This window comes from uncultured Microbacterium sp. (assembly GCF_963524805.1).
Classification (GTDB): domain Bacteria; phylum Actinomycetota; class Actinomycetes; order Actinomycetales; family Microbacteriaceae; genus Microbacterium.
Genome location: NZ_CAURGG010000004.1, coordinates 115,344 through 171,349, shown reverse-complemented (window position 1 = coordinate 171,349; position 56,006 = coordinate 115,344). Strand labels below are relative to the sequence as shown.

Annotated in this window: 56 protein-coding genes (2 of these 56 cut by a window edge); 4 read left to right on the top strand and 52 right to left on the bottom strand. The window is 69.0% G+C overall.

All coding sequences use genetic code 11. The features are described 5' to 3' along the window. Positions 1–1,020: the 5' portion of a mechanosensitive ion channel domain-containing protein gene (locus RWQ91_RS10610; protein ID WP_314505788.1), read on the bottom strand. The gene continues 411 nt to the left of window position 1, outside the view; the window shows 1,020 of its 1,431 coding nt (coding positions 1–1,020); it begins with the start codon at positions 1,018–1,020; its stop codon lies beyond the left edge, outside the window. 2 nt (positions 1,021–1,022) lie between these two features. Next, positions 1,023–3,212, bottom strand: a complete 2,190-nt coding sequence (locus RWQ91_RS10605) for an adenylate/guanylate cyclase domain-containing protein (protein WP_314505786.1) — start codon at positions 3,210–3,212, stop codon at positions 1,023–1,025. 163 nt (positions 3,213–3,375) lie between these two features. Between RWQ91_RS10605 and RWQ91_RS10600 the strand changes: the two genes are divergently transcribed. Next, positions 3,376–5,409 carry an acyltransferase family protein gene (locus RWQ91_RS10600; protein WP_314505784.1) on the top strand — a complete coding sequence of 678 codons (2,034 nt, stop codon included), beginning with the start codon at positions 3,376–3,378 and terminating at the stop codon, positions 5,407–5,409. A gap of 13 nt (positions 5,410–5,422) precedes the next feature. Here RWQ91_RS10600 and RWQ91_RS10595 read toward each other — a convergent pair whose 3' ends face one another. The 32 genes from RWQ91_RS10595 to RWQ91_RS10440 all read right to left on the bottom strand — a co-directional run bounded on the left by RWQ91_RS10595 (position 5,423) and on the right by RWQ91_RS10440 (position 23,970). Further along, positions 5,423–6,394 carry a GNAT family N-acetyltransferase gene (locus RWQ91_RS10595; protein ID WP_314505782.1) on the bottom strand — a complete coding sequence of 324 codons (972 nt, stop codon included), beginning with the start codon at positions 6,392–6,394 and terminating at the stop codon, positions 5,423–5,425. A gap of 199 nt (positions 6,395–6,593) precedes the next feature. Continuing rightward, entirely contained in the window at positions 6,594–7,160 is a 567-nt protein-coding gene (gene rplQ, locus RWQ91_RS10590; protein ID WP_314505780.1) for a 50S ribosomal protein L17, read from the bottom strand. A gap of 37 nt (positions 7,161–7,197) precedes the next feature. Beyond that, positions 7,198–8,187, bottom strand: coding sequence for a DNA-directed RNA polymerase subunit alpha (locus RWQ91_RS10585; RefSeq protein WP_091703730.1), 990 nt, complete (start codon positions 8,185–8,187; stop codon positions 7,198–7,200). A gap of 199 nt (positions 8,188–8,386) precedes the next feature. Then, a complete protein-coding gene (rpsK, locus tag RWQ91_RS10580; protein ID WP_091484780.1) occupies positions 8,387–8,785 on the bottom strand; it encodes a 30S ribosomal protein S11 in 399 nt (132 codons plus the stop codon). Positions 8,786–8,808: 23 nt separating this feature from the next. Next, positions 8,809–9,183 (bottom strand): 30S ribosomal protein S13, encoded by a 375-nt coding sequence (rpsM, locus tag RWQ91_RS10575; RefSeq protein ID WP_091703727.1) that lies wholly within the window; start codon positions 9,181–9,183, stop codon positions 8,809–8,811. Between the two features lie 176 nt (positions 9,184–9,359). Next, positions 9,360–9,476 carry a 50S ribosomal protein L36 gene (gene rpmJ / locus RWQ91_RS10570; protein WP_056224002.1) on the bottom strand — a complete coding sequence of 39 codons (117 nt, stop codon included), beginning with the start codon at positions 9,474–9,476 and terminating at the stop codon, positions 9,360–9,362. Positions 9,477–9,562: 86 nt separating this feature from the next. After that, a complete protein-coding gene (infA, locus tag RWQ91_RS10565) occupies positions 9,563–9,784 on the bottom strand; it encodes a translation initiation factor IF-1 (RefSeq protein ID WP_017201569.1) in 222 nt (73 codons plus the stop codon). A gap of 151 nt (positions 9,785–9,935) precedes the next feature. Next, positions 9,936–10,625, bottom strand: a complete 690-nt coding sequence (locus tag RWQ91_RS10560) for a thioredoxin domain-containing protein (protein WP_314505772.1) — start codon at positions 10,623–10,625, stop codon at positions 9,936–9,938. Between the two features lie 11 nt (positions 10,626–10,636). After that, entirely contained in the window at positions 10,637–11,467 is an 831-nt protein-coding gene (gene map, locus RWQ91_RS10555) for a type I methionyl aminopeptidase (protein WP_314505893.1), read from the bottom strand. 16 nt (positions 11,468–11,483) lie between these two features. Beyond that, on the bottom strand, positions 11,484–12,092 hold the full coding sequence (locus RWQ91_RS10550) for an adenylate kinase (RefSeq protein ID WP_314505770.1): 609 nt from the start codon (positions 12,090–12,092) through the stop codon (positions 11,484–11,486). Continuing rightward, positions 12,089–13,411, bottom strand: a complete 1,323-nt coding sequence (gene secY, locus RWQ91_RS10545; protein WP_314505891.1) for a preprotein translocase subunit SecY — start codon at positions 13,409–13,411, stop codon at positions 12,089–12,091. The genes RWQ91_RS10550 and secY overlap by 4 nt, the downstream gene beginning before the upstream one ends. 101 nt (positions 13,412–13,512) lie before the next feature. Beyond that, complete coding sequence (rplO, locus tag RWQ91_RS10540) at positions 13,513–14,175, bottom strand: 50S ribosomal protein L15 (protein WP_314505768.1); 663 nt, start codon at positions 14,173–14,175, stop codon at positions 13,513–13,515. Further along, entirely contained in the window at positions 14,175–14,360 is a 186-nt protein-coding gene (rpmD, locus tag RWQ91_RS10535) for a 50S ribosomal protein L30 (protein ID WP_039402995.1), read from the bottom strand. Before rpmD ends, rplO begins: the two co-directional genes overlap by 1 nt. Continuing rightward, complete coding sequence (gene rpsE, locus RWQ91_RS10530; RefSeq protein ID WP_314505765.1) at positions 14,360–15,067, bottom strand: 30S ribosomal protein S5; 708 nt, start codon at positions 15,065–15,067, stop codon at positions 14,360–14,362. Before rpsE ends, rpmD begins: the two co-directional genes overlap by 1 nt. Next, a complete protein-coding gene (gene rplR / locus RWQ91_RS10525) occupies positions 15,064–15,423 on the bottom strand; it encodes a 50S ribosomal protein L18 (RefSeq protein WP_314505764.1) in 360 nt (119 codons plus the stop codon). The genes rpsE and rplR overlap by 4 nt, the downstream gene beginning before the upstream one ends. Before the next feature lie 2 nt (positions 15,424–15,425). Further along, entirely contained in the window at positions 15,426–15,962 is a 537-nt protein-coding gene (rplF, locus tag RWQ91_RS10520; protein WP_314505762.1) for a 50S ribosomal protein L6, read from the bottom strand. 6 nt (positions 15,963–15,968) lie between these two features. Beyond that, a complete protein-coding gene (rpsH, locus tag RWQ91_RS10515; RefSeq protein WP_314505760.1) occupies positions 15,969–16,367 on the bottom strand; it encodes a 30S ribosomal protein S8 in 399 nt (132 codons plus the stop codon). 101 nt (positions 16,368–16,468) lie between these two features. Beyond that, positions 16,469–17,056, bottom strand: coding sequence for a 50S ribosomal protein L5 (gene rplE / locus RWQ91_RS10510; RefSeq protein WP_314505758.1), 588 nt, complete (start codon positions 17,054–17,056; stop codon positions 16,469–16,471). 2 nt (positions 17,057–17,058) lie between these two features. Next, positions 17,059–17,418 (bottom strand): 50S ribosomal protein L24, encoded by a 360-nt coding sequence (gene rplX, locus RWQ91_RS10505; protein ID WP_314505756.1) that lies wholly within the window; start codon positions 17,416–17,418, stop codon positions 17,059–17,061. A 3-nt stretch (positions 17,419–17,421) separates the two neighbouring features. Beyond that, complete coding sequence (gene rplN / locus RWQ91_RS10500; RefSeq protein WP_091703678.1) at positions 17,422–17,790, bottom strand: 50S ribosomal protein L14; 369 nt, start codon at positions 17,788–17,790, stop codon at positions 17,422–17,424. 35 nt (positions 17,791–17,825) lie between these two features. Next, positions 17,826–18,092: a 30S ribosomal protein S17 gene (rpsQ, locus tag RWQ91_RS17190; protein ID WP_399546299.1), complete on the bottom strand. Its 267-nt coding sequence runs from the start codon at positions 18,090–18,092 to the stop codon at positions 17,826–17,828. 149 nt (positions 18,093–18,241) lie between these two features. Continuing rightward, positions 18,242–18,556, bottom strand: a complete 315-nt coding sequence (gene rpmC, locus RWQ91_RS10490; protein WP_314505751.1) for a 50S ribosomal protein L29 — start codon at positions 18,554–18,556, stop codon at positions 18,242–18,244. Beyond that, positions 18,556–18,975, bottom strand: a complete 420-nt coding sequence (gene rplP, locus RWQ91_RS10485; RefSeq protein WP_314505749.1) for a 50S ribosomal protein L16 — start codon at positions 18,973–18,975, stop codon at positions 18,556–18,558. Before rplP ends, rpmC begins: the two co-directional genes overlap by 1 nt. Continuing rightward, positions 18,975–19,736 carry a 30S ribosomal protein S3 gene (gene rpsC, locus RWQ91_RS10480; protein WP_314505748.1) on the bottom strand — a complete coding sequence of 254 codons (762 nt, stop codon included), beginning with the start codon at positions 19,734–19,736 and terminating at the stop codon, positions 18,975–18,977. The genes rplP and rpsC overlap by 1 nt, the downstream gene beginning before the upstream one ends. Next, complete coding sequence (gene rplV, locus RWQ91_RS10475) at positions 19,736–20,137, bottom strand: 50S ribosomal protein L22 (RefSeq protein ID WP_314505747.1); 402 nt, start codon at positions 20,135–20,137, stop codon at positions 19,736–19,738. The genes rpsC and rplV overlap by 1 nt, the downstream gene beginning before the upstream one ends. A gap of 22 nt (positions 20,138–20,159) precedes the next feature. Next, on the bottom strand, positions 20,160–20,441 hold the full coding sequence (rpsS, locus tag RWQ91_RS10470; protein WP_257501491.1) for a 30S ribosomal protein S19: 282 nt from the start codon (positions 20,439–20,441) through the stop codon (positions 20,160–20,162). 12 nt (positions 20,442–20,453) lie between these two features. Beyond that, positions 20,454–21,293 (bottom strand): 50S ribosomal protein L2, encoded by an 840-nt coding sequence (gene rplB, locus RWQ91_RS10465; RefSeq protein ID WP_314505745.1) that lies wholly within the window; start codon positions 21,291–21,293, stop codon positions 20,454–20,456. Between the two features lie 25 nt (positions 21,294–21,318). Beyond that, on the bottom strand, positions 21,319–21,630 hold the full coding sequence (rplW, locus tag RWQ91_RS10460) for a 50S ribosomal protein L23 (RefSeq protein WP_314505744.1): 312 nt from the start codon (positions 21,628–21,630) through the stop codon (positions 21,319–21,321). Continuing rightward, positions 21,627–22,289: a 50S ribosomal protein L4 gene (gene rplD / locus RWQ91_RS10455; protein ID WP_314505742.1), complete on the bottom strand. Its 663-nt coding sequence runs from the start codon at positions 22,287–22,289 to the stop codon at positions 21,627–21,629. The genes rplW and rplD overlap by 4 nt, the downstream gene beginning before the upstream one ends. A gap of 4 nt (positions 22,290–22,293) precedes the next feature. Continuing rightward, positions 22,294–22,953, bottom strand: a complete 660-nt coding sequence (gene rplC / locus RWQ91_RS10450; protein WP_314505741.1) for a 50S ribosomal protein L3 — start codon at positions 22,951–22,953, stop codon at positions 22,294–22,296. Positions 22,954–22,961: 8 nt separating this feature from the next. Further along, positions 22,962–23,270, bottom strand: a complete 309-nt coding sequence (rpsJ, locus tag RWQ91_RS10445; RefSeq protein WP_091703640.1) for a 30S ribosomal protein S10 — start codon at positions 23,268–23,270, stop codon at positions 22,962–22,964. A 484-nt stretch (positions 23,271–23,754) separates the two neighbouring features. Next, a complete protein-coding gene (locus RWQ91_RS10440) occupies positions 23,755–23,970 on the bottom strand; it encodes a hypothetical protein (RefSeq protein ID WP_314505736.1) in 216 nt (71 codons plus the stop codon). A gap of 238 nt (positions 23,971–24,208) precedes the next feature. Between RWQ91_RS10440 and RWQ91_RS10435 the strand changes: the two genes are divergently transcribed. After that, the gene (locus RWQ91_RS10435; protein ID WP_314505734.1) at positions 24,209–25,774 is read left to right on the top strand and encodes a sugar transferase; all 1,566 of its coding nucleotides are present in this window, start codon (positions 24,209–24,211) and stop codon (positions 25,772–25,774) included. A 49-nt stretch (positions 25,775–25,823) separates the two neighbouring features. Next, positions 25,824–26,951 carry a glycosyltransferase gene (locus RWQ91_RS10430; protein ID WP_314505732.1) on the top strand — a complete coding sequence of 376 codons (1,128 nt, stop codon included), beginning with the start codon at positions 25,824–25,826 and terminating at the stop codon, positions 26,949–26,951. 22 nt (positions 26,952–26,973) lie between these two features. Here RWQ91_RS10430 and RWQ91_RS10425 read toward each other — a convergent pair whose 3' ends face one another. From RWQ91_RS10425 to RWQ91_RS10350, 16 genes are all read right to left on the bottom strand, one after another. Beyond that, a complete protein-coding gene (locus RWQ91_RS10425) occupies positions 26,974–28,815 on the bottom strand; it encodes a DUF4012 domain-containing protein (RefSeq protein ID WP_314505729.1) in 1,842 nt (613 codons plus the stop codon). 61 nt (positions 28,816–28,876) lie between these two features. Continuing rightward, positions 28,877–29,911, bottom strand: coding sequence for an acyltransferase (locus tag RWQ91_RS10420; RefSeq protein ID WP_314505727.1), 1,035 nt, complete (start codon positions 29,909–29,911; stop codon positions 28,877–28,879). Between the two features lie 116 nt (positions 29,912–30,027). Continuing rightward, positions 30,028–31,221 carry an elongation factor Tu gene (gene tuf / locus RWQ91_RS10415; RefSeq protein WP_179430922.1) on the bottom strand — a complete coding sequence of 398 codons (1,194 nt, stop codon included), beginning with the start codon at positions 31,219–31,221 and terminating at the stop codon, positions 30,028–30,030. A gap of 185 nt (positions 31,222–31,406) precedes the next feature. Next, on the bottom strand, positions 31,407–33,521 hold the full coding sequence (gene fusA, locus RWQ91_RS10410) for an elongation factor G (RefSeq protein ID WP_314505722.1): 2,115 nt from the start codon (positions 33,519–33,521) through the stop codon (positions 31,407–31,409). Positions 33,522–33,621: 100 nt separating this feature from the next. Further along, the gene (rpsG, locus tag RWQ91_RS10405; RefSeq protein WP_314505719.1) at positions 33,622–34,092 is read right to left on the bottom strand and encodes a 30S ribosomal protein S7; all 471 of its coding nucleotides are present in this window, start codon (positions 34,090–34,092) and stop codon (positions 33,622–33,624) included. A 5-nt stretch (positions 34,093–34,097) separates the two neighbouring features. Next, positions 34,098–34,466 (bottom strand): 30S ribosomal protein S12, encoded by a 369-nt coding sequence (gene rpsL, locus RWQ91_RS10400; protein ID WP_257501467.1) that lies wholly within the window; start codon positions 34,464–34,466, stop codon positions 34,098–34,100. Positions 34,467–34,711: 245 nt separating this feature from the next. Beyond that, positions 34,712–35,185, bottom strand: a complete 474-nt coding sequence (locus RWQ91_RS10395; protein WP_314505717.1) for a hypothetical protein — start codon at positions 35,183–35,185, stop codon at positions 34,712–34,714. Then, positions 35,182–36,582, bottom strand: coding sequence for a DUF5684 domain-containing protein (locus tag RWQ91_RS10390; RefSeq protein WP_314505716.1), 1,401 nt, complete (start codon positions 36,580–36,582; stop codon positions 35,182–35,184). The genes RWQ91_RS10395 and RWQ91_RS10390 overlap by 4 nt, the downstream gene beginning before the upstream one ends. After that, the gene (locus tag RWQ91_RS10385; RefSeq protein ID WP_314505715.1) at positions 36,579–39,128 is read right to left on the bottom strand and encodes a transglutaminaseTgpA domain-containing protein; all 2,550 of its coding nucleotides are present in this window, start codon (positions 39,126–39,128) and stop codon (positions 36,579–36,581) included. Before RWQ91_RS10385 ends, RWQ91_RS10390 begins: the two co-directional genes overlap by 4 nt. Beyond that, a complete protein-coding gene (locus tag RWQ91_RS10380; protein WP_314505714.1) occupies positions 39,125–40,522 on the bottom strand; it encodes a DUF58 domain-containing protein in 1,398 nt (465 codons plus the stop codon). Before RWQ91_RS10380 ends, RWQ91_RS10385 begins: the two co-directional genes overlap by 4 nt. After that, positions 40,519–41,484, bottom strand: a complete 966-nt coding sequence (locus tag RWQ91_RS10375) for a MoxR family ATPase (protein WP_314505713.1) — start codon at positions 41,482–41,484, stop codon at positions 40,519–40,521. Before RWQ91_RS10375 ends, RWQ91_RS10380 begins: the two co-directional genes overlap by 4 nt. A gap of 31 nt (positions 41,485–41,515) precedes the next feature. Beyond that, positions 41,516–47,461: an Ig-like domain-containing protein gene (locus RWQ91_RS10370; protein WP_314505712.1), complete on the bottom strand. Its 5,946-nt coding sequence runs from the start codon at positions 47,459–47,461 to the stop codon at positions 41,516–41,518. After that, the gene (locus tag RWQ91_RS10365) at positions 47,461–48,594 is read right to left on the bottom strand and encodes a serine/threonine-protein kinase (protein ID WP_314505711.1); all 1,134 of its coding nucleotides are present in this window, start codon (positions 48,592–48,594) and stop codon (positions 47,461–47,463) included. The genes RWQ91_RS10370 and RWQ91_RS10365 overlap by 1 nt, the downstream gene beginning before the upstream one ends. Positions 48,595–48,741: 147 nt before the next feature. After that, on the bottom strand, positions 48,742–49,398 hold the full coding sequence (locus RWQ91_RS10360) for a spermidine/putrescine ABC transporter substrate-binding protein (RefSeq protein ID WP_314505710.1): 657 nt from the start codon (positions 49,396–49,398) through the stop codon (positions 48,742–48,744). Between the two features lie 159 nt (positions 49,399–49,557). Continuing rightward, a complete protein-coding gene (locus tag RWQ91_RS10355) occupies positions 49,558–50,043 on the bottom strand; it encodes a hypothetical protein (protein ID WP_314505709.1) in 486 nt (161 codons plus the stop codon). 2 nt (positions 50,044–50,045) lie between these two features. Then, on the bottom strand, positions 50,046–51,017 hold the full coding sequence (locus RWQ91_RS10350; RefSeq protein ID WP_314505708.1) for an ABC transporter: 972 nt from the start codon (positions 51,015–51,017) through the stop codon (positions 50,046–50,048). A gap of 136 nt (positions 51,018–51,153) precedes the next feature. Between RWQ91_RS10350 and RWQ91_RS10345 the strand changes: the two genes are divergently transcribed. Beyond that, positions 51,154–51,735 (top strand): hypothetical protein, encoded by a 582-nt coding sequence (locus RWQ91_RS10345; RefSeq protein ID WP_314505707.1) that lies wholly within the window; start codon positions 51,154–51,156, stop codon positions 51,733–51,735. Here RWQ91_RS10345 and RWQ91_RS10340 read toward each other — a convergent pair. Then, positions 51,729–52,349, bottom strand: a complete 621-nt coding sequence (locus RWQ91_RS10340; RefSeq protein ID WP_314505706.1) for a hypothetical protein — start codon at positions 52,347–52,349, stop codon at positions 51,729–51,731. The two genes, RWQ91_RS10345 and RWQ91_RS10340, sit on opposite strands and share 7 nt — an antisense overlap. A gap of 77 nt (positions 52,350–52,426) precedes the next feature. Beyond that, on the bottom strand, positions 52,427–56,006 hold the 3' portion of the coding sequence (locus RWQ91_RS10335) for a DNA-directed RNA polymerase subunit beta' (RefSeq protein WP_314505705.1). Its footprint extends 311 nt past the window's final position; 3,580 of the gene's 3,891 nt are visible here — the last part of the coding sequence; the start codon falls outside the window, past its right edge; the stop codon is at positions 52,427–52,429.

Genomic DNA, 56,006 nt, shown 5'->3' with positions numbered 1-56,006 from the left:
GTGCAGACTCAGGATCGGCGCGATCTGGTGCAGTGCGTCCTGCAGTCGGCTCGCGGTGTTCCAGTCGTCGGTGAGGTCGCCGTCCAGGTGCAGGTCGACCCGGCGGGCGGCGTACCAGAGCCGCGTGGCGAAGGCGTCGAGCACGGCGGCGGCATCGCCCGGCGACTGCAGCGGGATGGAGATCCCGTAGGTCGCGCCGTCCATGGTGGTCGCGGTCGCATCGCGGTCGGGTGAGACGAGCGGGATGTCGCGGGCCACGTCGACCAGCAGCGCGCGCACGCGGGCCGGCGGGTCGTCGGTCGCGAAGGTGAACTCCCCCTGCGCCGCATGCGGCTCGGGTGTGCGCGACAGGTTCGTGAACGAGCCCTCGGCCAGTTCGGCGGTCGGCATGACGAGGATGCCGTTGCCGGTGTCCAGGTGCACCGCACGCCAGTTGACCTCGACGATCTGGCCGCGGGCCGATCCGGTGTCGAGCCAGTCGCCGATCTGGAACGGCGCCTCGAAGATGAGGAACAGGCCCGACACGATCGATCCGACCGCGTTCTGCAGCGCGAGCCCCACGATGATCGACGTGATGCCCAGGGCCGCGAAGACACCGGCGACATCGGCATCCCACACCCACCAGAACAGCAGGGCGATGCCGACGACGATGAACACGAACCGGATCAGGTCGCTGAAGATCGAGGGGAACCTGTCCCGCCACGAGCCCTTCTCGCCGCGGTGGAAGACGAGGTGGTTGATCGCGTTGATCGTCACGACGATCACGAGCAGCCCGAAGATCGTCCAGATGACCTTGGGCCACGTGCCCTCGCCCTCCCACGCGCCGGGCTGGCTGAGCAGCACGAGCACGCCGGCGACCGGCACGAGGTAGTTGCGCACCATCAGCACGATCGGTGCCGCCCGGCTGCCGCGGCGCGCCATCGCGTTGTGCATCTCGGTCAGCCCGATCAGCACGAGCGGCAGCCCAACCGAGACGATCACGGCCGGCCAGAACCACGGCTGGGAGACGATGTCGGCCATGCTCAGCTGACCTCAGGGACCGATACAGCCGTCTCGATCCGCCAGACCCGCTGCGTGCCGCTCTGGGTCGAAACGTCACCGGCGGGGGAGATCGAGACGGTGTCGGGGATGCGGTCCGCCACGCGCTGCGTGATGTAGATGCCCGGCTCGTCGGAATCGCCCTGCACGCGGAACGCCAGGTTCACGGCATCCCCCCACATGTCGTAGACGATCCGCGCGCGGCCGATGAGCCCGCTCGTGACCTGACCCGAATCCAGCCCGGCCCGCAAGTCGAGCTTCACGCCCTGCTGGGCGGAGTAGCGCTCGAGGATCGTGTCGAGCTCGATCGCGAACTCCACCGCCCGGCGGGCGTTGTCCACGCGCGGGGTGCCCAGTCCGCAGCTGGCGAGGTAGCTCTGCCGCGTAGTGCGGACGCGCTCGACGCCGAACCGCTCGGCGGCCTCGTCGAACGTGCGGATGAGGTCGTTGAGCTTCGCGACCGCCTCTTCGGAGGTCATCGACAGCGCCATCTCCTCGAAGCCGACGATGTCGGCGAAGATCACCGTGACGTCCTCGTTCTCCTGCGTGATCGCCTCGTCGCCGTGCTTGTAGCGGTCGGCCATGCCCTCGGGCATGAACGAGAGGATGAGCCGCTCGTTGGTCTTCTCCTGCTCCTCGATCAGGGTGGATTTCACCTGGAGGCTGCGACTCATGTCGTTGAAGGCGATCGCGACATCGGCCAGTTCGTCGGAGGATCCGGCATCCACCTGCACCCCCTCCTCGCCGGCGGCGATGCGGCGCGCGGCGTTCTTCAGGCGCCGCAGCGGCCGGACGAACACCTGCGCGAGCACGAGCGAGAGCAGGCACACGAAGATGATCATCGCGGCCGTGGACAGGATCAGGTTGCGGGTGAAGTCCTCGACCGGCACGAGCGCCTCGGCGGAGGCCTCCTGCGCGACGATGACCCAGTTCAGCCCGCCGACGTTCAGCGGGGCGAACGCGGTGAGGCTGTCGCGGCCGAGGTAGCTGCGCTCGAGCATCGTGCCGCTGTCGCCCGCGAGGGCGGAGGTCACCGCCGCGCCGCTCACGACCTGCTGCAGCAGCGTGTTGCCGTTCTGCACGCTGAGATCGGCGGCGTTCGGCGACAGTCCGGCCGAGACCGCGGCCTGCGCATAGCCGTCCGGGTCGTCGACGAGCTGGCGCGAGATCGAGCGCATATAGCCGTCGCGGCCGACGAGGTAGGTCTCCCCCGTCGTGCCGAGCCCGTTGATCTGCCATTCGCGGTCGGCGGTCATGACCTCGTTGATGCGGTCGATCGGCAGCTCGATCGCAAGCGCCCCGACGACGTCGCCGTCCACCGCGATCGGCGTGACCGCCCATCCGGCGGGGTTGCCCAGGCTCGGGCTGTACGCGGCGAAGTCGGCGAGCACCACCTCGCCCAGGATGTTGCGGCTCATCGACTCGCGGTACGCCTCGGCCAGATTCGAGAGCCGGTATGGTCCGTCGATCAGGTTCGTGCCGAGGTCGACGCCCTTGAACGCGCTGTAGACGACATCGCCGTCGGTGTCGATCAGCAGCACGTCTTCGAAGTCCTGCAGCTGCGTCATCGCGCGGAAGTAGTCGTGGTACTTGGCATGCGCCGCCGACCACGCGCTGCCGTCGCCCGCGTCGTCGGAGAGGATCGCCTCCTCCCACGAGTCATAGGGGATCACGTACTCGGCCTGCAGGTACCTGGCGGCGGCGCCCTTGGGCGCGAAGGTCGCGCCCTCGACGTCCTCACCCGTCGCCGCGGACAGATCGGCCGCGAAGGTGTCGCGATAGTAGGCGGCGAGCGCAGCCGATTGCGCGGCATCCAACGGCTGCTGGTCGAGCTCGTCGAACCCTTCCGTGAAGGCGACGGCGGCCTGCTTGCTCGTCTCGTTCATCGCGCCCAGGCGCACGGCGTTCTCGATCGTCGTGAACAGCTGCGTCACCTCCCGCGCCCGGTTCTCGCGGATCTCGACGAGCTTCTCGTACGCGATCGAACGCAGCGCCTCGGTGCCGTTGAGGTAGCCGATGATGCCGACGACGATGCTCGACAGGACGCTGACCGACAGCAGCATGATGAGCAGGATGCTGTAGATCGACAGGCCCGCCCGGCGGCGGACGCGAGGCGTGCCGACCCATTCCGGGGGCGCGCCGGATGCCGCGACCGGCGTGTCGGCACCTGCCATGTGCGCTCCTCGATGCGGCGAGACATCCCCCAACAGAACCTCGGCTCCTGCGGGGTGCCAAGGGTGGCCCAAGACTAGCGCCGCCCGTTCTCGAAGGGATAGAGCGGCGAACCGGTCGTTCTGATACCGATGCTTAGACTGGACGCTGCCTTTCATGGATGTGATGACCGTCGAACCCCCCGCCAAGACCCCGGCCCGCTATGCGGGTCTGGACGGCATGCGCGCGATCGCGGTCGCGCTCGTCGTGATCTACCACCTGTTCCCCGGCTCCGCCGTGCAGGGCGGCTTCATCGGCGTGGACGTCTTCTTCGTCATCAGCGGGTTCCTGATCACGACCCTGCTGCTGCGCGAGACCGCCACGACCGGACGCATCGCCCTCGGCGCCTTCTGGCAGCGGCGCGCGCGCCGGCTGCTGCCCGCCCTTGCCGCCGTCGTCACGGTGTGCGCCACCGCCGCGTGGTTCGTGGGCGGTGACGTGCTCGTGCGGCTCGGCGAGCAGGTGCTGGGTGCGGCGACCTTCAGCTACAACTGGATCTCGATCGCCGGCGGCGGCGGGTACTTCTCGGCGGCGACACCCGAGCTGTTCCGCAACTTCTGGTCGCTCGCGGTGGAGGAGCAGTTCTACGTCGTGTGGCCGCTGCTGCTGCCGCTGTTCCTGCTGCTCCCCCGCGCGTGGGGCCGGGCGGCCGCGACGCTGGCTCTGGCGCTGGCTTCCGCGGCCTGGATGGGAGCGCTCGTGTCCGCCGGCGGCGATGTGACCTGCGCGTATTTCGGTACTGACACCCACGCCTTCGGCATCCTGCTCGGCATCGCGCTGGCGTTCGTGCTCGAGTCGGTGCTGGGTCGGGCGGCGGTGCCGTCGCGGCGGGTGAGCCTGCTGACGGTTTCGGTCGGCGCGGCCGCACTGACAGGCCTGGCGCTGCTCGCGCTCGTGCCGCCGAGTGCGACCCTGGTCACCTTTCCGGGAGCGGTGCTCGCGGCGAGCGTGTGCAGTGCCGCCGCGATCGTGGCGGGCGTCTGGCCCGGCTCGGCCTTCGGTCCGGCGCTGGACGCGGCGCCGCTGCGCTGGGTCGGCGATCGCTCGTACGGCATCTACCTCTGGCACTGGCCTCTGCTCGTGCTGCTGGCGGCCGGCATTGCAGGCACGGGGCCGGATGCCGGCGTGCCGGTTCCCGTGGGCGCGCTGGCGCTCGTGCTCACGCTCGTGGCGGCGGAGCTGTCGTATCGGCTCCTGGAGACGCCGGTGCGCCGATACGGCTTCCGCGGGTCGGCGGTCCGGGTCGGCCGGCGCCTCGCCGGCTCGCCCGCCGTGCGGGTGCGGGCGCTGACCGCCGTCGTGGCAACGGTGCTGCTGCTCGGCGGAACCTCCGGGGCGATCGCGGCGGCGCCGGACGTGTCGTCGGGTCAGGCCGCCGTGCTGGCGGGGATGGATGCCGTGCGCCAGGCGACGGGGGCCTCTGCCGCGTCGGGGGGTTCGTCCGCTTCGGCTGCGGCGACGCCGGAGCCCGAGCCCTCCGCGACGCCGGACGTGCCGATGCCGGCGCCGACCCCCGTCGCGGGCACCGATGTCTCGGCGATCGGAGACTCGGTCATGCTCGCCTCCGCGCCGGCGCTGCTCGAGAAGCTGCCGGGAATCCAGGTGGATGCCGAGGTGTCGCGGTCCACGCACGCCGGTCCCGGCATCCTGCAGAATCTCGCGTCGAGCGGCCAGCTGCGGCCGTACGTCGTGATCGCGCTGGGAACCAACGGAGCGCTGAGCGCCGATGCGATGGAGCAGATGGCGCAGATCGCCGGGCCGGACCGCAGCCTGGTGCTCGTGGATGCGTTCGCGCCGCGCGACTGGATTCCCGGAGTCAACGCCGACCTCGCGGCCTTCGCGGACGCGCACCCCGGCGTCGTTGTCGCGCACTGGTCGGATGCGATCGCCGGACACATCGACCTCCTGGCGGGCGACCAGATCCACCCGGGCGCGGCGGCGGCCGCATCTACGCGGACGTGGTCGCCGCCGGTGTCGCCGCCGCCGAGCGGGAGCGCGCGTACGCGCAGTACGACCGGGAGCTGCGCGCCTTCCGGCGCCTGCACCACTCCGAGCTGCGGGTCGCCGAGTAGCCGCCCGGATCAGCGCGAGATCACCCCGTGTTCGCCAGATCACCCGCCGCCTGCGTGTACAGCGGGTGGACTCGCGAACAGCGGGTGATCTCGCGGCGTGATCAGAGGCGCCGCACCAGAGCCTGCTGCCGGTGCGTCGCCCGGAACCCGAGCCGCTCGTACAGGGTGTTCGCGCCGGTCTTGCTCGCGGTGTCGACGTCGAGCACGGCCTGCTCGAGTCCGGCATCCCGCGCCGCCTCGAGCGTCCGCGAGATCACGAGGGGTGCGAGCCCGCGCCCACGCTGATCGCGGACGACGCCGATGAGGTCGATGTAGGTGTTCGGAGCCCCGAGCGCCTCCCAGTCCTCCTCGTTCACGGAGGCGAGGCAGAAGGCGACGACACGGCCGTCGATCAGCGCCAGGGTCGACAGATCGGGGCGCAGGAACGGCCCGTTCACGAACTGCGCCCAGCGCTCCGGCGGAGACGGCAGGCTCCCCCAGTGGTCGCGGAACGCATCGTTGCGCGCCTCGCGCACAGCCTCCGCCCGGTCGGCGGTGTAGGGGACGACCTCGACGCCCTCGGATGCCGGCGGCCCCTGGACCGGCTGCGACAGGTCCCGCTGCATGGAGCTGAACCAGCGCTCGGTGCGCAGGCCGAGCCGTTCACCCAGGGTCGCGGCATCCGCGTTGCCCTCATCGACGTACTGGAAGATCGCCGCCTCGGCGCCTGAGCCGGTCTCGGCGATCATCTCGGTCGTGCGCTGAAACAGCCAGGCGATCAGCTCGGTGCCGATGCCCCGGCGACGCCAGTCCGGATGAACGGTGCCCTGCAGGTACGCGTGCAGCTCGGCGTCCTGGCTGGGATGCAGCATCGCCCAGCCCATAGCCACGACCGCCCCATCGGGGGCGATCGCGAGCAGGATGTCGCGGGCCGGGTCGACGTGCGAGAGCTCGAACACGTCGGCGATCTCCTCGCGCGGCGTGACCCAGGTGGGGTGATCGATCCGGTCGGCCGCGGCGACCGTCGCGTGGATCGCGTCGACGTCGGCTGCGGTCGCCGGCCGGAACGAGACCTCGGGATGCTGCGCGCTCACCTTTCCACCCTATCCAGCCGGGGTTCGCTGTTCCTGTCGCTTCCGCGAGGTCACCCGCTCCCCGCGAGATCACCCTCCGCACACTGCTGCGCGGTGTGGACTCGCGAGCAGGGGGTGATCTGGCACGCGAAGCGCAGATGCAGAAAGACCCGCGGCCCCGAAGGGCTCGCGGGTCTTTCTGAACGACAGGTGTCGCGGGTCAGGCCTGTTCGGGCTCGACGACCGCGTCCTCGGCGGCAGCCTCGGCTGCGGCGCCCTCTTCGGGCGACTCGGCACCGGCGTCGGCGGCGTCGGTGACGGGCTCATCCGAAATGGGAGCCTCCTCGACCGGCTCCTCCGAAGGAGCAGAAGCGGCCGGAGCGGCGGCGGCCGCAGCGGACTTCTTGGCGCTCTTGGGCTTCGGGTTGACCGGCTCGAGCACGAGCTCGATCCGGGCCATGGGGGCGTTGTCGCCCTTGCGGTTGCCGATCTTCGTGATGCGGGTGTAGCCGCCCTCACGCTCGGCGACCAGCGGCGCGATCTCGGTGAAGAGCTCGTGCACGACGGTCTTGTCGCCGATGACCGACAGCACGCGACGGCGTGCGTGCAGGTCGCCGCGCTTGGCGAAGGTCACCAGGCGCTCGGCGAGGGGACGAACGCGCTTGGCCTTCGTCTCGGTCGTCGTGATCGCCTTGTGGGTGAACAGGGCGGCCGCGAGGTTCGCCAGCATCAGGCGCTCGTGGGCGGGACCTCCGCCGAGGCGGGGACCCTTCGTGGGCTTAGGCATAGTCAGTTACTCCAGGATCAGAATTCGAAGAAGCGGTTCAGACGGTTTCGTCGTCGTAGCCGCCGTAGAAGTGCGCGCCGTCGAACCCGGGGACCGAGTCCTTCAGCGACAGTCCGAGCGAGATGAGCTTGTCGCGCACCTCGTCGACCGACTTCTGACCGAAGTTGCGGATGTTCATGAGCTGCGTCTCCGAGAGGGCGACGAGCTCCGACACGGTGTTGATGCCCTCGCGCTTGAGGCAGTTGTACGAGCGGACGGACAGGTCGAGGTCCTCGATCGGCATCGACAGCTCGTTGGACAGCACGGTCTCGACCGGCGCGGGGCCGATCTCGATGCCCTCGGCCTCGACGTTCAGCTCGCGGGCGAGTCCGAACAGCTCGGTGAGGGTGCGGCCGGCCGAGGCGACGGCGTCGCGCGGGGCGATGGAGTTCTTCGTCTCGACGTCCAGCACGAGCTTGTCGAAGTCGGTGCGCTCACCGGCGCGCGTGGCGTCGACGCGGTAGCTGACCTTCAGCACGGGCGAGTAGATCGAGTCGATCGGGATCTGACCCGACTCGGCGTACTCGTTGCGGTTCTGGGTCGCCGAGACGTAGCCGCGGCCACGCTCGATCGTCAGCTCGAGCTCGAACTTCGCAGTGTCGTTCAGGGTAGCGATGACCAGCTCGGGGTTGTGCACCTCGACACCGGCCGGAGCCGAGATGTCGGCGGCGGTGACCTCGCCGGCGCCCGTCTTGCGCAGGTACGCCGTGATGGGCTCATCGCGCTCGCTCGAGACGACGAGCTGCTTGATGTTCAGGATGATCTCGGTGACATCTTCCTTCACACCCGGGATGGTGCTGAACTCGTGCTGGACACCGTCCAGACGGATGCTGGTGACGGCCGCGCCGGGGATCGACGAGAGCAGGCTGCGACGCAGCGCGTTGCCGATCGTGTAACCGAAACCGGGCTCCAGGGGCTCGATGATGAAGCGGCTGCGGAACTCGCCGATCTTCTCCTCGGTCAGAGTGGGACGCTGTGCGATGAGCACTATGTGTTCCTTTCGATCACGTATCCGCTATATGACACGTGCAATGGGTGAGAGTGTTGAGTTTTTCTCGGGGATGCCGCGGGCTCGTGCCGCGGCATCCAAAGGTCGAAGCGGCCGGCGCCGTATCGAGACCCGGCCGGTGCGCGGCCTGCTCGCAGCCGAAACGGGCTCGAGCAGGCCGCAGCTCGGCCGATGTGCGTCAGACGCGGCGGCGCTTGGGCGGGCGGCAGCCGTTGTGCGCCTGGGGCGTCACATCGTTGATCGAGCCGACCTCGAGGCCGGCAGCCTGAAGCGAGCGGATCGCGGTCTCGCGGCCCGAACCCGGGCCCTTCACGAAGACGTCGACCTTCTTGACGCCGTGCTCCTGCGCCTGGCGGGCGGCCGATTCGGCAGCCATGCCTGCGGCGTACGGAGTCGACTTGCGCGAGCCCTTGAAGCCCACGCCACCCGACGAGGCCCAGCTGATGACGGCGCCGGCCGGGTCGGTGATCGAAACGATCGTGTTGTTGAACGTCGACTTGATGTGGGCCTGGCCCAGCGCGATGTTCTTCTTTTCCTTGCGACGGGGCTTCCGCGCAGCGGTCTTGGGTGCAGCCATGTTCTTGTTCTCCTAGCCGCGCCCTAGCGCGCCTTCTTCTTGCCGGCGACGGTGCGCTTGGGGCCCTTGCGGGTGCGTGCGTTGGTCTTGGTGCGCTGACCGTGCACGGGCAGGCCGCGGCGGTGGCGGATGCCCTGGTACGAGCCGATCTCGACCTTGCGGCGGATGTCGGCGGCGACCTCGCGGCGGAGGTCACCCTCCACCTTGTAGTTTCCCTCGATGTAGTCGCGCAGCTGGATCAGCTGGTCGTCACTGAGGTCCTTGACGCGGATGTCGGGGCTGATCTCGGTCGCTGCGAGGATATCCTTCGAGCGGTTCGGACCAACGCCGTAGATGTACGTGAGGGCGATCACCACGCGCTTGTCGCGCGGGATGTCAACGCCGGCAAGACGTGCCATGCGGTTCTCCTGGGAGTGTTGTGGAGGTGTGGAGCAGGACCGGTGCCCGGGCCTCCAGCCCGAGGTGTCAGCTTCGTCCGGCCGTTGAGCCTGTCGAAACGTCTGGTCCTGCCGATTGTGTGTTCATTTGTGTGGTTCCGGATGCCGGCGAACCGGCATCCGGAGGAAATCCGTGACTAGCCCTGGCGCTGCTTGTGACGCGGGTTCGACTTGCAGATGACCATGACGACGCCGTGACGGCGGATCACCTTGCAGTGATCGCAGATGGGCTTGACGCTGGGGTTGACCTTCATTTTTCTTCCTGTTCGCTGTCTTCACCGGGCAGTCCGGCCCTTCGACAGGCTCAGGGACGGGACTGGGGTGTTACTTCTCGACCGGTCTAGCGGTAGCGGTAGACGATTCGGCCGCGCGTGAGGTCGTAGGGGCTCAGCTCCACGACGACGCGGTCCTCCGGGATGATGCGGATGTAGTTCTGCCGCATCTTGCCTGAGATCGTGGCGAGGACCTTGTGTCCGTTGCTCAGCTCAACGCGGAACATCGCGTTGGGAAGCGCCTCGGAGATCACGCCTTCGATCTCGATGACACCGTCTTTCTTCGCCATACACTCGCTAACGCTCAGCAGACCGGTCGGTCTGCGGTTTGGGTGGGGTTCGGTACTTGGACACGCCGATAAAGGCGCAACGCACCAAGGATCAATAGTACGTGATATTGGGGTGCCGGGCAACTCGGCCCGGACCCTCCCCGACTGCGGCCTACTCGAACAGCGTGCCGAGCTCGGCCGGAGCCGGCAGGGTGGAGTTCGCGATGGCCTCGCCGTTGATCGCGATCGTCGGGGTGCCGATGCCGGTCGCGCCCGGGGCGATCGGCGTCTTGTCAGTCATCGCGGTCACATAGCCCGCGTACTCGCCGTCGTTGACGCACGCATCGATGCCGGTGACGCCTGACGCCGCGGCGATCGCGATGATCTGATCGTTCGTCAGTCCCGGCGTCTGCTCCTCGGGCTGGTTCTGGAACATCGCCTGCATGAACGGCACGGCCGCCGTCCCGTCGGCGGCGGCCACGCAGTACATCGCGTTGGCCGCACGCGTGGAGTACTCGGTGCCCTGCGACGCGCGGTTCAGGATCGAGATCGGGTGGATGTTGAGCGTGATCGTGCCGTCGTCGACCAGGCCCTGGATCGCCGCGCCGTACGCCTGCTCGAACTGGTTGCACACCGGGCACATGAAGTCGATGTAGGTGTCCATCGTCTGGTCGCCGTCACCGACCGCGATCGCGCCGGTCTCGGCGTTGATGACGGCAGCGTCGGGTGTGACCACCGGGTCGGGGCTGACGGCGGCGTTGTTCATCCACACCACGAGCGCACCGACCGCGACGAGTACCACGACCACCGCGACACTCACCCAGATCGCGAACCAGTTCGTCTTGCGCGCAGTGGCGGCCATCATGTTCCTTCTCAGATCTCGCGGGGGGTGATGCCGAACGGCGCCAGGCCCGCTGCGCCGCCGTCGGGAGCGGTGAGCACCCAGATCCCCCCATCATGCACGGCGACGCTATGTTCCCAATGTGAGCCGGCTGTGCCGTCCACCGTCGACACGGTCCACTCGTCGTCCTCGATGAAGGTCTCCTGGTCGCCGATCACGACCATGGGCTCGATCGCGACCGCGAGTCCCGGTCGCACCTCGGCGCCCGGATCGGGCGTGCGGTAGTTGAACACCGACGGCGACTCGTGCATCTTGCGGCCGATGCCGTGGCCGACGTACTCCCGCAGGATGCCGTAGCCGTGGCCCGCGGCATCGATGTGCTCCTGCACGGCGGCGCCGACCTCGCCCAGGTGGCGTGCGGTCGCGAGCGCCGCGATCCCGGCCCACAGCGACCCTTCGGTCACGCGCGAGAGCTCTTCACGCTCGGCGACGAGCTCGGGTCGCGACGGATCCGGCACGACGACCGTGAACGCCGAGTCGCCGTTCCACCCCTCGTACTCGGCGCCGGCGTCGATCGAGACGATGTCGCCCGGCGCGAGCACGAGGTCGGAGGGGATGCCGTGCACGACCTGCTGATTCACCGACGTGCAGATCGTGTGGCGGTAGCCGCGCACCATCTGGAAGTTCGACTTCGCACCGCGGTCCGTGATGACACGGGATGCCGCGGCATCCAGTTCCCGCGTCGTGACACCGGGGGCGATCAAAGCGCGCACCGCGTCCAGCGCGGCGGCGGTGATCAGGCCGGGCTCGATCATCGCGCGCAGCTGGGCAGGCGTCTTGTAGATCGACCGGCGGACCGGCAGCAGAGGGCTCACCGGCTCAGGCGGCGGCCGAACGGAGCAGCCCGCGCGCCTCGAGCGCGGCGATGACCCGGTCGGTGATCTCATCCAGCGAGCCGACGCCGTCGATCTCGAGCGCGATGCCGCGTTCGCGGTACACGTCCAGGATCGGCGCGGTCTCGCGCTCGTAGATCGCCAGGCGGTTCGCGATGACCTGCTCGGTGTCGTCGGTGCGGCCCTGCTCCTGCGCGCGGCGCGTGAGCCGCTGGATGCTCTCGTCGCGAGGCACCACCAGCTCGATCACGGCGTCGAGCGCTTCGCCGCGTCCGGAGAGGAACCCGTCGAGGTCGCCGACCTGACCGAGGTTGCGGGGGTAGCCGTCCAGCAGGAAGCCGTGCGCGGCATCCTGCTGCGAGAGGCGCTCCCGCACCACCGCGCTGGTCAGCTCGTCGGGGACGAGGTTGCCGGCCTGGATGATCTCGGTCACCTGGGCGCCCAGATCCGACCCGCTCTTGACGGCGGCGCGGAACATGTCCCCCGTCGAGATGGCCGGGATGCCGTACGCATCCGCGATGCGGACGCCCTGGGTTCCCTTGCCGGAGCCCTGGGGCCCGACGATCAGCAGGCGAGCCGTCTGCACCGGAGTCATCGCAGGAGTCCTTCGTAGTGGCGCTGCTGCAGCTGCGCGTCGATCTGCTTGACCGTCTCGAGACCGACACCGACGATGATCAGGATCGAGGCGCCGCCGAACGGGAAGTTCTGGTTGGCGCCGACCGCCGCGAGGGCGATGAGCGGAAGCAGGGCGATGAAGCCCAGGTAGAGCGCGCCGGCCAGCGTGATGCGCGTCAGCACGTAGTCGAGGTACTCGGCCGTCGGGCGTCCTGCGCGGATGCCGGGGATGAAGCCGCCGTACTTCTTCATGTTGTCGGCGACCTCGACCGGGTTGAACGTGATGGCCACGTAGAAGTACGTGAAGCCGACGATCAGCAGGAAGTAGATCAGCATGTAGAGCGGGTGATCGCCCTTGGTGAGGTACTGCGAGATCCACGCCACCCAGCCGGGGGCCGTCTCGCCGACCTGCGGCTGGTTGAACTGCGCGATGAGGGCGGGGATGTACAGCAGCGACGAGGCGAAGATGACGGGCACGACGCCGGCCATGTTCACCTTGATCGGGATGTACGTGTTCGTTCCGCCGTACGTGCGGCGGCCCACCATGCGCTTGGCGTACTGCACGGGGATGCGCCGCTGGGACTGCTCGACGAAGACCACGAGCGCGACCACGAGGATGCCGACGCCCAGGACCAGGAGGAACACCTCGAAGCCCTTCGTCTGCCAGATCGCCCACATCGAGGCGGGGAAGGCCGCCGCGATCGAGGTGAAGATCAGGATCGACATTCCGTTGCCGATGCCCTTCTCGGTCACGAGCTCCGCGAACCACATGATGAGGCCGGTGCCGGCGGTCATCGTGATGATCATGAGCAGCTGGGCCCACCACACGTCGTTGGTGAGCAGCTGCTCGCACTCCGGGATGCCGGTGTTGCCGAACAGCTGACCGCTGCGGGCGACCGTCACGAGCGTCGTGGACTGCAGCAGCGCGAGCGCGATCGTGAGGTAGCGCGTGTACTGCGTCAGCCGCGACTGGCCCGCCTGACCCTCCTTGTAGAGGGTCTCGAAGTGCGGGATGACCACGCGCAGCAGCTGCACGATGATCGTCGCGGTGATGTACGGCATGACGCCGAGCGCGAAGATCGACAGCTGCAGCAGGGCGCCGCCGGAGAAGAGGTTGACCAACGACAGCAGCCCCTCGGTGCCGGCGCTCTGCTTGAGGCAGGACTGCACGTTGGGGAAATCGACGAAGGGCGCGGGGATGTGCGCACCGAGACGATAGAGGGCGATGATCGCCAGGGTGAATGCGATCTTCCGACGAAGGTCGGGTGTACGGAAGACCCGCGCGATGGCGCTGAACAAGAGGATGCCTCCAGAGGGGATGCCGACGCGCACGAAGGCACGTCATTCTCCAGGGTAACGCAGTGGGGGTCGGAGCATGCTCCGACCCCCACCGGGTGTGACTACTTGACGGATCCGCCCGCCGCGACGATCTTCTGCTCAGCCGAGCCGGAGACCTTGTCGACCGAAACCGTGAGCTTCACGTCGATGTCGCCGGTGCCGAGCACCTTGACCTTCTCGTTCTTGCGGACGGCGCCCTTGGCGACGAGGTCGCCGACGGTGACGTCTCCACCCGAGGGGTAGAGCTCCGCGAGCTTCTCGAGGTTGACCACCTGGTACTCCACGCGGAACGGGTTCTTGAACCCGCGCAGCTTGGGAGTGCGCATGTGGAGGGGCATCTGCCCACCCTCGAAGCCGGCCTTGACCTGGTAGCGGGCCTTCTGGCCCTTGGTGCCACGACCGGCGGTCTTGCCCTTCGAGCCCTCACCGCGACCGACACGTGTCTTCGCGGTGTTGGAGCCGGGCACCGGACGCAGGTGGTGCACCTTGAGCACGCCGGGGCGGGATGCCGGGGCATCCGCCTTCGGAGCGGCCTTGGCCTTCGGGGCAGCCTTCGACGCCGGAGCAGCCTTCTCCGCCTTCTGCGCGGAGTCGGCCTTCGCGGCAGCGGGCTTCTTGGCGGCAGCCTTGGCAGGAGCCTTGTCGGCGGTGGCCTTGGCCGGAGCCTTCTTGGCAGCCTTCTTCTCGACGACCTCGTCGGTCGTCTTGTCAGCCTTGTCGGCCATTAGTCGATCTCCTCAACCTTCACGAGGTGGGCGACGGTCTTGACGTAACCGCGCGTCTGCGCGTCGTCGGGACGGACGACGGAGTCGCCGATCCGCTTCAGACCGAGGCTGCGCAGCGTGTCACGCTGGTTCTGCTTCTCGCTCACCTTGGACTTCGTCTGTGTGACCTTCAGTCGGGCAGCCATCAGGCACCTACCTTCGCAGCGGCGACGGCGTCGGCCTCGGCACGCACGAGACGGGCGGGGGCGACCTGGTCGAACTCGAGTCCGCGACGCGCGGCGACCGCACGGGGCTCTTCGAGCTGCTTGAGCGCCGCCACGGTCGCGTGCACGATGTTGATCGTGTTCGACGAGCCGAGCGACTTCGACAGGACATCGTGGATGCCGGCGCACTCGAGGACGGCGCGGACCGGACCACCGGCGATGACACCGGTACCGGCGGCGGCGGGGCGCAGGAGCACCACACCGGCGGCGGCCTCACCCTGGACGGGGTGCGGGATGGTCACGCCGACGCGGGGAACGCGGAAGAAGTTGCGCTTGGCCTCTTCGACACCCTTCGAGATCGCAAGGGGAACCTCGCGAGCCTTCCCGTAGCCGACGCCCACGACGCCGTTGCCATCGCCCACGACGACCAGCGCCGTGAAGCTGAAGCGACGGCCGCCCTTGACGACCTTCGACACGCGGTTGATGGTGACGACGCGCTCCAGGAACTGGCTCTTGTCGGCGTCACGCGAACCGCGGTCGCGGTTCGGGTTGCGCTCACGACCGCCGCGGCGCGGCTCGCGCTCGCGCTCGGGCGCCGCCTCGGTTGCCGCTGCCGTTTCGGGCGCGGCCGTCTCGGCAGTAGCTGCCACTTCGGTCTCCCTGTTGTTGTTGGGTGTTGCATCGCTCACAGGTTCAGTCCCCCTTCGCGGGCGCCGTCGGCGATCGCCGCGACACGACCCGCGTAGCGGTTGCCACCGCGGTCGAACACGACATCTTCGATGCCGGCGGCCTTCGCGCGCTCGGCGACGAGCTCGCCGACCTTGCGCGCCTTGGCGGTCTTGTCACCGTCGAACGAACGCAGGTCCGCTTCGAGGGTGGATGCCGATGCCACGGTGTGACCCTTGGCGTCGTCGACCACCTGGACGAAGACGTGGCGTGCCGAGCGGGTGACGACCAGGCGCGGCCGCAGCTCGGTGCCGATGACCTTCTTGCGAAGACGGGCGTGACGGCGCGAACGCGCCTGTGACTTGGTCTTGACAGCCATGGTTACTTACCACTCTTTCCGGCCTTGCGACGAACGACCTCGCCGGCGTACCGCACACCCTTGCCCTTGTAGGGCTCGGGCTTGCGGATCTTGCGGATGTTCGCGGCGGCCTCGCCGACCGCCTGCTTGTCGATGCCGCTCACGGTGACCCGGTTGTTGCCCTCGACGGTGAACGTGATGCCGGCGGGCGGCTCCACGAGCACAGGGTGCGAGAAGCCGAGGGCGAACTCGATCGAGCTACCCTTCTGCGCAACGCGGTAACCGGTGCCGACGACCTCGAGGCCCTTCGTGTACCCCTGGGTCACACCGATGATGTTGTTGTTGATGAGCGTGCGGGTCAGGCCGTGGAGCGAACGCGACTCGCGCTCGTCGTCGGGACGGCTGACGACAACCTGTCCCTCCTCGATCTGAACCTCGATCGGGCGCGAAACGGTGAGCGCGAGCTCGCCCTTCGGGCCCTTGACCGCGACATCCTGACCGTCGACCGAGATGGTCACGTCAGCGGGGATGTCGATCGGAAGGCGTCCAATACGCGACATGTCAGATCACCACACGTAGGCGAGGACTTCCCCACCCACGCCCTTCTGCTCGGCCTGGCGGTCAGTGAGCAGACCGGAGGAAGTGGACAGGATGGCGACGCCGAGGCCACCGAGGACGGTGGGGATCTCGGTCGACTTCGCGTACACGCGCAGGCCCGGCTTGGACACGCGCTTGATGCCGGCGATCGACCGCTCGCGGTTCGGGCCGTACTTCAGCGTCATCGTGAGGGTCTGGCCGACGCGGGCGTCGCTGACCTCCCACGAGGCGATGTAGCCCTCGCGCTTGAGGATCTCGGCGATGTGGGTCTTGAGCTTGGAGCTCGGCAGCGACACGGAGTCGTGGTGCGCCGAGTTCGCGTTGCGCAGACGGGTCAGCATGTCTGCGACCGGGTCTGTCATTGTCATTGCTTTTTTCCTTTGTTCATTCGGTTTCGGCAGCCGTTACACGACAGCCGACCTAACTGATCCCTCGGTGATCGAGGAGCCGCGTCAGCGGCGTCTCGAGATCAAGCGTTCTCTTCGGTGCGGAACGGGAAGCCGATGTGACGCAGCAGCGCCCGGCCCTCGGCATCCGTCTTCGCCGTGGTGACCACGGTGATGTCGAAACCGCGCACGCGGTCGATCTTGTCCTGGTCGATCTCGTGGAAGACCGACTGCTCCTGCAGACCGAACGTGTAGTTGCCGTTGCCGTCGAACTGCTTCGGCGACAGGCCGCGGAAGTCGCGGATGCGGGGCAGTGCCAGCGAGACCAGGCGGTCCAGGAACTCCCACGCACGGTCGCCGCGGAGGGTGACGTGCGCGCCGATGGCCTGGCCCTCGCGCAGCTTGAACTGCGCGATGGACTTGCGAGCAGCCGTGACGACCGGCTTCTGGCCGGTGATCTTGGTGAGATCGTCGACCGCGCCGTCGATCACCTTGCTGTCGCGGGCTGCCTCGCCCACACCGGTGTTCACGACGACCTTGACGATCCCGGGGATCTGGTTGACGTTGGCGTAGCCGAACTCGTCCTGCAGAGCCTTCTTGATCTCGGCCTGGTACTTCTGCTTCAGGCGCGGCTGGATTTTGCCAGCGGGCGCGGCAGTGGTGGTGCTCATATTCAGAGGTCCTTGCCTGACTTCTTCGCGTAGCGCACGCGGACGGTGCGCTTCACGCCGTCCTTCGTCTGCTCCTCGACCCGGTGGCCGACGCGGGTCGGCTTCTTGGTCGAGGGGTCGACGACGGCGACGTTGGAGATGTGGATGGGGGCTTCGAACGTCTCGATGCCACCCGTCTTGGTGCCGCGCTGGGTCTGGCCCACGCGGTTGTGCTTCGTGACGTAGTTCACGCCCTCGACGATGACGCGGTTCTGCTCGGCCAGGACCTCGAGGACCTTGCCCTGCTTGCCGCGGTCTCCGCCGCGCGCGGGCTTGGCGCCCGCGATGACCTGAACCAGGTCACCCTTCTTGATCTTCGCCATGACTTAAATGACCTCCGGCGCCAGCGAGACGATCTTCATGAACTTCTTGTCACGAAGCTCGCGACCGACCGGTCCGAAGATGCGGGTGCCGCGGGGCTCCCCGTCGTTCTTCAGGATGACGGCGGCGTTCTCGTCGAACTTGATGTACGAGCCGTCGGGACGGCGCGTGGACTTGACGGTGCGGACGATGACGGCCTTGACCACATCGCCCTTCTTGACGTTGCCACCGGGGATCGCGTCCTTGACGGTCGCGACGATGGTGTCACCCAGACCGGCGTAGCGGCGCTTCGAGCCGCCGAGCACGCGGATGGTGAGCAGCACCTTGGCGCCGGTGTTGTCGGCAACCTTGACTCGGGATTCCTGCTGAATCATGTCTTACTCCTTGGGTTCCAAGCGGGCCGCGAGGCCTACTTGGCCTTCTCGAGGATCTCGACCAGGCGCCAGCGCTTGGTGGCGCTGAGCGGACGGGTCTCGTTGATGAGGACGAGGTCGCCGATGCCGGCGGAGTTGCTCTCGTCGTGCGCCTTGACCTTGGAGGTGCGGCGGATGACCTTGCCGTACAGCGGGTGCTTCACGCGGTCCTCGACCTCGACGACGATGGTCTTGTCCATCTTGTCGCTGGTCACGTAGCCGCGGCGGGCCTTGCGGTAACCGCGGGCGTCGACGTCGCGCACGTCGTGCGCGGACGACTCGTGACCCTTGGCCTCGGCGGGCGCCTCGACGACGGCCTCAGCCTTGGCGGCGGCGGCCTTCTTGGGGGCCGCTGCCTTCTTGGGCGCGGCCGGCTTCTTGTCGGTGCCTGATTTTGCGGTGGTCTCAGCCATTACTCGGCCTCTTCCTTCACGGCCTTGTCAGCGGCATCCGCCTTCTTGGCCTTCGTCTTCTTCGCCTTCGTCGCCGCTTCCACGGGAACGGGAGTGGCACGGATGCCGAGCTCGCGCTCACGGATCACGGTGTACAGCCGCGCGATGTCGCGCTTGACGGCGCGGATGCGGCCGTGGCTGTCGAGCTGGCCGGTGGCCGACTGGAAGCGCAGGTTGAACAGCTCTTCCTTGGCCTTGCGCAGCTCCTCGACGAGGCGCTGGTCTTCGAACGTGTCGAGCTCGCTCGGAGCGAGCTGCTTGGTGCCGATCGCCATTACGCGTCGCCCTCCTCGCGCTTGATGATGCGTGCCTTCAGGGGCAGCTTGTGAATGGCACGGGTCAGGGCCTCACGAGCGAGTTCCTCGCTGACGCCGGCGACCTCGAAGAGGACGCGACCCGGCTTGACGTTCGCAACCCACCACTCGGGCGAACCCTTACCGGAACCCATGCGGGTCTCGGCGGGCTTCTTGGTCAGCGGACGGTCGGGGTAGATGTTGATCCACACCTTTCCGCCTCGCTTGATGTGACGCGTCATCGCGATACGAGCGGACTCGATCTGACGGTTCGTCACGTAAGCGGGCGTGAGCGCCTGGATGCCGAACTCACCGAACGACACCGTGGTGCCACCGGTGGCCTGGCCCGAGCGACCCGGGTGGTGCTGCTTGCGGTACTTGACCTTGCGGGGGATAAGCATCAGGCAGACGCTCCTTCTGCGACGGGGGCATCGCTGCGGGGGCCACGGCGTCGGTCGCCACCGCGGTCGTCACGACCACGGGGAGCCTTCGGTGCGTTGGCCTGCTCGCGAGCGAGTTCCTTGGCGGTGAGATCGCCCTTGTAGATCCAGACCTTCACGCCGATGCGGCCGAAGGTGGTCTTGGCCTCGTAGAAGCCGTAGTCGATGTTCGCGCGCAGGGTGTGCAGGGGCACACGGCCTTCGCGGTAGAACTCCGACCGGCTCATCTCGGCGCCGCCGAGGCGGCCCGACACCTGGATGCGGACACCCTTGGCACCGGCGCGCTGAGCACCCTGCAGACCCTTGCGCATCGCGCGGCGGAAGGCCACGCGGGCGGAGAGCTGCTCGGCGATGCCCTGAGCGACCAGCTGAGCGTCGGCCTCGGGGTTCTTGACCTCGAGGATGTTCAGCTGGATCTGCTTGCCGGTGAGCTTCTCGAGGTCGGTGCGGATGCGCTCGGCCTCGGCGCCGCGGCGGCCGATCACGATGCCCGGGCGGGCGGTGTGGATGTCGACGCGGACGCGGTCACGCGTGCGCTCGATCTCGATGTTGCTCACTCCGGCGCGGTCGAGGTTCGACTGCAGGAGCTTGCGGATCTTGATGTCCTCGGCCACGTAGTCGGCGTAGCGCTGTCCGGGCTTCGTCGAGTCGGAGAACCAGCGCGACACGTGGTCGGTGGTGATGCCGAGGCGGAAGCCGTACGGGTTTACCTTCTGGCCCATTACTTGCTCGCCTTCTTGGTCTTGGCCGGCGCGGCGGCGTTCTCGGCCACCTCCGGGGTAGAGAGCACGACCGTGATGTGGCTCGTGCGCTTCTTGATCTGGAACGCGCGGCCCTGGGCGCGGGGCTGGAAGCGCTTGAGCGTCGTCCCCTCGTCCACGTACGCGTTGGCCACGTACAGGTCCTGCTCGTCCAGGTACTCGCTGTCCTTGTCGGCCTTGACCCGAGCGTTCGCGATGGCGGCTGCAACCAGCTTGCCGATCGGCTCGCTCGCGGCCTGCGGCGCGAACTTCAGGATGGCGAGGGCCTCCTGGGCCTGCTTGCCCTTGATGAGGGCGACGACACGACGAGCCTTCTGAGGGGTCACGCGGATGTGTCGCACTCGTGCGATGGACTCCACCATTTCTCTCTCCTCTCAGCGTCGCCTAGCGGCGACGGCCCTTCTTGTCGTCCTTCTCGTGGCCGCGGAAGGTGCGGGTGGGCGCGAATTCGCCCAGTTTGTGACCGACCATGGTCTCGGTCACGAACACGGGGATGTGCTTGCGACCGTCGTGGACGGCGATCGTGTGGCCGAGCATGGCCGGCACGATCATCGAACGACGTGACCAGGTCTTGATGACGTTCTTGGTTCCCGCTTCGTTCTGGACGACGACCTTGCGAAGCAGGTGCTCGTCGACGAAGGGGCCCTTCTTAAGACTGCGTGGCATCTTCCTCTACTCCTACTTGCGCTTCTTGCCGGCGTTGCGACGACGGACGATGTACTTGTCGCTTTCCTTGTTGGCGTGACGCGTGCGGCCCTCTTTCTGGCCCCACGGAGTCACAGGGTGACGTCCACCGGACGTCTTGCCCTCACCACCACCGTGCGGGTGGTCGACCGGGTTCATCGCGACACCGCGGACGGTCGGGCGGATGCCCTTCCAGCGGTTGCGGCCTGCCTTGCCCCAGTTGATGTTCGACTGCTCGGCGTTGCCGACCTCGCCGATCGTGGCGCGGCAGCGCGCGTCGACGTTGCGGATCTCGCCCGAGGGCAGACGCAGCTGGGCGTACGCGCCGTCCTTGGCGACCAGACGCACTGCGGCGCCGGCCGACCGGGCCATCTTCGCGCCGCCGCCGGGGCGGAGCTCGATGGCGTGGATGACCGTACCGGTCGGGATGTTGCGCAGCGGCAGGTTGTTGCCGGGCTTGATGTCGGCGCCGGGACCGGACTCGACCACATCACCCTGCGACAGCTTGTTCGGCGCGATGATGTAGCGCTTCTCGCCGTCCGCGTAGTGCAGCAGCGCGATGCGCGCGGTGCGGTTGGGGTCGTACTCGATGTGCGCGACCTTCGCGTCGATGCCGTCCTTGTCATTGCGACGGAAGTCGATCACGCGGTACTGGCGCTTGTGGCCACCACCGATGTGACGGGTCGTGATGCGACCCTGGTTGTTGCGGCCACCGGTCTTGGACAGCGGGCGGAGGAGGGACTTCTCGGGCGTCGATCGGGTGATCTCAGCGAAGTCCGCCACCGACGAGCCGCGGCGACCCGGGGTCGTGGGCTTGTACTTGCGAATTGCCATGGTTGTGTGTCCTTCGTCCCGACCGTCAGCCGACTGCCGTGAAGATGTCGATGGTGCCCGACTTGAGCGTCACGATCGCGCGCTTGGTGTCCTTGCGCTTGCCTGCGCCGAAGCGCGTGCGACGGGTCTTGCCGATGCGGTTGATCGTGTTGACTGCGGCCACCTTCACGCCGAAGATCTTCTCGATCGCGAGCTTGATCTCGGTCTTGGTCGCGCGGGGGTCCACGAGGAACGTGTACTTGCCCTCATCGATGAGCCCGTAGCTCTTCTCCGAAACGACCGGCTTGAGGATGATGTCGCGCGGGTCCTTGTTCAGGGCCGTCTGCAGGTTCGTCATGCCGAGACCTCCTCGGTGGTGGCGCTCTTGGCCGCGATGAACGCGTCGTAGGCGGCCTTGGTGAAGACGATGTCGTCGGAGACGAGCACGTCGTAGGCGTTGAGCTGGTCGACCGACAGCACGTGGACGTACGCGAGGTTGCGCACGCTCTTGACCGTGATGTCGTCGCTGCGCTCGATGACGACCAGCACGCGCTTGGTCTGCGCGACGCTCGTCAGGTAGGCAGCTGCCGCCTTAGTCGAGGGCGCACCCTCGATGCCGAAGGACTCGATGACATGCAGGCGCTCGCCCCGGGCCCGGTCGCTGAGCGCACCCAGCAGGGCGGCGGCGATCATCTTCTTGGGGGTGCGCTGCGAGTAGTCGCGCGGCTTCGGGCCGTGGACGATGCCACCGCCGGTCATGTGCGGCGCGCGGATCGAGCCCTGACGGGCGTTACCGGTGCCCTTCTGCTTGAAGGGCTTGCGGCCGGCACCCGAGACCTCGCCACGACGCTTGGTCGAGTGCGTGCCCTGGCGAGCCGCCGCGCGCTGCGCGACGACGACCTGGTGGATGAGCGGAATGTTCGTCTTGACGTCGAACAGCGCGGCGGGCAGCTCCACAGAGCCTGCCTTCTTGCCGTCTGCGCTGGTCACGTCGAGCGCGAGAGTCTGGTCAGCCATGGACTCACGCTCCCTTCACTGCGTTGCGGACGAAGACGATGCGGCCACGAGCACCGGGGACGGCGCCCTTGACGAGCAGCAGGCCCTTCTCGGCGTCGACGGCGTGCACCGTGAGGTTGAGGACGGTCACGCGCTCGCCACCCATACGGCCGGCCATGCGCATGCCCTTGAAGACGCGGCTCGGGGTCGACGATGCGCCGATCGAGCCGGGCTTGCGGTGGTTGCGGTGCGAACCGTGCGAGGCCGAGACGCCCTTGAAGTTGTGACGCTTCATGACACCGGCGAAGCCCTTGCCCTTGCTGGTGCCGACGACGTCGACCAGCTGGCCTGCTTCGAACGTGCCCTCAGCGGTGAGCTCCTGGCCGAGCGTGTAGTCAGCGGCATCCGCGGTGCGCACCTCGGTGAGGTGACGACGCGGGGTCACGCCGGCAGCCTCGAAGTGGGCCGTCTGCGGCTTGTTGACCTTGCGCGGGTCGATCTGGCCGTACGCGATCTGGATCGCGTTGTAGCCGTCGCGCTCGGGGGTGCGAACCTGGGTGACCACGTTCGGGGCGAGCTCGATGACGGTGACGGGAACGAGCTTGCCGTTCTCGTTCCAGACCTGGGTCATGCCGAGCTTGGTGCCCAGCATCCCCTTGGAAATCTTTGAGTTGATGTCTGCCATGGCGAGTCCTAGAGCTTGATCTCGATGTTGACGTCAGCCGGCAGGTCAAGGCGCATCAGCGAGTCGACGGCCTTGGGCGTCGGGTCGATGATGTCGATCAGACGCTTGTGGGTGCGCATCTCGAAGTGCTCGCGGCTGTCCTTGTACTTGTGCGGGGAACGGATCACGCAGATCACGTTCTTCTCCGTCGGAAGGGGCACGGGGCCCACAACGGTCGCGCCAGCACGGGTCACGGTGTCGACGATCTTGCGGGCCGACGAATCGAGGCCGGCGTGGTCGTACGACTTCAGGCGAATGCGGATCTTCTGTCCCGCCATTGTCTGCTCTCTCTCTTTACGCGTCGTACGTGTCCGGGATCCGGACCGCATTGGACGCACGGGGGCGTGGGAGGGTTCGTCCCTCGCCCTTGGGCACTTCGCAGACCGCGTTTCCGCGGTGATGCTGCACCACTGTTCTGCTGTCAAACCGGCGGCCTTCGCCTCCGGTTCCCCACCCGCGTTGCACACGGATGTGCACGCCCGTTTCCGGGATGCTGGTGTGGGAAGTTGTGCTCTGCTGCCTGCGGCCTAGGACCCTGCGCATGCGCGCCGCCTATGCACTGCCCTGGCAGTGATCCGGAGGCACGCGAAGCGCCCGCCGGAATGTGGAACCTCACTAGTCTACGTGCGGCCCGGGCGTGTCGCAAACTCGGGCGTGTCGCGCGGCCGAGTGCTCAGGTTTCTCCCAGTCCGACGACCGAGACGGGGCAAAGAGCGGCGCCGGCACCCTCGAAGGAATGCCGGCGCCGCAGGGAGCCGAGGACTATTCGTTCCCGACGCTCTTGTCGAGGTTGTCGCGCACGCCGTCGACCGTGCCGTGCGCGGTCTCGGGGGCGACCTTCTTCACGAAGTCGGCTGCGGCATCCAGAGCGCCGTCGCTCACGCCCTCGGCCTGCTCGCTCTTCAGCGTCTCGGCGATCTTGTCCTTGTTCTGATCCAGAAAGTCCTTGCCCTGATTGACCAGGTCCTCGATGCCCATGCTCATCTCCTTCGATCCGTGTGCGATCGTTCGCCGTTCCAGTCTGGCCAATGTCAGGGCGTCGTGGGCAGCGCGGCGTCACGGCCGGATCACGATCGCACCCTCCGGTCCAATCCTCAGGATCCATTTCAGCCGTTTGGTGGCACAATGGCAGGGTTGCGGCGAACGCCGGCTGCGTTCTGGGGATGCTTCCGGTGCAGATCACCCTCGGGTGGTCTTCGTCCGCGAAAGGGGAGTCGTGGCGACCAATCTCATCCGCTCGGCGAGGAAGCCGGCGGCAGGACCCGGTGTGGTCCGCGGCGGTCGCGTGCCCGGCACGCCGGATGTTCCGCGGGATCCGGCATTCGTCGGCAGGTCTCGCCGGCACGCCGCCGACTGGCGCGCCCGCTACGCGCGGCGTCTCTGGGTCAGCGATCTCGCCGTGCTGATCGTCGTCGCCTTCGGAACCCAGATCGCCTGGTTCGGCCTGGGCAGCGCCCAGGTTTCGATTCGCGAGGACTCGCGTCTGAGTGCGGTGTCCTACTGGTTCTTCTCCTCGCTTCTGGTCATCGTCTGGATGTGGTCGCTCAGCCTGATCGACTCGCGCAGCGATCGCGCGATGGGCACGGGCTCCGCCGAGTACATCCGCATCTTCTCCGTCAGCCTGCGGCTGTTCGGCATCATCGCGATCCTCGCGTTCCTGCTGCGCGTCGACGTCGCTCGCGGCTATCTGCTCATCGCCTTCCCGCTCGGGATGCTGCTCCTCCTGGTCGAGCGGTGGCTCTGGCGCCAGTGGCTTGTGCACAAGCGTGCCCGCGGCGAGTTCAGCGCCCGGGTGGTGCTCGTGGGGTCGGAGAGCTCCGTCGCGCAGATCAGCGATGCGCTGCGCCGGACCCCCAGCGCCGGCTACCTCGTCGTCGGCGCGTGCGTGCCCCTCGCCCAGCCCGGCGGGACCGTGCGCGGCACCGACATCCCGATCGTGGGATCGGTGCTCTCGATCTCCGAGGCCCTGGCCGCCGTCCAGGCCGACACCGTGGCGATCTCGAGCACCGACGAGCTGCCGCCCTCGGTCGTCAAGCGCATCTCGTGGCAGCTCGAAGCGGGGCGCCAGCACCTCGTGCTGGCACCCAGCATCATCGACGTGGTCGGCCCGCGGATTCAGACCCGCCCGGTCGCCGGCCTGCCGCTGATCCACGTGGAGACGCCCCGCTACAGCAAGGGTCAGCGGCTCGCCAAACGCGGGCTCGATGTGCTGCTGGCCACGGTCGGGCTGATCGTGCTGAGCCCAGTGTTCGCGGTCATCGCTATCGGCATCCGCGCCACGACGAAGGGCTCGGTGCTGTTCCGGCAGGTGCGCGTGGGGCGGGACGGCCGCGAGTTCCGGCTGCTGAAGTTCCGGACCATGGTGCACAACGCCGAGGAGCTGCTGGCGGACCTCGAGCCGCGGCGCGATGCCGGCAACGAAGTGCTGTTCAAGATGACGGCCGATCCCCGCGTGACCCGCTTCGGGCGCTTCCTGCGGCGCTACAGCCTCGACGAGCTGCCACAGCTGCTCAACGTCCTGGGCGGCTCGATGTCTCTCGTCGGCCCCCGGCCGTCGCTCCCCCGCGAGGTCGAACGCTATGCCGACCACGTGCACCGCCGCTTCATGGTCAAGCCGGGGATCACCGGCCTCTGGCAGATCAGCGGGCGATCGAGCCTCTCGTGGGAGGAATCGGTGCGGCTCGACCTGTCGTACGTGGAGAACTGGACGCTCATCGGCGACATCGTGATCCTCTTCAAGACGGTCAAGGCCGCGCTCGCCCCAGGGAACACGGCGGCATGATCCGCGCGCGATCCGGCCGCGCGAACGGACGATCATCCGGCGGTGCATCATGACCGGCGTGCTGGTCAGCGAGTGGATCGAGCAGACCGGCGGCGCTGAGCGCGTGCTCGATCGCCTTGCCCGACTCTTGCCGGATGCCGACATGCTGTGCCTGTGGAACGACGCACCGCAGCGATACCCGGGCCGGGACGTGCGCGAGACCTGGCTCGCCGCCACTCCGCTGCGCCGTCATAAGGCCCTCGCTCTGCCTCTGATGCCGGCGACGTGGCGCGCGCGCCGCCGCGAATCTCCCCGACACGACTACGAGTGGGCGCTGGTCAGCTCTCACGCCTTCGCGCACCACGTGAACGTCGGCTCCCCGGCGGTGCCCAAGTACGTCTACGTGCATACGCCCGCGCGCTACCTGTGGGCGCCCGAGCTCGACGCGCGGGGCGACAACCTCGCGGCGCGGATCGCCGGCCCGCCGCTGCGCAGGATCGACAGGCGGGCCGCGCAGGAGGCGACCAGCATCGCCGCCAACAGCCGATTCGTCGCCGACCGGGTGCAGCGCGCATGGGATCGCCCCGCGACCGTCATCAACCCGCCCGTGGACGTCGCACGGATCGGCAGCGGCACGTGGGCGGCAGAGCTGACGGGTGCCGACCGCCGAGTGCTCGACGCGCTTCCGGCCGACTTCGTGCTGGGCGTGTCGCGGTTCATCGCCTACAAGCGCCTGGACGTGGTGATGCAGACCGGACAGCTGCTCGGCCTTCCCGTCGTCATCGCCGGACACGGCCCGCTCGAGGCTGAGCTGCGCGCGATGGCAGCCGATGTCACCGTTCCGGTGCAGTTCCACATCCAGCCCAGTGACGCGCTCGTGTTCGCTCTGATGCAGCGCGCACGCCTGTTCGTCTTCCCCCCGGTCGAGGATTTCGGCATCGTCGCGGTCGAGGCGATGGCATCCGGCACACCGGTGATGGCCAATCGCAGCGGCGGATCGGGCGAATCCGTGCAGGAGGGGTGGGGCGGCGCGCTGTTCGACCCTCGGTCCGAGACGGAGATCCGCGCGGCTGCCGAAGCGTGCAGCCTGCTCGACGGTGCACGGATCACGGCGCACGCGCAGCAGTTCGACGCCTCCCGTTTCGATGCGGCCCTGCGGCACTGGGTGAGCCCGCACATCGCCCTGGCGACGTCTTAGCGAGCGGCGGCGCCGCGACCGCTCATGGACCCGTCAGCTCGGCGCACGACGCGGCGATGGTGACCGGCGTGTCCGTCACGGTGGGACTGTAACGCGCGGAGATCGGTCCGAGCTCGCCCTCGGGAACCGAACTCGTGTAGGTGACGGATCGGGTTTCGCCCTGACCGAGGAAGACGGTGATGCTGCCCGCGTTTCGGCCGTTCTCCGTGCTCGTGCGCGACCACTCCGGAATATCGCCGGTCGCCGGCTGTGACCCGAGGATGGTCCCTCCGGGAGGAGCGAAGAACAGCACGTCCATGATCATCGCGTCGTCGGGCTGCCCGTACGTTCCCGCGCGAAGCGTATGCGTGTAGTAGCTGAGTTGGGCGCCGGCCGGCACCGTGTTCGTCATGGTGATCGTTGTGCTCACCGTCCGCGCGGCGGGATCGCACGCCACATCGACGGACGTGTTGAGGTAGTACTGCATCTTGCTGACACCGGAGTCGTTCAGGAAGATGCCGACCTGGGTCGTCTCGGAGTTGTCGCCTGTCATCACGCCGTCGATCCCGAGCCGATGAGCCATGGCCTCTTCGTCCTCGCGGGCGAACCAGGCGTACACCCGCTCTTCTCCGACGGCGCGTTGCAGCTGCCCGATCATCGCCATCGGGTCCCATCCGCTTCCGATGACTTTGCCGAACACCGTGGCTGAGACGTTGGCGAAGAATGCGTCCGCCGGAGCGCTCTCGGCGGGGAAGCGCTCGTAGGTTTCCTTCAGCAGCACGCGCACCGCGTTTTCGGCAGTGATCTCGGTGCCGTCCGCGGCTGTGACGGGTCCGGTGACCTCGAGAATGTGCGAGAGGACGACGGGATCGATCGAGATCACACCGTCCGGCTGGATTCCGGTCGTGGCTGCCCAGAGGGAGGTGAACAGCTGAGCGGTCGTCGGAAAGTTCGGCGTCCGAGAGAAGTTCTGCGAGAAGCGGGCAAAATCATCCGCGTACAGCGCCGACGTCTCGGGCGGAAGCGCGAGGAAGATCGCATCGTCCGTCCCCTGCTCACCGAAGGTTGTGGAGCTGGCCTGCATGTCCAGATACATCCGACCCTGGTCGACGCGCATCAGGACCGATGCCGCCGGGTTGCCACCTGTCGCGCGGATCTCGGCGTTGTTCTGGAAGATCACCAGGTATGACCGCGGGCCGCCGTCGCCGGCGATCTGCAGGGCGGACGGCAGGACGTCTTCGACAGTGCGGAGCATCGGCGCGGCGTCATCGATCACCGTCACGAGTTCGCCCACTGCGTCATCGACGAACGGCAGGAGCGAATCCCGGTCGATGCCGGCGACTTTTTCCTCAGCTGCCGCGAAGGCCGCATTGATGGTCGGGAGCGTGGTGACCGCCTCCCGGAAGGGCGCCAGATCGAACCCGCCCCCCTCCAGCCGGATCTTGTCGAAATTCATCACGTTCAGGACGCCGAAGCTGGCCGGGAGTGCGTCCCGCACGAGGATGTGAGTTGCTTCGGCGGCACCTCGGACCGCGGCGACGTTCTGGCCCACGAAGGGGACATTCGCGGCGATGGACCACAAGGGGCCCTGGACCGTGGCATCGGCCCGCGCGGTGTAGCCGACAACCTCGGTCGACACGGACTCGAATGTCGCGGTGTCGCCGTCGCGCACCAGTTGCGGCAGCCCACTCAGCCGGGACTTCGCGGCGAGCAGATCGGCCCGCACATCCATGGCCTGATCGAAGAACTTCACAGCCACGAATCCGGCGATCACCAGCGCGGCGATCAGCAGCAGGACGATGCCCAGGACCCACGGCCAGAGACGCCGGCGTCGACGCGGGGGACTGTCGTCGACGAGCGCGTCGTTGGAACGTGTTTCGGGCACGGGCGAAGCCTATCGATGCCAGCCCGGAAACCGCCGTGAGTACCGTGCGGAACGGCGCGCGCTAACTCGACGTCACATCGGGCTCGGCATGGTCTGGCGGCCGGGCGGGACTCGGTTCGCCGGGTTCGGGCCTCGTGCGGTCGCGAAGCCGCAGCACAGGTTGTTCGACGAAGCGGTACGACAGCTCGGCGATCATCAGGGACACCCCTACGCCGCTCACCACGCGGAGCCACTCAGGTACTTCCGGCGGCGCATGAAACAGCACGAGCGCCATGATCGGCAGGTGCCAGAGGTAAAGGCTGTACGAGCGCAGTCCCAGCCAGCGCATCGGACCGCGCTCTAGCGGTGGGAAACGGATCGTCAGCAATGTTGCCACCAGGGGGACTGCGAGGATCGCTCCGATCGAGATCGGCCATCCGGTGGTGAGGAAGGACGGCAACGGAACGAAGAAGACAATCAGCAGGCCGATGGCGGAAGGAATCGCGACGGCGCGCAGCCACCGCAGCACATGGGAGCCGGCGAATGCCAGTGCGCACCCGAGGGGCAGACCCATGGCGCGCACATACGTGTGGAGCGCACCGGTCTGGCCCTGCAGCAGATCTGTGCTGAAGATCGCCGCCAGGATGCCGATCGCGGGCACCCAGGCCCATGGAGAGCTCGTCCGTACGGCCATCAGCAGTAGTACGGGCCACATCAGATAGAACTGCTCCTCCAGACTGAGCGTCCAAGTGTGATCGAGCAGGCCCGATTGCATCGGAACAAGGTTGGAGGTGTAAGTGAGCGCATGCAGAACGTCGTGCGCAACCTCGGGAACGGCTCGTTGGGCCGCAATCGCAACCGCCATCACGAACAGGCACACCCCCAGCAGGGCGGGGTACAGCCGCATGAGGCGGCGTACGGTGAACCTCACCAGCCGTATCGAGCCCGTCCGCGAGTACTCCGCCCGCAGCAGACCAGTGATGAGGAATCCGGAGAGGACGAAGAAGACATCCACTCCCACGAAGCCTCCCGGTGCGAGCCCGGCGTGAAAAAGCACGACGGCCAGCACGGCGACGCCGCGCAGTCCGTCGAGTCCGAGCCAGCGACGCGTCGACATCCCACGATTATGTCATCGGCGTGGAACGACAGAGAGGGCCGGGCACCAGGCCCGACCCTCTCAGGATCGCTGTCGCGTCTCTCGATACGGAGCTAGCGCCTCCTCGAGAACCGGTACTACTTCAGGATCTTCGTGACCGTGCCGGCGCCGACGGTGCGGCCACCCTCACGGATCGCGTAGCCGAGGCCCTCTTCCATGGCGATGGGCTGGATCAGCTCGACCGTCATGTCGGTGGTGTCGCCGGGCATGACCATCTCGGTGCCCTCGGGCAGCGTGATGACGCCGGTGACGTCGGTGGTGCGGAAGTAGAACTGCGGGCGGTAGTTCGTGAAGAACGGGTTGTGACGGCCGCCCTCCTCCTTGGACAGGATGTACGCCGTGCCCTCGAAGTTGGTGTGCGGGGTGACCGAACCGGGCTTGACGACGACCTGGCCGCGCTCGACGTCGTCACGCTTGGTGCCGCGAAGAAGCAGACCACAGTTCTCGCCGGCCCATGCCTCGTCGAGCTGCTTGTGGAACATCTCGATACCGGTGACGATCGTCTTCTGCGTCGGGCGCAGACCCACGATCTCGACCTCGGAGTTGATCGCGAGCGTGCCGCGCTCGGCGCGACCCGTCACGACGGTGCCACGACCGGTGATCGTGAAGACGTCCTCGATCGGCATGAGGAACGGCTTGTCCTTGTCACGCACGGGGTCGGGGATCGACTCGTCGACGGCTTCCATGAGCTCGACGATCTTCTCGGTCCACTCAGCGTCGCCCTCGAGCGCCTTGAGGCCCGAGACGCGGACGACGGGGGCGTTGTCGCCGTCGAAGTCCTGGCTCGAGAGCAGCTCGCGGACCTCGAGCTCGACGAGCTCCAGGATCTCCTCGTCATCGACCATGTCGGCCTTGTTCAGGGCGACGAGCAGGTACGGCACGCCGACCTGCTTCGCGAGCAGCACGTGCTCGCGCGTCTGAGCCATCGGGCCGTCGGTGGCGGCGACCACGAGGATCGCGCCGTCCATCTGAGCAGCACCGGTGATCATGTTCTTGATGTAGTCGGCGTGACCGGGGGCGTCGACGTGCGCGTAGTGACGCTTGGGCGTCTCGTACTCGACGTGCGAGATGTTGATCGTGATGCCGCGCTGGCGCTCTTCAGGAGCGGAGTCGATCGACGCGAAGTCACGCTGCACGTTGGTGGCCGACGGGTACTTGTCGGCGAGCACCTTCGAGATGGCAGCGGTCAGCGTGGTCTTGCCGTGGTCGACGTGACCGATCGTTCCGATGTTTACGTGCGGCTTGGTCCGCTCGAACTTGGCCTTAGCCACTGGGTCCTCCTAGGACATTCGTGTAGATCCTCCGGGCGCTGGTTTGCGACCGGTTCTCTACGGGGATTGGTTCCACATTAGTGGAGAGTGTCTCGATACGCGCTGGCGCGCTACTCGACAACCGAGTATGAGGTATTAAGTTGTGAGTTTCGGATGCCGGGACTGAAGTCCCGGCATCCCTCGGGCTATTCGCCCTTGTTCTTCTGGACGATCTCGTCGGCGACGTTGCGGGGAACCTCGGCGTAGCTGTCGAACTCCATCGAGTAGACGGCGCGACCCGAGGTCTTCGAGCGCAGGTCTCCGATGTAGCCGAACATCTCCGACAGGGGAACCAGGGCCCGGACGACCTTGACGCCCTGGGCGTCCTCCATCGACTGGATCTGGCCGCGACGGGAGTTCAGGTCGCCGATGACGTCGCCCATGTACTCCTCGGGCGTACGCACCTCGACGGACATGAGCGGCTCGAGGATGACGGGGTTCGCCTTGCGGACCGCCTCCTTGAAGCCCATGGATCCGGCGATCTTGAACGCCATCTCGGACGAGTCGACGTCGTGCGACGCGCCGTCCAGGAGGATCGTCTTGACGCCGACCATCGGGTAGCCGGCGAGCACGCCGACGTTCATGGCGTCCTGGAAGCCCTGGTCGACCGGCGCGATGTACTCGCGCGGGATGCGGCCACCGGTGACCTTGTTCTCGAACTCGTAGGTCTTGTCGGCCGTGACTTCGAGCGGCTCGATCGCGAACTGGATCTTCGCGAACTGGCCGGATCCACCGGTCTGCTTCTTGTGCGTGTAGTCGTGACGCTCGACGGCCTTCTTGATCGTCTCGCGGTACGCGACCTGCGGCTTTCCGACGTTGGCCTCGACCTTGAACTCCCGCTTCATGCGGTCGACCAGGATGTCCAGGTGCAGCTCGCCCATGCCCTTGATCACGGTCTGACCGGTGTCGGAGTTCTGCTCGACGCGGAACGTCGGGTCCTCCTCGGCGAGCTTCTGGATCGCGAGACCCAGCTTCTCCTGGTCGGCCTTGGTCTTGGGCTCGATCGCGACCTCGATGACCGGCTCCGGGAACGTCATCGACTCGAGGACGACCTGGTTCTGGGAATCCGACAGGGTGTCACCCGTGGTCGTGTCCTTCAGGCCGATGACCGCGTAGATGTGACCGGCGGTGACCGCGGGGACCGGGTTCTCCTTGTTGGCGTACATCTGGAAGATCTTCCCGATGCGCTCCTTCTTGGACTTGGTCGAGTTCACGATCTGCGCACCCGAGTCCAGGTGACCGGAGTACACGCGGATGTAGGTGAGGCGACCGAAGAAGGGGTGCGTCACGATCTTGAACGCCAGAGCCGTGAAGGGCTCGTCGCGGTCGGCGTGACGCAGGATGACCGTCTCTTCGTTCTTCGGGTCGTGCGCCTCGATGGCGGGCACGTCCAGCGGCGACGGGAGATAGTCCACGACCGCGTCGAGCATGGGCTGCACGCCGCGGTTCTTGAACGCCGAGCCGCAGAGCACCGGGTAGAGCTCCGAGTTGACGGTCAGCTTGCGGATCGCGGCCTTGATCTCGGCAACGGTGAGCTCTTCGCCGCCGAAGTGCTTCTCGAGAAGCTCCTCGTCGGTCTCGGCGACCGTCTCGAGCAGCTCCTCGCGGTACTTCGCGACGATCTCGGCCATGTCGGCCGGGATCTCCTGGATGTCGTACTTGGCGCCCATGGTGACATCGCCCTTGGCGTCGCCGGCCCAGACCAGGGCGCGCATCTCGACGAGGTCGACGACGCCGACGAAGTCGTTCTCGACGCCGATGGGCAGCTGCAGCACGAGCGGCTTCGCCTTGAGCTTGTTGATGATCGTGTCGACGGTGAAGTAGAAGTCGGCACCGAGCTTGTCCATCTTGTTGACGAAGCAGATGCGCGGGACGTCGTACTTGTCGGCCTGACGCCACACCGTCTCGGACTGGGGCTCGACGCCCTCCTTGCCGTCGAACACGGCGACGGCGCCGTCGAGGACGCGGAGCGAGCGCTCCACCTCGACGGTGAAGTCGACGTGGCCGGGGGTGTCGATGATGTTGATCTGGTTCTTGTCCCAGAAGCATGTGACGGCGGCGGAGGTGATCGTGATGCCACGCTCCTGCTCCTGCTCCATCCAGTCGGTGGTCGACGCACCGTCGTGCGTCTCGCCGATCTTGTGGTTGGTTCCCGTGTAGTACAGGATGCGCTCGGTCGTCGTCGTCTTGCCGGCATCGATGTGCGCCATGATGCCGATGTTGCGGACCTTCGTGAGGTCGGTGAGCACGTCTTGTGCCACGGGGTTTTCCTTCCGGTGATCGATGGGGCGCCTCGGGCGCCCTCTCGAGATCAGGGTGAAGTGCGGGGGCCGGGTCCCGGCCCCCGCACTCAGTCGGCTGTTACCAGCGGTAGTGCGCGAAGGCGCGGTTCGACTCGGCCATCTTGTGGGTGTCCTCGCGGCGCTTGACCGCGGCACCCAGGCCGTTCGAGGCGTCCAGGATCTCGTTCTGCAGACGCTCGGTCATCGTCTTCTCACGACGACCCTTCGCGTAGCTGACGAGCCAGCGCAGCGCCAGCGTGTTGGCGCGATGAGGCTTGACCTCGATCGGCACCTGGTAGGTCGAGCCGCCGACGCGACGGCTCTTGACCTCGAGGGTCGGGCGCACGTTGTCCAGCGCCTTCTTGAGCGTGGCGACGGCGTCCTGGCCGTTCTTGTCCTCGACGCCCTTGAGCGCGGTGTAGACGATCGACTCTGCGAGCGACTTCTTGCCGTCGACGAGGATCTTGTTCACGAGCTGGCTGACGATCGGGGCGCCGTACACCGGGTCGTTGACGACGGGGCGCTTGGGGGCCGGTCCCTTACGAGGCATGGTCCTTAACCCTTCTTCGCGCCGTAGCGGCTGCGAGCCTGCTTGCGGTTCTTGACGGCCTGGGTGTCCAGGGCGCCGCGGACGATCTTGTAGCGGACACCGGGAAGGTCCTTCACACGACCGCCGCGCACGAGCACGAGCGAGTGCTCCTGCAGGTTGTGGCCCTCACCGGGGATGTAGGCGGTGACCTCGGTGCCGTTGCGGAGCTTGACACGGGCGACCTTGCGCATCGCCGAGTTGGGCTTCTTGGGCGTGGTCGTGTAGACGCGGGTGCAGACGCCTGCCTGCTGGGGGTTCGACTTGAGCGCCGGCGCCTTGGTCTTGACGACCTTGGGCGTACGTCCCTTGCGAACCAACTGCTGAATGGTTGGCACGTTCTCTCCTTGTTGTGCTGCACGGTGACAGCGATGGTGTTCTCACCACAAACCCACCGGCGCGGCACGATGAATGACGCGATTGTGTGGTGGGTATGCCGTGGGGGCGGCCTGTTCGCAGGCTTTTCCCTGAGATGTGGCGCCGGCTTCCTCACCCCGTGCCGAGGCACAGCGCAAGGCGCGCACGAGCGCACACCCCTCCATGATACGCGCTCCAGGAGGAGGTGGTCAAACGCGGGGGAACTTCACGGCCAGAGGATGATCACCAGCAGAGACGCGGCGGCGGCGAGCACGGCTCCGGATGCCGCCGCGACGACGATCAGGGCGGTCCGGCGTGCCCTGCGCTGGTGGGCGGCGGCGGCGGCGCGACCGTCGACGGGAGCCTGCGCGACCCGAGCGGGCGGGGCGGCGCGCACGGCGACCACCGGCTCGGGTGCCCGAGCGCCGTAGGAAGGGGATGAGGGGGGCGGTCCGGCGATCCGCCCGGAGTGCGGGTCGATCGCGGCGACGTCGGGACCGGATGCCGCTCGCGCAGGGCCGGTGGGCGGGACCGAGGCCTCAGCCGCACGACGGGACCCGCGCCGCCGCGACTCACGCCGGGCGATGACGGTCGAGCCCTCGGTCCAGGACACGTCGGTCGCGGCATCCGGAATCGTCGCGTCCTCGAGCGAGCGCCTTCGGCGCGCCGGCCTCGTCTGCTCGTCCGAGAGATCCGTCATCCGTCGCTGCGCTGCAGACGCACTTCCGCGTCGCCCAGGAAGAACCGCTCTCCGGCTTCGATCTCCTCACCCGGCGCCGCCTCGACCTCGGTGCCCATGAGGGTGGCGAACAGCACGCCGTTCGTCGACCCCAGGTCGGTCACATACCAGTGGTCTTCGCGCAGTGCCAGCCGGGCGTGGGTCTTGGAGACGGTCCCGTCGTCGATCGCGACCAGCTGCGCACCGGGGTGCGCGCGGTCGGGCGCCGGCTTGCGGCCCAGGAGCACCACGTCGGAGGTCAGCGGCACCGGCGCCCCCGACGGCGGCACCAGCGACCACGCGGTGCGGCGCCGGCGCGTGATGATCGTCGCATCCATCGGGTCGTCGGGGATCTCGGGCCGCGCGTGCTGGGCGGAGACCGACGCGCGCGCCGAACGCGGAGTGCCACCGTCCGGCGCCCCCACGATCGCCGACACCGGTCCCGACGTCTCCGGGAACGGGTCGGTCACCATCGGCGAGCGGGCGGGCGCCCAGGGTTCGTCGTCGACCGCGGCCGCCGGCGTCAGGGGCACCCGCGTGACCGGCGGCGGAGGAGCCGTCACCGGGGGCTCGGGGACGGGCGGGCGGGCCACGGCCGGCTCGTACCCGGCCGGGCGCATCGGCGCCGCCGCGACGGGTGCCGGTGCGGCGGAGTCCGCACCCGTCGCCTCGCTGGTCAGCTCGCTCACGGCGCCCAGGTCGAACCCGCCCCAGCGTCCACCGCCGGGCGCCGGAGCCGGCTCCGGCTCGAAGCCCGTGGATGCCGCGCCCTGGAGATCGGCGGATGCAACAGGCTGATCGAGGGCGGATGCCGGAGGCGCCGGAAGCCACGAGGGCAGCGGCGGAGACTCACGGCCCGGCGACGGCGCCCAGCCGGCGGAGGGCTGATCGAACAGGGGCGCTGAGGGCGTGTAGGCCGGAGGCGCCGCGCGCGGGACGTACTCGTCGGCGTCGGAGGGGCCCATCGAACGCCGCGGCCCGGAGGACGCCCCGCGACCGACCAGATCTGTGCCGAGCCACCGCGCAGGACCGAACCCCAGGATCGAGGCCCACACCGGAAGCACCAGCGCCGCGAGGACGGTCATGCCGACCCCGTGGCCGAAGGCGACATTGACCCGGTAGCAGGCGGCGATCAGCAGCACCCAGACGACGAGCTGTCCGGCGAACGGCACGAGCACCAGCAGCACCAGCCAGCCCGAGAACCCGCCCAGCTGCAGGAGCGTCGCGAGGTTGAGGAAGGGAACCCACGCTTTCCACGAACGCTCGCCGGACTTGCGGAAGACCGCCGACAGAGCGAGGGCCGTCCACACGTACAGGGCGACGAACAGCAGGAAGGAGATCAGCCCGAGGGCGATGCCTGTGGAGTCATCGGTGTTCATGGCGTGATGCGCACGGGCTGGGTGACCCGGCGCTTCCCCCTCTCGGCGAAGCGCAGCCGGGCGCCGGAGGGCGCCAGGTGACGTACGAATGATCTCAACGATACGGTCGCGGCCACGCCGCGCCAGAAGCCGCGCTCGCGAACCAGCGCGCGTCGCTGCTCGTCGACGGTGCGCCAGTAGGCCGCCGCCTCGGCGGCGGAAGCCGGATTCTGCGAGAAGACGGCGCGATCGGCATCCGTCGCAAGCGCCTCCGCCGCCGGCGTCGCGTACAGCGCGGCGAGCTCGCCGCGGGTCAGCGCGGGCGACGCCTCACGTCCCGCGTCGACGGCGGCGTCGACGTACTCGTCCCAGCCGGCCGCGATCCGGCTCGCAGGCGAACCCTGCGTGCGTCGCGTCCGGCGGCGCCCGGCCTTCGCTCCCGCCACGAGGACGAACGGGCCGGCGACCAGCAGCAGCACCAGCAGCCCGATCCCCCCGATGCGCAGGATCGGCCACAGCCACGCGAGGTCGAGACCGGACGCGTCGTCGGCGCCGTCATCGGCGCCGTCGTCCTCCTGAACCGGATCGGGCGGGACGACGTCCTGGACGGGATCCGGCCGCACCTCGGTGACGTTCTCCGGGTTGCGCTGCTCGGTCACCTGCAGGCTCGGCGACTGGGCGGCCTGCGGGGTGACATCGATCGGCACCCACTGCCCGTCAGCGGAGCGCACCTCGGTCCAGGCCGCCAGATCCTGCGCGCGGCAGGCGCCTGCCTCGCATGTGCGCAGCCCGGGGTCGGCGGAGCTGACACGGGCTCCGAGCACCACGCGCGCGGGGAAGCCCAACTCCTGCGCGATCAGCGCGACCGCGGTAGAGAACTGCTCATCGTCCCCGACCGCCGCGACGTAGTTCTGGGATGCGGCCGCCCGCGGGTCGCTCTCGCGCTCGAGCAGGCGCGCGAACATGGCGTCGATGCGCGCGAGGGAGTGTCCCGACGCACTGGGCTGGAACGTGTAGTCCGGGAGCGACTGCATCCACAGCGGAGGGGTCGGCCCGACGTCGATCGCGTGGCTCAGGTACCCGCGCTCGCGCAGCAGCTGCACGAGCCCCTCGAGGGCCGCGCCCCCTGACCCCGAGACGTGCTCGTCGACCCACGATCGCAGGCTGTCCGGTGCTGCGGTGACCTCCCCCAGCCCGCCCGGTGCGTCGATGGACGCGAGGTCGGGCTCGGCGGGCTCGACCGCGCGAAGGACGTACCCGTCGCCCGGCCGCCAGCCCTCCGAGGTCGTCTGGACCCCGGCGGCCGCATCGGCGCGGTAGTAGAAGCGGTCGGCGAGCGCGGCGGCTCGGGTGCCGGCGAACTCGACAGAGGCGAGCTGACCGACGGTCGGCATCCAGATTCCCTCGAGCCGGTCGATCGTGATGCGCGCGTCGACGGTGCGGCCGCTCCCGGCATCCAGGCTCGCCGGCACGCGGACGAAGCGCGCCGGACCGGCCGCGCTGCCGCCGCTGCGGTAGACCTCGCCGTCGTAGTCGTCGAGGGTGGCCAGGCGCACCCGCTCGGGCAGCGCGCCGTCGTGCGCCGCCACGGTGAACAGAACCACGTCGGCTCGCCCGTCGGCGAACAGCGACCGGTACTCGGCGAGCGGGCTGACCGCCGACGAGATCGCGAGCTCGGGTCCCGCGCCCGAGCGCAGCACCTCGCGCTCGGCGCCGCGCGCCGCGAACGGCACGACGACGGCGACGGCGAGGACCGCGGCGGCCAGCATGCCGGCGCCGAGCGCCGCCCGGCGTCGATCCACCGGTGACGGACGCCGCGAGAGGCTCACACCGCTGGATTCGGCGGCGCGGCGCAGCGACCGCATCCGCTCGTCCCGGCTGCGCCACGCGAGCCAGAGCAGGCAGACCAGCAGCCCCGCGATCCCCAGGGCGGTCTCCACCGGCGCCGCGATCGCGAACGGTCCGACCGGGAGGGGGGCGCTCACGCTCGAGCGCCCGAAGAACATGCCGAACGAGATCATCGCCAGGGCGATCGGGACCGCCGCGTACGCGGCGCGGCCCTTCTGCCACGCTGCCAGCAGCGCTGCGCACGTTCCGACGAGGAACACGATCAGGGCGGGGACCAGCAGGTTGCGGTACGTGCCCACCGGCAGATCGACGGTGATGAGGTCCTTCCACGCGAAGACGGCGCCGGTCGCCAGGTCGGCCACGCCGCGCGCGTACTCGAGGGGATCGCCGAGCCGCGACGGGACGGCCAGCGGGATGCCGAGCACGACGAACGCGACGCCGAGAAGCCCCGCTACCGGCCATCCTCCCCAGCGCCGCGTCCAGGCGAGCGCGGCGATCGCGGTCGCCACCAGCGCGCTGAGCCCGACCAGGAGGAGGAAGGCCGCGTCGCGGTAGATGGGCCAAGCGGCGGATGCGGCGAGGGCGACCACCACCGCGACGAAGAGCGATCCCGCGACGATGCGCGGCACGAAGACGATGCGCCGCCGCGCCTGCACGGTCTGCGCGCCCCGGTCCTGCCCGGCGACGTGGGCGGCGACGGGCCCGTTGCCGAGGATCACGATGTCGCTCCCCGCACGAGGAGCCCGGACAGGTCGTCGAGGGTGCCGACCGTCAGGACGGTGAGACCCGGCAGAGACCGCATGCGAGGGTGTGCACGCTCGTCGCACACGACCGCGACGACCGCGGTGTCGGCGGGAAAGCCCAGGGCCGACTGACGCAGCCGGGCGAGCGGGACCTGCGAGCCGACCACGACGAACGCGATCGACAGGCGCTCATTGGCCTCGGCGGCCAGGCGGCACACATCGGCGATCGCCATCGTGTTCGCGATCACGTCCACCCCGCTGAACCCGTCCAGCATCACGCGTCGGGATGCCGTCGGGATGTGGCGGATGGCGCGCAGCCGGCCCCGCACGACGCGAGGGATCTCCGCGCCGGTCACGATGTCCACTTCGCGTGCGTCATGCATCGCACGCAGGCCCAGCGATGCGGCACTGCTCACCGCCAGCTCGAACTCGTCGGCATCCGCGTATTCGGCGTCCGCGACCGACAGCACGACCGCCATGCGCGAGCGACGGGACTCCTCGTACTGGCGCACCATCAGCCGCCCGGTCTTGGCCGTGGATTTCCAGTGCACCTGCCGGCGCGAGTCACCCGGCGCGTACTCGCGGATCGCGTGGAAGGACATGTCGGAGTCCACCAGGCGACGCGTGGGGCTGCCCTCCAGGTCGCGGATGAGGCCCGCGCTCGTGGACGGGATCGCGACGGTGCGCGGGTGCACGTACAGTTCGTGCACGTCGTCGAACGCGTGCTCGCGCCGCAGCAGGCCGACGGGGTCGCTGCGGACCGTGGTGGCCGGCCCCACCGAGAGGATCCCCCGCCGGAGGGCCGGTATCTCCAGCGGATGGGAGAGCGCCTGACCGGGACGCAGCAGCGGCACACCGAACTCCACCAGACCGGCGCCGACGGGGATGTCCACTCTCCCGGGCAGGGCGACGCGGCGGCTGTCGTTGCGGACGACGATGTCGCCGGTCACTGCGCTGCCGGCGACCACCCGCTCGTGGGCGAGCACGAGATCGACGTCGTACGAGCGCGCACCGAACAGGAACGGCACGCACATCAGCAGCAGCAGCAGCGCGATCGATCCGGCCACGATCCATTCCATCCACCCGAAGGCGACGCCCAGGGCGAGGCCGACCGTCGCCGCGGCGACGACGAGGACGCCCGCCGGGCGCACGGTGCGGGCTGTCCAGGCGGCCGCCGCTTTCAGCGCAGCGCGCGATGCGTGCGCGGCCCTCGTCCCCAGGATGACGGCGCCCACGATCCGCCGGCCGCGCCGCGCGCTGGTGAGCTGCGTGGTCGTCCCCGGCACTCCGCTCGGCGCGGGCGCTCCCGCGGTCGCCGCCGAGCCTGTGGCACCGGGGGCGCGGGTCATGCGGGAGTCGGTCAGGCTCATGCGGTCTCGCGGCGACTCGGTGGCGCGACATCCAGCAGCACCTGGCCGATCACGGCCTCCTGGGTGACCCCGTCGAACTCGGCCTCGGGGTGCAGGATCAGCCGGTGCGAGAGCACCGAGACGGCGAGCGCCTTGACGTCGTCGGGGGTGACGTACGTGCGTCCCTGCGAGGCGGCGCGCGTGCGGGACGCCTTCGTCAGCGACAGCGCCCCGCGGATGCTGACGCCCAGGCGCACCTCGTCGGCCGAGCGCGTGCCGTCCACGAGCCGGGCGATGTAATCGAGCACGAGTGCGTCGACGTAGACGGTCGCGGCGAGGTCGGCCATCCCGACCATGGCCTGCGGGCCGATCACGGCGGACAGCTCGGCCGTCGCCACCGCGGCGCCGTCGAGGATGCGCACCGTGGCGGCGTGATCGGGGTAGCCGAGCGAGGCCCGCATCATGAAGCGGTCGAGCTGCGCTTCGGGCAGTCGATAGGTGCCGGCCTGCTCGACGGGATTCTGGGTCGCGAGGACGAGGAAGGGGACGCCGACCTGCCGGGAGACCCCGTCGATCGTGACCCTCCCCTCCTCCATGACCTCCAGGAGCGCCGACTGGGTCTTCGGGCTCGCGCGGTTGATCTCGTCGGCCAGGACGATGTTGGCGAACACCGGACCGGCGTGGAACTCGAAGGTGCCGGACTTCTGGTCGTACACCGTGATGCCGGTGATGTCACCCGGCAGCAGATCCGGCGTGAACTGGATCCGGGTGTTGGTGCCCTGAACCGATTGCGCCATGGCGCGCGCGAGGGAGGTCTTGCCGGTCCCGGGCACGTCCTCCAGGAGCACGTGCCCGTCGCTGAGCATCGCGGTCAGGACGAGTTCGACCACCCGCCGCTTGCCGAGCACCGCGCGCTCGACGTTGTCGGCGATCTGGCCGAACGTCGTCTGGAACCAGGCGGCCTGTTCCTGCGTGATGGTCATGTCGATGTCGTCCTCAGGGTCGGAAGCAAGCTCAGGGGATCGGGATGTTCGGATCGCACGATGCGGAGAAGGTGGCGTTCGCTGCCGAGAGGCCCCAGCCCTGCGCGCTCCAGCTGACCGAGACGGCGATGCCCTCGACGCGCTTCGCGCCCACCGGCACCGACCAGCTGTCGGCGGTGTGCGCCAGCTCGGCGCCGGAGGCGTCGTAGTAGCGCAGACCGGCGTTGCCGAACGAGACCGCCGCCTTCCCGCCGGAGGGATCGGCCGACGAGTCGCCGACGGCGACGAGGTCGGAGCCGCCGACGCACGTCTGCACGCCCCAGCTGGCCTGCACCTGGTACGGCGCGCTCCCGGCGCGTGGGGTCGCCGTGGCCCAGGACGTCGCGGTCCCCCAGATCTCGTGCACGTATCGCACCTGGATCACCGGGTCGCGACCGAAGACCGAGCTCGGCAGGCCGGAGAACTCCACGCGGTTGCGGTTGGGGACGCGCTCGGTCGAGGTGGGATCGGCGCGCACGATCCAGTCGGCTCGACCCTCGCCGATCTCGGGAGCGGCATCCACCGCGAACGTGTAGCCCTGCGGTGCCTTGCCTGTCTGCTGCGCGCGCACGCTCTGCGTCGTGACGGATCTGCCGTAGAGCTCGTCGTCGAACCACGACTCGACGCACAGGTCGAACGCGTACTCGTCGCCGTCGGACAGGCCCGGGAACGTCGCCGTGTCGCCGCCGGCCGTGGCGGTGCAGCGCTGCCCCTCTCGGACGATCCCGTACCGCAGCTCGGATCCGTCGCCGTTCACGCCCGCGGTGGCGCGCGCCGTGACGGTCGAGGTCCCGTCGCCGGCGGAGTTGGAGGTGAGCGTGAGCAGCGGCGAGAGCGGGGCGCCGACCCCGTTGCCCGAGGCGGTCGCGGCGGGCCCGGACGGGCTGCCCCCGAGCCCCGGCGGCAGATCGAAACGCGACGACGGCGTGACGCTGATCGGGCTGGCGGTGTTCGACCCGACCCGGTACCGATCCACATCGACCGTCGTGTCGTTGCGCCGGATGGGAATCTGCACCGTCTCCCCCGCCGGGCTCGAGACGGTGATCGTGCCCGTCGAGGCCGGGTCGATCCCCTCGATGGTCAGCGACACGACGCCGCCCTCGCCGGAGGTGACGACGGGGGCGACCTGCGCGATCACCGGCGTCCCGGGGGCGTCGTAGGCCCACGCGACAGTGCGGACCGAGGATCGCGACGTTCCGACGCTGTTGGCGGCGAACGCGTCGTACGTGCGCTGCTCGCCGTTGGGCGCCGCGATGGGAGGACAGGTCCCATCCGGCGAGCAGCGCGCGACTTCCTGTCCGTTCGAGCGGATCACGAAGCCGCTCAGCCCGGGGTACGCCAGCCGCGCCTCGCCGGGGTCGACCCGCAGCGTCAGCTCGCCCGGTGCGTAGCCGACCTGGGTCACACTCGCGGGCGCCCGGGGGAAGCCCTGCAGATCCAGCAGCAGCTGTCCGTCGCGCTCGGCATTGGTCCGGCGCCCCTGCGCATCCTGCACGGAGAAGGATGCCGTGCACGTCGCCCCCGGCGCGTCCGGCGCCCAGGACGCGAGCACCGAGGTGGGCGAGGCGACCTGGAAGCTCACGCCGACACAGGCGCCGGTCGGGCGCACGTCGATGACCGTCAACGGCGTCCGCGGCAGGGGGTTGACTTCGCCGCCGGCGCCGACGACCGAGATCGTGCAGGAGGACCCCGCCGCCTGCGAGCACTGCTGGGTCGCCGAGCCGCCGCGCGGAAGGGTCGAGGGCGCCGCACCGACGCGCAGGATCAGGCGCACCGGCGCGACGGCGGTGTGGCTGGTGACCGACACCAGCGCGGCCTCCTCCGAGCCCGGAACCGCACGGTCGACGCCCGTGACCGTGACGATCGATCCGTCGAGCGAGACCTCGAACGCCGACCCGGCGTAATCGAGGGCGTACCGGATGCCGCTCCAGTCCTCGCGCAGCTGCCACGTGGTCATGTTCCGCAGGTCGAATGTGGCAGTTTCGCCCGGGCCGACCGTCATCGAGCCGGCCCGCAGCACCGGCTGCGGATCGAGGGCGTTGACGACGATCGGCACGGACAGGTAGGTCCAGTCCTCCTGGCCGGCGATGCGAACCGGCACTTGGCAGGCGTCCACCCACGGCGCGCCGGCGCCCGAGTCGTAGCGCACGCTCGTGGCCGATTCCACCCGGCACGAGGACCCGCTGCGAGCACCGGAGGCGCGGATGTCCTCGCCGAGCTCGACGACGCTGCCCCGCGGCCGGGCGACCATCGCCGTCATGTCGAACGTGACCGATTGCAGCTCGGTGACCTCGGGCGGAGCGACTCCCGCCCGCAGCGCGAGGGAGAGGTCGTCGTCCCCCGGCACGCGCAGGAAGGCGTACGTGGTGACCGTGCCGTCGGGGCCGTCGCCGGTGACCGCGAACGGAATCACGCGCGCGGCCTTCGGCAGCGAGCCGCGCAGAGTCGTGCCGTCGACGGTCACTCCCCCGCTGATCCCCTGGGTGTCGCCCCACAGGCTCACCTCGAGATCGTCCACGTCGCCCCCCGACCACGACGCGCGGCCGGTCAGCACATCGACCCCCTTCGGGAAGTCGTCCCGAGTCTCTGCGGTCAGCACGGTGTCATCGACGACCGGATAATTCGGCACGCTCTCGCGCACGACCTGCACCACGATCAGTCCCCGGCCGGTGTTGCCCGAACTGGACTCGACGTCGTAGAGGAAGGACATGGTGCCGGGCTGGGTGCCGGCCTCGATCACCACCGTCTCGGTGCCGACCGAGGCCAGCCTCTCCTGCAGGCGCGCGTACTCCGCGTTCGCGCTTCCGTCGGAGAGGGTCGCGGGCAGATCCGGGCGGACGTCCGTCACGGCCAGCTTTCCCATGGTCGGATCGACGTCGTTGGCGAGCGGGCTGACCCTGATGGAGCTCGTGGCGCCCGCCTGCACCTGAACGTAGTCGGTGAAGGTCACCGGGCTGGGGTTGGACTGACTGTCGAGCACGCCGATGCGCACCACACCCTCGCCCGCCTCACCGAGAGCGTCGACGACGCGGTAGCGGAAGCTCGCCTGGCCGCGATCGCCCGGCACGCTGGAATACAGGATCGACTCGCCGTCGGCGGCGATCGTGGCCGAGCCGTTCGCGGGCTGGCTCACGATGCGGTCGAGGCTCACCACATCGCCGTCCGGGTCCATCCCGAAGCCGTCGAAGTCGATGACGGTCGACTGACCGCTCAGGACGCGCCCCTCGAGGGTGTCCGGCAGCGGGGCGCGGTTCGCATCGTCGGGCAGCACCTGCACTCGGACGGTCGCCGCATCCGCCAGCGCGGGCGCCCCGGTGGTGTACACGGCGTAGTCGACGGCGTACTCCCCCGGCGCGGCCGGAGCGAGGTAGCGCAGCACGTCGCCCCCGGCGAACGCGAGCGCGTCGGGCGACGAGGAGGAGATGGATGCCGGATTGAGGGTCGGCCGCCCCCCGGCCGGAGCGATGTCGTTCTCGAGCACCGGGATGTCGATCTGGGACCCCGCGCGCACCACCACGGTGTCATCGACCGCGATCGGTGCCAGTTCGGGCGCCGGCGGCAGCAGGAAGACCGTCGCCTCGCCCTGCACGCGGGCCCCCGAGTCGTCGGTTCCGTCGCTGATCGTGTAGGTCACCGTGCCGAGGCGGCCCGCGGCGCCGGTGGCGGTCGAACCTGACACGCGGAGGTAGTTCTGGCCCACGCCGTCCACGGACAGCGTCGCACCGGCATCCGCGTGCCCGACGACATCGCTCAGCAGCAGCACCCGTCGCGTGGGGTTCGCGACGGCGGAGAAGACATCGAGCGTGGCGTCCTCCTGCGGATGGACGAACGCGACGACGGGTGAGGTGGCCAGCTGGGGCGGGGCGTCGGAGGGGAGGATCGTGATGCGTGCGGTGCCGGTGGCGGGCGTGGTGCCGTCGGTGACGGTGAACCCGACCCGGAACGTGCCCGGCGCGCGGGCGGAGAAGTCGAAGGATGCCGAGCCGCCGACCACTGTCGCGCTGGCGGCCGCGTCGTCCAGGACGCGCACCGATTCGAGCGAGATCTCACCGGCGGTGCCGGTCACGTGCGGCGTGACGTCGACGGTGAGCCCGGCGTCGATGGTGTCGACCACCGCGAAGGACTGCACCGCGAGCGCCGGCTGGGGGGCGACGCGCACGAGGAGGGGCTTGGTCGCGGTCTGACCCGCCGTGTCCGAGACGGTGACGGTCAGTTCGACGAGCTCCTCGCCGCCCTGCCCGCCGTCGGCGTGCTGATAGACGACATCGCCTCCCGGAGTGGCGGCGACGGTTCCGACCCCCGACTCGTTCTGGACCGAGAGCAGCAGCAGCGGGTCGCCGTCGGGATCGACCCATCCCGGCAGGACCGGAACGGTCACGGTTCCCCCCGGGGCCACCTCGGGGGTCGGCCACGCGACAAGGCAGCCCTCCACGCCGCACCACTGCGGGGCCGCATCCCCCGATGAGAGCGTGAGGGTCACCGACGCGGGAGTCGAGGTCAGGCCGGCCTCGGCGGTGCCGTCCGTCACGGCGTACGAGAAGGTCGCCGTTCCCGAGGCTCCGGGCGCGACCGTCACGGTGAGTCGCTGCGAGTCGTCGGTGATCGACAGTGTGCCGAAGCCGGGATCCAGCCCCGTGACCGACGCGGGATCGATGCTCAGCACGTCTTCGTTCGGGTCGTGGTCGTTCAGCAGCACCGGAAGGGTCACCAGGCTCGCTGCGCGCACACCGAAGGCATCGGACACAGCGACGGGCGGCTCCGGGTCGAGCACGACGCTCAGCTGCTCCTGGCTCTGTTCGGCGTCGGGATTCGTGCGCTCATCGAGCGACCAGTTCTGGCTCGAGGCGACCAGCGCGCCGTCCGGGACCGTCCACACCCACCCGGTGCGGGTCTCGTTGAGGATCATGGCACCCTCGCCCACCACGAAGGTGGGTCGCCGCTGATCGGGGAGAGCCCCGTCTCCGTAGTCCAGGACGGACTGCCCGGCCCGGGAGCTCCAGAGGACGCCGTCCTGCGTCCCCTGCGGCAGCCAGGCCGCGAAGACATCGCCGTCCTGCACCGTCGGCCGCGCCGGCGTTCCGAGCACCCCCGCCCCGCCGCCCACCTCCGTCGTGAGATCCGAGCCGTCCACGGGCACTCGCACGAGCGCGGTCTCGTCCGCGAGATACACGGCAGCGCCGGCGGGGTCGGGCTGGCTCACGAGCACGGAGCCGGTCGCAGAGGTCGAGACGGCGGCATCCGCACCGCGCGTCCAGACGTCGCCGTCCGATGAGTCCACGACCGCCCACACGTCGCCGGCCGCGGAGATCGCCGGGCTCGCGATGCCGTCGACGGCGAACTCGTCGCGCGCCCGCACCCGCGAGCCGGGGATGTCGTACGTGAGCACCGAGCCGTCGGCGCTCGAATAGCTGAACAGCACTCCCCGCGCGTCCAGGGCGATCGCGTCGGAGGTGTACTGCGGGGCGTCATCGTCGTCCGAGGAGAAGGGGTCGAGCTGGGTCGCCTCCCCGGTCGAGAGCCGACCGACGAAGACCGCCCCCGAGTCGGTGCGATAAGCGACATAGTCCTCGGCGGTGACCACATCGGTGGTGCCCGCGGGGGTGGAGGGCGAGGCGCGCACCGTCTGGTCGTCCAGGTCCGCCGGCAGCGCCGGGTCGATCTCGGTGAGCTTGCTGTAGCTGTCCGAGAAGAGGAACGCGCCCTCCGCGCTCTGGGCGACCTGGCTGGGGTTGCCGACCTCGCGCACGGTGTCGAGCTCGCCGATCGCGGTGTTCACGCGCGCGTACCGCCGGCCGTCGCCGGTCTGCAGCGCCCAGACCGACGTGTCGGTCTTGTCCGTCTTCTGCGCGTCCAGGCCCGGCCACACGATGCTCACCCCGGCGATGAGCGCCACGGCCGCAGCGGCGGCGACGATGCCCCCCAGGGTGCGCCGGCGCATCACAGCACGCCCGTCGCCAGCAGCGCGGTGAGGATGCCGCCGACGACGACCACGGCCGCGACCGCCGCGGCGATCACCCACGGCAGCACCCCCCGGGGCGACTCCAGTCCGGTGACGTCGCTGTCCTCGTCGCGGGCGAGCGCCGCCACGCCGAGGCCGGGGCGGCTCTTTCGGCGCTCGTCGCGCTCGATGCGGCTGCGGGCCGGGCCGCGCAGCTCGGTGTCCGAGAAGTCGACCCCGTGCGACGCGGACGACCAGCCGTCCGCGGCGATCTCGAGCGGTGTCGGTGAGATGCCGAGCTCGGTCTGCACTCCGCGCAAGGCGTCGGCGAACTCGCGGGCCGACGCGTGGCGCTGACGCGCATCACGGCTCATCGCCCGCGCGAGCACGGCTTGAAGGGATGCCGGCACGTCGGTGCGCGCGATGTCGGTGTACGTGCCCTTCGCGATGCGCCGGCGCAGCTGCTCCTTGCTGTTCTGTCCGCGATCACGGCGCTCGAACGGACTGTGACCGGCCAGGAGGGAGTACACGGTCGCGCCGAGGCTCCATACCTCGCTCGCGACCGTTCCGGCGGTCTCCTCCGCGATGACCTCCGGTGCGCTCCAGGGGATCGACATGGCGAGCACCTCGTCGGCGGTCGCCCGGGTGAGCGAGGACGAGATGCCGAAGTCGGCCAGCACCGGGGCACCGAAGGTCGTGACCAGGATGTTGCTCGGTTTGACGTCTCGGTGCACGAGCCCGGCGCGGTGCGCGGACTCCAGCGCGCTGGCCATCTTCACACCGATCGTGAGCACCTCATCGACCGGAATGCGCTCGATCCGGTATCGCTGCGCGAGCGAGCCCGGACAGAACTCCATGACGATGTACGGCCGGCCGTCGGCCGAGATGCCCGCCTGGTAGACCGTGACGATGGACGGGTGCGCAGAAAGGTGCGCGAGCACATCCGCCTCGGCGTTGAACATGCGTCGCAGGTCGGCGTCGCGCACGTCGCTCGGCAGGACCTTCACCGCGACGTCGCGGCGCGGCATGTCCTGCTCGTACAGGAAGACGTCGGCGAACCCGCCGGACCCGAGCGGGCGGATGTAGGCCAGGCCGGGCAGGATCGGGGGCGCCGACGGCAGGCGTGTGGCCACCGATGCCTCCCCGGAGTGTGCCCGCTGAGATCCGGCGGGTGCGCGGCGACGGTGCGCGCGATGAGCGGTGCAACTGCAAACTCGCTCATGCTAACAAAGCCGCTCGAGAACCGGCCCCGCCGCTTGTGGATGCCGCCGCTCCGACCGTCAGGAACTGGGCGGCTCGTTCGGGTCGAACGGGGCGTCGAGGGATCGCGTGAGCTCTTCGAGCATCGCCTCGATCTGCGGTTCCACGTACTGCGTGATCGCCGCCTGGATGCGCAGGCGGTGGTGCAGCAGGATCGTGCATACCTCGCGGCCGATCATGTTCGCGTAGTCGTCGGCAAGCCCGACCTCCTGGCGCAGCGCCGCCTTGGCCTCGTCGCTCAGCGGAGGCAGGGCCGGGATGCCGGCATCCGCCTCTTCGGCAAGACCGGAGATCGTGAACAGGAACGGAGACCCGGGCTGCGGATCGGGGTCGAGCGGCAGCCCTTCGAACTCGGGCTCGAGTCCCTCAGCGGGCCGATAGCTGCGCGCACGGTTCCGGGCCGCCTGGTGGTCGAGCTCGGTCTGCAGCATCGGGAGGTTCAGGGCGGTGTACTCGGCCACGGCATGGTCGACGATCGCCTTGATCCGCGTGGACAGGCCGTGCTGCACGCCGTGCGGCACGTCGGCTCCGAGCCCGGCCGCCGAGAGCACCGGAGAGCCGAAGCAGCGGCGGCACGGGGCAACCCGGCCACGGTGAGTGGCCGGCTCCCAGCGCGGCAGCCAGCGCAGCCAGGCGTCGACGGCCTGGCTGACCTGGGTTTCGAGCGAGCGCTCCACGGTCCTACGGTAGTGCGACGCGCCGCGCACGGCGCCGACATCCGCACATCGGATCGTTGCGAAAAGCCCGGTCCGTCACGAGAATCGCCGTGCGTGGATGCCGGGAGCCGGGGTGTCGTGGGAGTCGACCGGGCTTTCGGCGCGCCAGGGGAGCGCCGCTCACTCGTCGAACTCGTCCTCCCACGGCCAGCGCGGGCGATCCGAGCGCGTCCGCACGAGGGCGATGCCGCCCAGGGCCGACAGGCCCGCAGCGAGGGCGACCATCACCCCGAACCACGTCGTCGCGATGCGACCGGCGACCTGGCCGGCGGTCGCGAAGTCCGCGCTCGCCACCAGCACGCCCAGCCAGATGGCGATCACGTACGCCAGGTAGCAGGCCACCGCTGCGCTCACCGCTCCGCGGTAGCGGGGCTGGGCCGTGCGCAGCACGAGCCAGAGCACGAGAGCGAAGACCGCCGTCGTCGCGACGGTCGCGAACACCCCCGGCAGCTGGCCGAGGCCCGGCGTCTGCACGATGTCCGCGTTCAGGACGAGGCTCACCATGCCGAGCGCGAAGATCAGCAGGGCGACGAAGGTCACCGTCGCCAGGCCGAGCGCGACCAAGGGGCGGACCGGTCCGCCCGAGGACTGCGCGGGGCCGGACACGCCTACACGCGGGTGAGCTGCGGGCCCGCCTCGAGCGTCCGCTCGTATTCGCGCTGCGCCTCGACGTTCAGCTCGGTCACCCGGGCACCGCGCGCGGCGACCCACGCGCCGAACCAGATCGTCAGCTCGCGGCCGATGATGAACGCGGCGATCGCGAGGGGAGCCAGGAGCTGCTCCTCCACCAGATCCGCGCCCTGGCTCGCGGTCAGCATCCAGAACGGCGCCTGGAAGAGCGCGCCGAGGATGTGACCGACGTAGGCCGCGACGCCGACGAGCAGGCCGAAGATCACCCATGCGCCCCACCGGCCGCGGTTGATGATCGCCCCGAGCAGCCAGAAGGCGATGAAGAAGACGACGACCGGCACCCAGAGCGTCCACGTCGTGAGTGCAGCCAGTGCCGTGGAGCCGATCGTGTCGACGGTGACGTCGCCGCTGAGCAGGCCGAATCCGATCCACACGGCGAGGTACAGCACGCCGAAGGCGAGCGCAGCCAGCAGGCCGATGGCTCCGGCGGCCCCGCGGTTGCCCCGCGGACGCGGCGACTCGGGAGCCTGCACGAAGATCGGCTGCGGCTGCGCGTAGGCGACCGCGGCACCGGTGCCCGCGGCGGCGGCCGGAGCGACGACCGCCGTCTCAGCGACGGGTTCGGACGGCGCCACGTACGTCTCGGCGGGGGCCGCGGCCGTCGCGACGGCCGGGGAGACCGATGTCCTGTCGTCTGCGTGCGCCTCGTACATCGCGCTGTCGAATTCGGGGTCTTCGTCGACCATGGGCTCGCTGTGGGTCACGACCGGCGCCTTCTCGGACTCTGCTGCATCGGACACGGACTCGTGGGCGACGGGCGCGTCGGAGACGGCGGCATCGCGGCGCGCGGCCTCGGCGTCGGCGATTCCCTCGTTCGCGCTGCCGACGACATCATCGACCGGCCGCGGCTCTTCGACCGGGTCGCCGTAGGACGACTTCGAGTCACTCATCGGATGCACTCCTCACGCAGGGCGCGTCCCTGCCCTGCGAGAGTAACCCGCAGGACGTGTCCGCCCGCGCAGGCGTGCCGTGGATTGCGGGCGTGGCGCGGCGCGCGCGACCCCGCCGCGGTGATTGGGTGGGCGCATGTCAGTCAGCCGCTCGACGCTCGCGTGGGCTGCGGCATCCTTTCTTATGCTCTCGATCGCACTCGCGGCGTGCGTCCCGGAGCCGGGAACGAGCCCCGCTCCGCAGGCGGCGGACGCATCCCCGACCCGTTCCGCGGATCCCACCCGGTCGGCGACGCCCACCCCCACGCTCATCCCGCTGCCGAGCGACTGCCGCGCGATGCTCACGCCCGGGGTGCTCGAGCAGCTGGGCGGCATTCCGCTGAACGATCCCGCTCTCGGCTCGTCCGGTGTTCAAACGGACGGAAGCCTCGTGTGCATCTGGGGCGACCCGGCCGCTGCCGGAACGGCGCTCACCACGACGATCTCGTACGCCTCGCGCGGGCCGGCGCTGGACATGCTCAACGGCCTGCTCGCCGAGGGCTACAAGTGCTACACGCCCGACGGCGGCACGCGCTGCGAGAAGACGTGGTTCAGCGAGCCGGACCTGATCCCGGAGGGCCGCACGCTGTTCTGGCGGCAGGACGTCCTGATCGACTCGTCCTTCCGCAACCTCGCGCCCAGTGGCTACACGGCGGCGATCGTGGCGAGCATCTATTGACCCCAGACGTGCGCCGTGAGGCGCGCGCCGTACTGCGTGGGATGCCAGCCGCGCTCGAGGCTCGAGAGCCAGAGTCCCCCGCGGATCGTCTGCTCCTCGAGGACGTCGCCCGACAGGCGCGTGCACTCCAGCGAACCGGCGGTGGACGCGCACGTGAAGCCCTGACCGCGCAGCGACGCGTCGGCGATCGGCGCGGCGTCCGGCGCCACTTCCGCAAGCGTCGACACGATCGCCCTGCCGTCGTGGGTGCGCCAGTGGCAGCTCAGCCTCACCGCAGGGGTCAGTGCCTCGGTGAGCGTGGTGACCTCGGTGGGCGGCGGCGCGGCATCCTGCGACAGAAGGACGTCGGGAGTCCAGGTGAGCTCCGCCCACAGGCTGTCGGGGTAGAGCGCGCGGCAGTCGATGTCGCCCGGCGAGCCGGCCCGGGTGGCGAGCGATTCGCCGACCGGCAGGACCACCGGCGGTGTGGTGGCGGCGCGCAGCATGTCGCCGACCCAGAGCACGGAGACGGGCAGCATCGGCTGCGCCAGCCAGGCCAGCGTGCCGACCACGCCCGCGCACAGCAGGCCCGCGGGCCATGCGATCCACGAGTTGCGTCCCCCCGTCCGCGCCACGACCCCCACCTCCTGAAACCACGGTAGGCGCAGAAACGCCCCGGTCCGTGAGGACCGGGGCGTTTCCGTCGAGTGCCTTAGTTATAGGTTCCCGGAGTGAAGTCGTCCGTCGAGAAGCTGTCGAAGTCGACGTAGCTCAGGTCGGCGTCGCTGTAGGCGCCGTCCGAGGCGAAGATGCGGTTGGGGTACCGCTCGCTCTTGGCCTCTTCCGTCGCCTCGACCACGACGTTGCGGTACTTCGCAAGTCCGGTTCCGGCGGGGATGAGCTTTCCGATGATGACGTTCTCCTTGAGGCCCAGCAGCGGGTCGCTCTTGCCCTCCATGGCGGCCTGCGTCAGGACGCGGGTCGTCTCCTGGAAGGAAGCGGCCGACAGCCACGATTCGGTCGCGAGCGACGCCTTCGTGATGCCCATGAGCTCCGGACGGCCGGACGCGGGGCGCTTGCCCTCTGCCACGACCTCGCGGTTCATGCTCTGGTACTTCTTGAAGTCCACCAGCTCGCCCGGAAGCAGCGTCGTCTCACCGTGGTCGACCACGGTGATCTTGCGCAGCATCTGGCGCACGATGACCTCGATGTGCTTGTCGTGGATCGGCACACCCTGCGAGCGGTACACGCCCTGCACGCCGTTCACGAGGTAGCGCTGCACCTCGCGGGCGCCCATGACGCGCATGACCTCCTTGGGGTCCAGCGTGCCCACCAGGATCGGCTGACCGACAGTGACGTGCTGGCCGTCCTCGACCAGGAGCGTCGCGCGGCGAAGCACCGGGTAGACGTGCGGCTCGTCGCCGTTGTCGGGCGTCAGGATGACCTTCTTGGCGCGATCGGTCTCTTCGATCGTGATGCGACCGTCGGACTCGGCGATCGGCGACGCACCCTTGGGGGTGCGTGCTTCGAAGAGCTCCTGCACACGAGGCAGACCCTGGGTGATGTCATCGGCCGAGGCCGATCCACCCGTGTGGAAGGTGCGCATCGTGAGCTGGGTTCCCGGCTCGCCGATCGACTGGGCCGCGATGATGCCGACGGCCTCGCCGATGTCGACGAGCTTTCCGGTCGCGAGCGAGCGGCCGTAGCACTGCGCGCAGACTCCCACGGCCGAGTCGCAGGTCAGGACGGAGCGCACCTTGATGGTCTCCACCCCCGCCTCGATCAGCGTGTTCAGCAGCACGTCGCCCACGTCGTCGCCGGCCGAGGCCAGCACGTTGCCCTGAGCGTCCACCGCGTCGGAGGCGAGGGTGCGCGAGAACACGGAGTTCTCGACGTTCGCGTCCTTGACGAGCACGCCGTCGGCACCGGCAGCCGCGATCGGCAGCTCCAGACCCTTGGTCGTCCCGCAGTCGTCCTCGCGGATGATGACATCCTGCGAGACGTCCACGAGGCGCCGCGTGAGGTAACCGGAGTCGGCCGTGCGGAGGGCCGTGTCGGCCAGACCCTTGCGGGCACCGTGCGTCGCGATGAAGTACTCCGCCACCGACAGGCCCTCGCGGTACGAGGAGATGATCGGACGCGGGATGATCTCACCCTTGGGGTTGTTCACCAGGCCTCGCATGCCCGCGATGTTGCGGATCTGCAGCCAGTTTCCACGAGCCCCCGAAGAGACCATGCGGTTGATGGTGTTCTCCTCCGGGAAGTTCGCCCGCATCGCGGTCTGCACCTCGTCGGTCGCCTCGGTCCAGATCTTGATGAGCTCCTGGCGACGCTCGGCGTCGGTGATCAGACCCTTCTCGAACTGGCCCTGCACCTTCGCGGCCACCTTCTCGTGGCGCGCCACGATCTGGGGCTTGTCCGGCGGGGTGAGGATGTCGCTCAGAGCGACCGTCACGCCCGAACGCGTGGCCCAGTAGAAGCCGGCGTCCTTGATGCGGTCCAGGGTCGCTGCGACCTCGACCTTGGGGTACTCCTCGGCGAGCTTGTTCACGATCTCCGAGAGCTTGCCCTTGTCGGCCTGCTTGCGCACGAACGGGTAGCCCTTGGGGAGCGTGTCGTTGAAGATCGCCTGACCCAGCGAGGTCTCGACGAGCCCGTTGCGCTCGTACGCCGAGATGGACTCCTGCGTGTCGCCTTCGGCCTCGAGGAACGTCAGACCCGGGATGCGGATGCGCACCTTCGCCTGCAGGTCCAGCGTGCCCTCGTCCTTGGCCAGGATCGCCTCGCCGACCGAACCGAACGCGCGGCCTTCGCCGGCTGCGCCGGGCTTGACGGTCGTGAGGTGGTGCAGGCCGATGATCATGTCCTGCGAAGGCAGGGTGACCGGGCGGCCGTCGGACGGCTTCAGGATGTTGTTCGACGCCAGCATCAGGATGCGAGCCTCGGCCTGGGCCTCGACGGACAGCGGCAGGTGGACGGCCATCTGGTCGCCGTCGAAGTCCGCGTTGAACGCGGCGCACACGAGCGGGTGCAGCTGGATCGCCTTGCCCTCCACGAGCTGGGGCTCGAACGCCTGGATGCCCAGGCGGTGGAGCGTCGGCGCGCGGTTCAGGAGCACGGGGCGCTCGCGGATGATCTCCTCGAGCACGTCCCACACCTCGGGACGCGTGCGCTCGACGGCGCGCTTGGCGGCCTTGATGTTCTGCGAGTGACCGAGGTCGATCAGGCGCTTGATCACGAACGGCTTGAACAGCTCGAGAGCCATCTGCTTGGGGAGGCCACACTGGTGCAGCTTCAGCTGCGGGCCGACCACGATGACCGAACGGCCGGAGTAGTCGACGCGCTTTCCAAGCAGGTTCTGGCGGAAGCGTCCCTGCTTTCCCTTGAGCATGTCGCTCAGGGACTTGAGAGCTCGGTTGCCGGTACCGGTCACGGGGCGACCGCGGCGGCCGTTGTCGAACAGTGCGTCGACGGCCTCCTGCAGCATCCGCTTCTCGTTGTTGACGATGATCTCGGGGGCACCGAGGTCGATCAGGCGACGAAGACGGTTGTTGCGGTTGATCACGCGGCGGTAGAGGTCGTTCAGGTCGGAGGTCGCGAAGCGGCCACCGTCCAGCTGCACCATCGGACGCAGCTCCGGCGGGATCACCGGGACGACGTCGAGCACCATGGATGCCGGGCTCATGCCGGTCTGCAGGAACGAGTTGACGACCTTCAGGCGCTTGATCGCACGGATCTTGCGCTGGCCCTTGCCCTCGGAGATCTGCAGGCGCAGCGAGTCGGACTCCTCAGCGAGGTCGAACGCCTCGAGGCGGCGCTTGATGGACTCCGCGCCCATGTACGCCTCGAAGTACTGACCGAAGCGGTCCTGGAGCTCGTGGAAGATCTCGTCTTCGCCCTTGAGGTCACCGACCGAGAGCGTGCGGAAGTCCTCCCACACCTTCTCGAGCCGGGTGATCTGATCGTCGAAGGACTTGCGGATGCCCGCCATGTCCTTCTCGGCGGCGTCCTTGACCTTCTTCTTCTGGTCGGCCTTGGCGCCCTCTTCCTCCAGCGCCGCGAGCTCCTCCTCCAGCTTGCCCAGGCGCGTGGCGATGCGCGAGTCGCGCCGGTCGCCGAGCGTCTTCAGCTCGAGACGGATGTTGTTCTCCTGCGTGGCGAGATCGCGGTGACGCGCCTCGTCGTCGACGGAGATCACCATGTAGGCGGCGAAGTAGATGACCTTCTCGAGGTCCTTCGGCGCCATGTCCAGGAGGTAGCCCAGACGTGACGGGACGCCCTTGAAGTACCAG

What these genes read in the sequence shown, in the direction of transcription:
- rplP (WP_314505749.1), bottom strand. Translation starts at nt 18,975, where the DNA reads ATGCTTATCCCCCGCAAGGTCAAGTACCGCAAGCAGCACCACCCGGGT.
- RWQ91_RS10560 (WP_314505772.1), bottom strand. Translation starts at nt 10,625, where the DNA reads ATGGCCGCCACTGCGCGCAAGACGAACTGGTTCGCGATCTGGGTGAGT.
- RWQ91_RS10550 (WP_314505770.1), bottom strand. Translation starts at nt 12,092, where the DNA reads ATGACTCCGGTGCAGACGGCTCGCCTGCTGATCGTCGGGCCCCAGGGC.
- rpsK (WP_091484780.1), bottom strand. Translation starts at nt 8,785, where the DNA reads ATGGCTGCACCCAAGACCGCTGCGCGGAAGCCCCGTCGCAAGGAAAAG.
- RWQ91_RS10350 (WP_314505708.1), bottom strand. Translation starts at nt 51,017, where the DNA reads ATGAGTGACTCGAAGTCGTCCTACGGCGACCCGGTCGAAGAGCCGCGG.
- RWQ91_RS10380 (WP_314505714.1), bottom strand. Translation starts at nt 40,522, where the DNA reads ATGAGCCTGACCGACTCCCGCATGACCCGCGCCCCCGGTGCCACAGGC.
- rpsG (WP_314505719.1), bottom strand. Translation starts at nt 34,092, where the DNA reads ATGCCTCGTAAGGGACCGGCCCCCAAGCGCCCCGTCGTCAACGACCCG.
- rplQ (WP_314505780.1), bottom strand. Translation starts at nt 7,160, where the DNA reads ATGCCTAAGCCCACGAAGGGTCCCCGCCTCGGCGGAGGTCCCGCCCAC.
- rpmC (WP_314505751.1), bottom strand. Translation starts at nt 18,556, where the DNA reads ATGGCGATCGGCACCAAGCAGCTCGCTCCGAGCGAGCTCGACACGTTC.
- rpsH (WP_314505760.1), bottom strand. Translation starts at nt 16,367, where the DNA reads ATGACAATGACAGACCCGGTCGCAGACATGCTGACCCGTCTGCGCAAC.
- RWQ91_RS10370 (WP_314505712.1), bottom strand. Translation starts at nt 47,461, where the DNA reads ATGCGCCGGCGCACCCTGGGGGGCATCGTCGCCGCCGCTGCGGCCGTG.
- rplC (WP_314505741.1), bottom strand. Translation starts at nt 22,953, where the DNA reads ATGGCAGACATCAACTCAAAGATTTCCAAGGGGATGCTGGGCACCAAG.
- rplO (WP_314505768.1), bottom strand. Translation starts at nt 14,175, where the DNA reads ATGGCCGACAAGGCTGACAAGACGACCGACGAGGTCGTCGAGAAGAAG.
- rpsJ (WP_091703640.1), bottom strand. Translation starts at nt 23,270, where the DNA reads ATGGCGGGACAGAAGATCCGCATTCGCCTGAAGTCGTACGACCACGCC.
- rplN (WP_091703678.1), bottom strand. Translation starts at nt 17,790, where the DNA reads ATGATTCAGCAGGAATCCCGAGTCAAGGTTGCCGACAACACCGGCGCC.
- RWQ91_RS10420 (WP_314505727.1), bottom strand. Translation starts at nt 29,911, where the DNA reads ATGTCGACGCGTCGCTGGCTCGGACTCGACGGACTGCGCGGCGTCGCC.
- RWQ91_RS10390 (WP_314505716.1), bottom strand. Translation starts at nt 36,582, where the DNA reads ATGAACACCGATGACTCCACAGGCATCGCCCTCGGGCTGATCTCCTTC.
- rplR (WP_314505764.1), bottom strand. Translation starts at nt 15,423, where the DNA reads ATGGCTGTCAAGACCAAGTCACAGGCGCGTTCGCGCCGTCACGCCCGT.
- RWQ91_RS10605 (WP_314505786.1), bottom strand. Translation starts at nt 3,212, where the DNA reads ATGGCAGGTGCCGACACGCCGGTCGCGGCATCCGGCGCGCCCCCGGAA.
- rpmD (WP_039402995.1), bottom strand. Translation starts at nt 14,360, where the DNA reads ATGGCTGCCCGACTGAAGGTCACACAGACGAAGTCCAAGGTGAGCGAG.
- rplW (WP_314505744.1), bottom strand. Translation starts at nt 21,630, where the DNA reads ATGACGAACCTGCAGACGGCCCTGAACAAGGACCCGCGCGACATCATC.
- rplE (WP_314505758.1), bottom strand. Translation starts at nt 17,056, where the DNA reads ATGAGCACCACCACTGCCGCGCCCGCTGGCAAAATCCAGCCGCGCCTG.
- rplV (WP_314505747.1), bottom strand. Translation starts at nt 20,137, where the DNA reads ATGGTGGAGTCCATCGCACGAGTGCGACACATCCGCGTGACCCCTCAG.
- RWQ91_RS10430 (WP_314505732.1), top strand. Translation starts at nt 25,824, where the DNA reads ATGACCGGCGTGCTGGTCAGCGAGTGGATCGAGCAGACCGGCGGCGCT.
- RWQ91_RS10395 (WP_314505717.1), bottom strand. Translation starts at nt 35,185, where the DNA reads ATGACGGATCTCTCGGACGAGCAGACGAGGCCGGCGCGCCGAAGGCGC.
- infA (WP_017201569.1), bottom strand. Translation starts at nt 9,784, where the DNA reads ATGGCGAAGAAAGACGGTGTCATCGAGATCGAAGGCGTGATCTCCGAG.
- rpmJ (WP_056224002.1), bottom strand. Translation starts at nt 9,476, where the DNA reads ATGAAGGTCAACCCCAGCGTCAAGCCCATCTGCGATCACTGCAAGGTG.
- rplB (WP_314505745.1), bottom strand. Translation starts at nt 21,293, where the DNA reads ATGGCAATTCGCAAGTACAAGCCCACGACCCCGGGTCGCCGCGGCTCG.
- rplD (WP_314505742.1), bottom strand. Translation starts at nt 22,289, where the DNA reads ATGGCTGACCAGACTCTCGCGCTCGACGTGACCAGCGCAGACGGCAAG.
- rplX (WP_314505756.1), bottom strand. Translation starts at nt 17,418, where the DNA reads ATGGCGAAGATCAAGAAGGGTGACCTGGTTCAGGTCATCGCGGGCGCC.
- RWQ91_RS10345 (WP_314505707.1), top strand. Translation starts at nt 51,154, where the DNA reads ATGTCAGTCAGCCGCTCGACGCTCGCGTGGGCTGCGGCATCCTTTCTT.
- RWQ91_RS10375 (WP_314505713.1), bottom strand. Translation starts at nt 41,484, where the DNA reads ATGACCATCACGCAGGAACAGGCCGCCTGGTTCCAGACGACGTTCGGC.
- rplF (WP_314505762.1), bottom strand. Translation starts at nt 15,962, where the DNA reads ATGTCGCGTATTGGACGCCTTCCGATCGACATCCCCGCTGACGTGACC.
- rpsC (WP_314505748.1), bottom strand. Translation starts at nt 19,736, where the DNA reads ATGGGCCAGAAGGTAAACCCGTACGGCTTCCGCCTCGGCATCACCACC.
- RWQ91_RS10600 (WP_314505784.1), top strand. Translation starts at nt 3,376, where the DNA reads ATGACCGTCGAACCCCCCGCCAAGACCCCGGCCCGCTATGCGGGTCTG.
- rpsS (WP_257501491.1), bottom strand. Translation starts at nt 20,441, where the DNA reads ATGCCACGCAGTCTTAAGAAGGGCCCCTTCGTCGACGAGCACCTGCTT.
- RWQ91_RS10440 (WP_314505736.1), bottom strand. Translation starts at nt 23,970, where the DNA reads ATGGGCATCGAGGACCTGGTCAATCAGGGCAAGGACTTTCTGGATCAG.
- rpsM (WP_091703727.1), bottom strand. Translation starts at nt 9,183, where the DNA reads ATGGCACGTCTTGCCGGCGTTGACATCCCGCGCGACAAGCGCGTGGTG.